Source organism: Martinezella sp. CNPSo 3964 (assembly GCF_057784375.1).
In genome coordinates this window covers 115,343-172,076 of record NZ_JBXSOW010000013.1, presented here as the reverse complement: position 1 = coordinate 172,076, position 56,734 = coordinate 115,343, and the positions used below count along the sequence as shown (strand labels likewise).

Sequence of the window (56,734 nt, the reverse complement as noted above, 5' to 3'; positions counted from 1 at the left end):
GTTTCGAGGGTTTGAGGGATGTCTACCAGGCAATCGCGTCGCTTTTAGACAAGCATTGGGAGAAATTTCATTCTGTCGGCGCTGACGATATCGAAGAGCGCCTTGCTCCGCTTTCGGGTCTCAATGGCATCGGCGGCGAAGGAACCATCATTCAGGCGATCAGGCTGTCGCCGCTCATTCCGGGCGCGAAATTCGGTCAGTTTTCCCTCTGGGACTTTCAGCTGTCGCAGCGTCCCAATGAAGTGAAACGGCGTGACCAGCTTAGCCAGGCGACCCTTGAAGCCGGTACGGCTGCAATGAGCTCGCATCTCGAAATGGTCAATGGCTGCCTTGCCGCTTTCGACCGCCTCGTTTCCATTCTGAACGAGCGCTGCGGGCAGATGGCGCCGCCGAGCTCCAATACGCACAACGTGCTGCAGGAGGCCGCTTTGGCGCTACGCGCGCTTGCCGGTATCGAATCACAGGCCGTCGAAGCTGTAGCGGAACCGCAGCAGCAGGAAGGCACCGGCGAACAGATACAAGGGCGCCCGCGCCCATTGAACGCTGAACAGATCGGTTCGCGCGAGGAAGCCTTCGAGCTGTTGCTCGCCGTCTCGCGCTACTTCCGTCGTACCGAGCCGCATTCCCCGATCTCGATGTCGATCGAGACGATGGTGAGGCGCGGCCGCATGGATTTTTCGGAACTACTAGCCGAATTGCTGCCGGAACAGCAGGCCCGCAATGCCGTGCTGACGGCAGCGGGCATTCAGCTGAAATCGAACAAGAACGGGTGACAATTACAACCGATCTTCCGAACTTTTTGCAACCAGCCCTTTCCAAAGTTGAGTTGCGCCACATGTGAAGAGCGAATTTGCCGCTGGCATTGAAGGAGAAGTTTTATGGCGAGTGTTCACGAAAAGCTGGAGCGAGTGCGCAAGCCCAGGGTCCACATCAAGTATGAAGTGGAAACCGAAGGCGCCATGGTCGTCAAGGAATTGCCTTTCGTCGTCGGCGTCCTCGGCGATTTCTCGGGCAATCCGACGCAACCGCTGAAACCGTTCGGCGAACGCAAGTTCGTTCAGATCGATCGTGACAACTTCGACGACGTGATGCGCCGCATGACGCCGGGCCTGAACATCTCGGTCGAAAACACGCTCGAGGGCGACGGCTCGCAGCTTCCCGTCTCGCTGAAATTCGAGAGCATGCAGGATTTCGAGCCAGGCTCCGTCGTCAGCCAGGTCCCGGCGCTCAAGGCGTTGCTTGATGCGCGTAACCAGCTTCGCGACCTTATGAGCAAGGCGGACCGCTCGGAAGAGCTGGAGCGACTGCTCGAAGACGTTCTGCAGAACAAGGCCGATTTGTCGAAGCTGATGTCCGAGCTCGGATTGGCCGAAAAGCCCGCCGCAAGCTGATCGTCGTCGGCGATCAGCGCGAGCCGGTCGCCCAATCCCCTTTCAAGCAATCGATAGCGGCCGGCTTCAAGCTTTACCACTATCGCCTGCATTTTCCGCAAGGATCGAAAAATGAGCGCTGAAAGCCAACTGAAGACCAAAGAGGCCGAGTTTGCGCCTGAGGAAAACCTGCTATCGCAGATCGTGGCAGCAACCCGGCAAACCGAACCCGATCGTGCCCAGGATCTGCTCCGAACGCTGACCGACCAGGCGCTCAAGGGCACGGTCACCTATGACCGCAATTTGACCGTCACGCTCAACAAGGCGATTGCCGAGCTTGACCGGAAAATCTCACGTCAGCTCGCCGCGATCATGCAGTCGCCTGAATTCGCCAAGCTGGAAGGCAGCTGGCGCGGCCTGCAATATCTCGTCAAGAACAGCGAGACCAGCGTCAACCTGAAAATCCGCGTGCTGAACGCTTCCAAGCGCGACGTCTCCAAGGATCTCGCAAAGGCGGTGGAATTCGACCAGTCTCGCCTCTTCAAGTCGATCTACGAAGACGAGTTCGGCACGCCGGGCGGCGAGCCCATGGGTGCCCTGATCGGCGACTACGAATTCGACAATTCCTTCGATGACGTTCAGACGCTGCAGGCGATCTCGTCGATTGCTGCCGCAGCCTTTGCGCCGTTCATTTCGGCCGCCAGCCCGCGCATGTTCGGCTTCGACGATTACCGCGAGCTTGCCCGTCCGCGCGACCTCGAAAAGATCTTCGAAACGGTCGAATATGCGAAATGGCGCAGCCTGCGCGACAGCGAGGATTCGCGCTTCGTGACACTCGCCCTTCCCCGGGTACTGGCACGCATGCCCTATGGCCCGAAGACCAACCCGATCGACGACTTCGCTTTCGACGAAACCGACCATTCGAAGACCGGCGAGCTCGAGCACAACTCCTATTGCTGGATGAATGCATCCTATGTGATGGGAACGCGGCTAACGGACGCCTTTGCCCAGAGCGGCTGGTGCACGGCGATCCGTGGCGCGGAAAACGGTGGCAAGGTCGAAAACCTGCCGATGCACATCTTCTCGAGCGACGATGGCGACCTCGACCTCAAATGCCCGACCGAAGTCGGCATCACCGACCGTCGCGACGCCGAGCTGGGCAAACTCGGCTTCCTGCCGCTCTGCCACTACAAGAACACCGACTATGCCGTGTTCTTCGGCGCCCAGACGACGCATAAGCCGAAGCTTTACGACAAGCCCGAAGCAACGGCCAACGCTGCGGTCTCCGCGCGTCTGCCCTACATGATGGCCACCTCGCGCTTTGCCCATTATCTGAAGGTTATGGGACGCGATAAGATCGGCTCCTTCATGGAAGCGCAAGATTGCGAAAACTGGCTCAACCGCTGGATCGCCAATTACGTCAACGCCAATGACGATGCCGGCGAGGAATCCCGCGCCAAATATCCGTTGCGCGACGCCAAGGTCACTGTCCAGGAAGTTCCGGGCAAGCCGGGCTCCTACAACGCCGTCGCCTGGATGCGCCCCTGGCTGCAGATGGAAGAACTGACCACGTCGCTCCGCATGGTCGCCCGCATTCCGAGCAAGAACTAGGAGAGGCGGCGCGGCGATCTCCTCGCCGCGCGCCTTCAGTCAGCGCCATGACCGCGACAACGATGGAACCGAGAGCAGCCTGGCCGCGTCAGGTGCATCGCGTGATCGCCATGATCGACGATGCACTCAACAGGCAGGTCAATGCCATCCTGCACCACCCCGAGTTCCAGGCCATGGAAGCACGGTGGCGCGGGCTTGCCATGCTCATGCGTCACACCGGCCGATCGGAAGACGTGAAGGTCAAGATCCTCAGTGTCAGCTGGGCACAATTGACACGGCATCTCGAGCGGACGACGGAATTCGATCAGAGCCATCTCTTCGAGCTGATCTACAGCCGCGAGTTCGGCATGCCTGGCGGAGAGCCCTTCGGTCTGCTGGTCGGAGACTACGAGCTTTCCCCGCAGGGTCCGGCCGGCGGCGATACGGTCGGGGCGCTCACTCAGATCGGCATGGCCGCCGCCGCCGCCTTCTGCCCCTTCGTAGCCGCCGCCGCCCCGCAGGCAATCGGCCTGCAGGACTTTGACGAGCTCAACCGCGTCCAGGACTTTTCCTGGCTCTCCTACGATCCCACCCGTATTCGCTGGAATGGGCTTCGAGCCAGAGAGGACTCCCGTTTTTTGGGCCTGGTCGCCCCGCGGATCCTGATGCGCGCGCCCTATGAGGCCTTTTCGCGTGAGCGCGACGATCAGTTCCCGTTCCGCGAAAGCATTGCCGCCGATGGCAGTACCTTGCTTTGGGGCAACGCTGCATTCGCCTTCGCGATGATCGTCATTCGCAATTTCATCGAATCCGGCTGGTTCGCCGATATTCGCGGCGTAACGCAGGACGCAATCGACGGCGGCATGCTGAGCACGGAGGAGCTCGCTCCCTATGATCTCGGCATAGAAAGCAATGGTCTGTCGGAACAGGCTCCCGTCGAAATACGGCTGACCAACGCACAGGAGCAGCAGCTGTGCGAGCTCGGCATCGTGCCCGTGGCGACCACCTACCTCTCCTCGTCAGCGATCTTCAATTCCAATCAGTCGCTGCATGCGCCGCCGCATTATTCGAGCGAGCACGCTCGGCAGAATGCTCGCATCGCGGCGATGCTGCAGTATGTACTCTGCGCCTCGCGCTTCTCGCACTACCTCAAGGTCATCATGCGCGATGACATCGGCAAATTGGCCGACAGAACGTCGATCGAACGCAAATTGAATGATTGGCTGTCGACTTACACGCTTGGCAATGACGACGCCGACCTGTCGCTGCGCACGCGCTTCCCGCTACGCTCGGCCGGCATCAGCGTCGATGAAATTCCCGGCAAACCCGGAATGTTCGCCTGCACGGTGCGGCTGCAGCCGCATTTTCAGCTCGACGACGTCTCGACAAGTTTTCACCTCATCGCGGAGACGGCGAATGCGACCTATGCGTTCTCCAGCTCCGCCAACACGCAGCAAAGGATGTCTGCATGACGCTCTCCGCCAAGATCGCCGAAGCTCTCAGCGAAAACGCGCTCGATGATGCGATCGAGCAGGCGAAGGCACATGTCAAGGCGGCGCCGACGGACAAGGACGGCAGGCATATCCTGATCGATCTCTTGATCCTTGCCGGCGACTATGCCCGAGCCGACGCGCAGTGCAACCTTGCGACGACGTTCGCGCCGGAAGATATGATGGGCTTCGCCATGCTGCGCAATCAGCTTCGCGCGATGGCGGCGCGTTCGGCCTGGTTTGACGAGGCCGCCGCACCGGATTTCCCGAACGGACCGACGGCCCTCGACCAAGCGGCCCTGAAACTGGCAATCGCCCATCGCGACCATTCTTCGGATACGGCCGCGGCATTGCAATCCCTGGAAGAGATCAGGGGCGAACGGTCGATGAATTGGAACGGCCAGCTCGTTTCGGACTTGCGCGATCTCGACGATCGCATTCCGCATGCTCTCGAAGTCATCATGACCGGCGGCTCCTATCTCTGGATTGATTTCTCCAGAATTGCGGCTCTTCGCGTTGAGCCGATCGCCCGTCCCCGTGATCTCGCCTTCCGCAGGGCCGAGCTCGAACTCGTGGACGGCGCAAGCGCACCAGTGCTTCTGCCTGCGATCTATCATGGCACGACAGGCGCCAAGCTGTTGCTTGGCCGCGAGACCGAGTGGGTCGACGAAGCGACAGGCATTACGACGGGCCGCGGCCAGAAGTGTTTCCTTGCGGGCGACGATCTGGTTTCCTTCCATGACCTGAAGTCACTGGAAGTTGCTTCAAACTCTGGTGAGACAAGGCGCGTCGCCCATGGTTGATCCGCTGGAGCGCTATAGGCCGAGGGAAAGGATCGTTGCCAGGTCGATCATCGATCGACTGATCGACGAAGATCCCGATCGCCTGCAGGATCCGCCGTTGACGCAAGCCGAACAGCTGCGCGAACTGCGCGAATGCATTCGCCGCGACCTTGAGGCGTTGCTCAATACGCGCCGGCGTCCGACTGCCCCGCCTTCCATCCATGAAGAACTTGGCGATGCGCTGGTGTCCTTCGGCGTCGACGGCATGGTATCGGCAAATCTCGTCACCGATGAAGCCAAAAGCCGCCTCGCTCGTTTGATCGAGCGGCGCATCGCGCTGTTCGAAACACGGCTTTCCGACGTGCGGGTGAGCATTCTCAAGAGCCGCGGAAACGGCGAACGTGCCTTGCGACTGCGCATCCACGCGACTTTCCGTGTGCACGAGGGCATGCCACCTATCAGCTTTGAATCGACCATAGATCCCTCGACTCAGCGCTTCCTGGTGGAGGCCAACAATGGCTGACGGCTTCCTGCAGCGGTATAATGACGAGCTTTCGGCCATCCGCCGGCGCGCCGCACGTTTCGCAGATGCCTTCCCGAAAATTGCCGGTCGTCTGCGCGTCACCGGCGAGGTTGCCGATGATCCGCATGTCGAGCGTCTGATCCAGAGTTTTGCCTATTCGGCGGCCCGCGTGCGCCAGAAGCTCGATGACGAATTTCCGGAACTGACGGACGGGCTGCTGGAAACGCTCTATCCGCACTATCTGGCACCGCTGCCCTCGATGAGCATCGTGCGCTTTGCGCCGAGCAGCACACTGGCATCCGTCCAGACCGTACCGCGTCACACCGAGATCTTCGCGGAGCCGATCGGCGGCGAGAGCTGCCGTTTCCGCACGACACAGGACACGCAGGTCGCACCGATCGAGATCGTCTCGGCTTCCCTGACCGGTCATCCGATCAGCGCGCCGCCATCTTCTCACGCCGGTGCCGCCGATTGCCTGCGCTTGTCGATCCGGGCACGCGATACGAACAAGCCACTCAGCGAGATCGGCCTGGACAGGTTGCGACTTCACATCGGCTCGTCATGGCAGCAGGCGGTCGCCATTCACGAGCTTCTCGTCAACCACACGCTGGGCATCGCACTTGCCCATCATGCCGACGACCGCGCCCCGGTCATGTTGCCGGCCAAAGCGCTACAGGCTGTCGGCTTCGAGCCGGATGAAGCAATCCTGCCCTACCCCAGCTCAAGCTTTACCGGCTATCGCTTGCTGACGGAATTCTTCGCCCTGCCGCAGAAATTCCTCTTCATCGATATCGTCGGCCTGAAGGCCTGGCGTGGCGAAACGCTCGAAATCTTCATCTATCTCGATGAAACCAGCGCCAAACTGGAGCGCGCCGTTTCCGCTCGCGATTTCGTCTTGAATGCCACCCCGATCGTCAACCTGTTTCGCCAGAACTGCGAACCGATCGCGCTCGACGGTACCCGTACGGAGTATCGCGTGCTGCCGGATGCCAGGCGACAGAAAACGCGCGAGATTTATGCGATCGAGAAGGTGGTCGTATCCGCACGCACCGGAGACGAGGAACAGTGCCAACCCTTTTTCGGCCGCTGCTTGAAGGGCGGAGCCTCGTCGCTCTTCTGGCAGTGCTCGCGCCGGTTCGATGCCGACGACCACACCTCGGATATGGAAATCACTTTCGTCGACCGTGCTCGCCGGGCAAGTGGCCCCTTGGACAAGATCGCCAGTATCGACGCGTTGTGCCTTAACCGCGAGCTGCCGGAGCAACTGCCGTTTGGCGGCGGTCACCCCTATCTGCAGCTGGCCTCCGGCAGCGAGGCGGTGGGCGCCGTCGAAGCCTTGATGGCGCCTACGCCCTCGGTGCGGATGAACGAGCAGCAAGGACGCAACTGGCGGCTCATGTCGCACCTTCAGCTCAATCATCTTTCCATTTTCGACAATGACGGTGCCGCGCTGAAGGATATTCTGGCGCTCTATGCCTTCCGGGATAGCCGCGAAACCAGGCTGCTTGCCGACGCTCTTGTCCGGGTCGAGACTAAGAGCTCGATGACCCGGCTTGGCAGCGGCGGGATGGTGACGGGCACGGATGTCCGGCTGGAGTTCGATCCGGCCGCCATCGACAGGCCCTCGGCCTATCTTTTCGGCAGCATTCTCGACCGGTTCTTCGGGCTTTACACCTCGATCAACAGCTTCACCCGCCTCTCGATCTCGATGAAGGGACAATCGAAACCAATCGCCGTCTGGCCGGCCCGTGCCGCCGAGCGGCCCTTGTTGTGACGAAGAGGTGATCGGAAGCAATGGACCAGGTCCGGCCAAGTGATAGCGAAATGCTTGCTGCGCTGCTCGAACGCGACCCCGGTCGTTTCGAACCGTCGACGGCATTTCGCGTTGCTCAGCACGCAGCCGACGATCATTTGACGGTGTCCTCACCCATCGGCGTTTCGCCGGCTCCGCTCGCCGTCAGCGACTTCAAGAAGAAGGGCGCAACGGGATCGGTCAAGGCCAGCATGGCCGGTCTGCTCGGCCCGCTCGGCGCAATGCCCCCGAGCTACAACGAGCTGGTCATCCGCGAACAGCGTAATCGGGCTCATGGCCTCTCCAGCTTCTTCGATCTCTTTACAAGCCGCCTCGCCGAGCTCTTCGTCGATGCGAGCGAGAAGTATCGACTTGCCCGGCGGCTGCGATGGAGCCCGGACAGGAACGGCAATACCTTCATCAAGACGCTGTTCTCGCTGGCGGGCTTCGGTACGGCGCGGCTGAAGGAACAGGTTCGCCCCGACGACGAGCTGATCCTCAGATTTTCCGGTTTCTTCGCGGCGCGGACCCGCAATGCGGTCAACCTGCAGGCCATGCTGCAGGAGTTCAGCGGCCTGCCGGTCGCGATCGAACTGTTCAAGGGCAAATGGCTTACCATTCCCGAGAGCGAGCGCAGCCGCATGGGGCAGCCGCAGGGCGTGCAGCTCGGCATCAATTCGACGGCGGGCGCCGCAATCCATGATTTCGGTGGCAGCTTTCGCGTCGTGATCGGACCTGTCGATTATGAGGACTACCGGTCTCTTTCTCCGGGCAGCGCCAATATCGATGCGCTGTTTGCCCTGACGCGGCTTTATGTCGACCCGTCGCTCGATTTCGACATCCAAGTGGTCCTGAAGAAAGAGCATATTCCTTTCTGCCAGCTCGGCGAAAACGGTGATCCGCCAAGGCTTGGATGGAACAGCTGGGCACGCGTTGCCGCGGCGGACCGCGACAGCGGTGATGCCATCATCGCGGAGCCACCTAAGGCGCAGGGGCAATCCGACCGGGGAGGCCTGCATGCGACTTGAACTGCGGCAAACATCTGAGGAAGGTTCCAGCAAAGGATGGTTCTTTGAGCGTGGCAAGCGCACGCTTGGGCGGTCGCCGGATTGCGACTGGCAGGTTACAGATCAACAGCGGTCGATCTCAAAGGTTCATTGCGTGATCGAGCGTGATCGTGCCGGCTTCCTCCTGCGCGACCAGAGCGCCAATGGGACTCGTGTGGACGGTGTAACCATTCTGGAAGGCGAGACGGCAAGGCTTGCGGATAAATCGAAGGTCGCATTCGGCAATATCGTCTTCAACGTCGTCATCACCGGGGAAGCCGACCCTGATATCGATGATCCGGCGGACGACCTGCGCCTCAGCGATGAAACCATGACGATCTCTTCGATCCTGGCCGACATCGCGCCCGGCGGTAGCACAGCAACTGGCGTGCTCGGCCAGCGCAACGGCGATGAGTGGACCGGAGCGCTGCCGCAGTCGTCAAAAAAGCGCAAGTCGCCAAGCAGAAACGTCGATATCGGCTGGAATGGTCCGCCCGATGTCAACGGCATCAAGCCGGTACTTCCGGACGATTGGAATTCGGAATTCGAGCTGGGCAGCCAGCTGGAACATGGCGCGGCAACACATGTTTCCGTGGCCGTTGCCCGCAGTTCCGGATCAGAGGCCGCTGAGACTGCCAAAGCGATCATCCCGGCCAATGATATGCGTGCTGCCGATGATGCGGATCAAGGCGCGGACGATACGAGTTTTGCGCTGCAATTCGATCCTCTGCGGCAGCTTGAAGCGCTCGTCTCGACGTTGGAGCAGACACTCGACGACGAGGCGTCCATTTTCGGAATTGAAGACAACAGGCCCCATTCGTCCGCGTCACTGTTCAGTCGCGAGCGGACGGAGCAGCTTGCCGACCGTCTTCGATTGCTCATTTCGAGGCAATCCGCGCTTAACGCCGGCCTCGAAAATCTTGTTCGCGAAGCCAACCGGATGTTCGAGCCCCGCATGGTCGAAGCGCATGTCGATGCCTCCCAACGCAAGGCGCTTTGGCGTGGCAACGGCGACTACTGGAAGGCCTACCGCGCGCAGTTCGAAAAGGGCGGCAATAGCATTTCAGTCCGCGATCTGCTGGCCGAGGCGTTCAGCGCCTCCGCCGACGGCCGCGACGACGACGATACCACCAGTTTGGCAGAGAGGACGGGCAACACCCGATGAAGAACGAAAATCGCGTGGCTTGGAGCGAGGGCATGTTCCTTCGCGTGCAGCATTTTCAGCAGGCCGATCGCTGGACAGAGCGGCTGGTCCGCACGACTGCGCGGGGGCTTGCTCCTTACCCCTGGGGTATTGCTGACATCGGCATCGATCGCAGTGCGCTCGCGATCGGCCAGTTTGCGCTGTCGAATCTTCGCGGTATCCTACCCGACGGCACACCCTTCGAAGCGCCTGTCGATGCGGATCTGCCTCCGCCGCTCGAACTCGACGACACCACCAAGAATGCCATCGTCTATCTGGCACTGCCGACGCGTCAGCCCGGCAGGGCCGACGTCGCCATGAACGGCAGCGCCATGCGCAACAGCGTTCGTATCACCGCGTCGCAATATGAGGCGCCAGATGCAAACCTGGAGACCGACTTCATGGCGCCGATCGATGTCGGCCGCCTGAGCCTGCGTTACCTGAAGACCGGCGACGAACTCGCCGGCTACGATCTGATCGGCCTTGCCCGTATCATCGAGGTTCGCTCCGACCGGTCGGTCATTCTCGATCCGGACTATATCGCCCCCTCGCTGAATTGTGCGGCCGAGGCACGACTGAACGAACTCATCACCGAATTGCTCGGCATCGTGCGTCACCGGGCCGAGGCAATCGCCGAACGTATCGGCGATCCGACGGTGCGCGGCACCGCCGAAGTGGGCGATTATTTTCTGCTGCATATCCTCAATCGCGCCGATCCCATGCTGCGCCATATCGCGGCAAATGCGTCGCGCATGCATCCGATGACCTTCTATGAGGAATGCATCCAGCTTGCCGGCGAGCTTGCCACCTTCACGACCGACCGCAAGCGGGCCAGCGACTTCCCGCCCTATCGCCATGACGATCTGAAAGCAACATTTGCAGCTGTTTTCAACGATCTGCGGGCATCTCTTTCCGCAGTTCTGGAACAGGCAGCCGTCGCAATCGAACTCATCGAGCGTCGTCACGACGTGCGTGTTGGGACCATCAACGACCGCTCTTTGCTCAAGGATGCCGGCTTCGTGCTTGCGGTCCGCGCCGAGATGTCGGCCGAGGATGTCAGGCGCAAGCTGCCCGCGCAGATCAAGATCGGGCCTGTGGAGCGGATTGCCGAGCTCGTCAATGTCGCGCTGCCCGGCATTCCCGTCAGGCCGCTCCCCGTACTGCCGCGCCAGCTGCCCTACCGCTCGGGCACGATCTACTTCGAACTCGATACGAAGAATCCTCTTTGGAAACAGCTTGATACCTCCGGTGCGATCGCCCTGCATCTTGCGGGCGACTTCCCTGGCCTGGAGATGGAACTGTGGGCTCTTAGAGAATGAACACAACGCGCTCAACACCCTGGCACGAGCTGCCGACGATCATCGAGCTGACCGAGGACGGCGCGCGCAAAAACGAAGCCGCCCGCAAGATGGCCGATATTCTGGATGAGGAACTGGAGAAGCAGCCGAACGGCAAATCGGGCAATGCAGCCGGCGGCTGGTCCGTCGATGCGTTGATCCGCGGCTTTCGCTTCGGCGGCGATGACGTTCCCACAATCGTGCGCTCGGCAGCGCCATTGCTCAATCTCGCCCATAGCCTGCGCAACACCGAAGAGCAGCCCGACATTGCCGAGCTGCGGCGTGTGACGGTCGACGCGGTCGGACGCTACGAGCGCGATCTTGCCAGCGCGCGCATCAGCCCGGAACGGGCACGCGCTGCGCACTATGTCATCTGTGCGACCATCGACGATGTGGTTTTGAGCAAGCCTTGGGGCGTGCGCGCCGGCTGGGCGCGATCCGGCCTGGTCTCGACCTTTCATATGGACGTGACCGGCGGCGATCGCGTCTTCGATCTTCTCGACCATTTCCAGCAGAGCCCGGGCACCAACAAGGACCTGCTGCTCCTCATCTATCTCTGCCTGTCCCTCGCCTTCGAGGGCCGCACGCGCGTTTCGCCGCGCGGATCGCTGGAACTGGGGCGCATCCGCGACAGCCTCTACAAGACGCTGTTGGGTCAGTACGGTGTTTTCGAGCGCGAGCTGTCGCCACATTGGCGCGGTGCTTCGGCGCGTCACAAGCCGCTGCGCACGGCCGTCGCGCTTTGGACGATCCTTTCCGTGCTCGCGCTGCTGTTTGCGCTCGGCTATATGTTCTTCACGCTGTCGCTCAACAACGCCTCCGATACAACCTTCGAACACTTGGCCAACCTGCCGCCGCGCGAAACGCCGAGTGTCCTGATCGACACACCCAAGCCGAAGGAAATCGCCGTACAGACGCCTCCTCCCGTGAAGAGGCAGCCGGAGACGCCGCCGGTCAAACCGCAGCCGACGCCGCTCGACAATCTGCTCGCCTTCCTGCAGCCGGAAGTCGACCGCAAGCTGGTCACTCTTTCGAATTCCAACGGAAGGCTGCTGGTGCGCATCAACAATTCCGGCCTGTTCGACACCGGCAGCGCCGAAGTCAGCACTAAATTCCGCGATCTCCTGCAGCGCATCGGCGGGGCGTTGGCCTCAGAAAAGTTCCGCGCCGTCGTCGTCGGTTACACCGACAATGTGCCGATCCGGACCGCTCAATTCCCGTCGAACTGGCATCTCTCCGAGGCTCGGGCCAAGTCCGTCGGCGATATCCTTGCCGCTTATGCCGGCAAGGATGCAATCCTGACGGAAGGACGCGCCGACAGCGATCCGCTCGCAAGCAACGACACGGCGGAGGGGCGCGAGGCTAACCGCCGGACGGAGATCCTGGTGCTGACAGATCCGACGCAGCGCCTCGGCGATGCGGCCCTCAATCCGCAGGCAACGCCGCAAACGCAGACCGGCAATTCGCCGCCGTCATCCGCTGCGACGACGGGAGGAGCCCGATGAATCCGCTTGGCGCGTTTTATACGCTTCGCTCCTACGTTTCGGCCTATGCCGGCCTCCTTGGCCAGCGCTTCATATCGCTGATCTGGGTTGCGGCAATCTGCGTCGTCATCTGGTTCTATGGCTATATGGCCGGCTATGGCAGCTTCAAGCCGCTGGCAGGCGCCACGGCCCGAATGATCGCGATCGGCGTTATCATCGCCGGCTGGCTGATCTACCTGCTGATCACGACGCTGCGCGCCCGCAGGCGTGACAAGGCGCTCGTCGACGGCATTGCCGACGATGCCGCCAGCCAGCAGGCGGAAGTGGGCGAAATTCACAGCCGCCTGAAGGAAGCCCTGCTGCTGCTGCGCCGTATCAGCAAGAAGCGTTTCGGCTATATCTACGAGCTGCCCTGGTACGTGATCTTCGGCGCGCCGGGGTCTGGAAAGACGACGGCACTGACCAATTCGGGCCTGAAGTTCCCGCTTGGCGACGCCATGGGCAGCAGCTCCGTGCAGGGTGCCGGCGGCACCCGCAACTGCAATTGGTGGTTCGCCGACGAGGCGATCCTGATCGATACCGCCGGCCGCTATACCACGCAGGACGATCTGAACGGCGCGTCGAAGGCCGGCTGGGAAGGCTTTCTCGGGCTCTTGCGCAAATACCGCCGCTCGCAACCGATCAACGGCGCTCTCGTCACGCTCTCGATCGGCGACCTTCTCAGCCGCGATCACGAAATACAGCTCGAAGAGGTGCGGTCCATTCGCAAGCGCCTGTCGGAACTCGACGAGTTCCTGCATGCGCGCGTGCCCGTCTATGTCGTCCTCACAAAGGCCGACCTTTTGACCGGCTTCGTCGAATTCTTCGATGGTCTTGCCAAAACCGACCGCGAGCAGGTCTGGGGCACCACCTTCAATCTCGACGAGAGCTATAAGGGCGAGAACCTGCCTGAGCGTTTCATGGAAGAGTTCGCGCTGCTGCAGCAGCGGGTCGATGCCATGCTGATCGAACGCCTGCAGCAGGAGCCGAATGTCGAGGTTCGCGGCCGCATTTTCCGTTTCCCGGCGGAGCTCGCCTCCCTGGGCGAGCGCCTGCACGAGCTGCTGACCGAGCTCTGTGCGTCTTCCAGCCTCATCGAATCCCCCCTCGTTCGCGGCGTCTACTTCGCGTCCGGCACACAGAGCCGGGAAACGGATACGCCGCGCACGCGCCGCAGCTATTTCCTGTCGCGCCTGTTCAAGGAGGTGATCTTCGGCGAAGCATCGCTGGTTGCCCGTGACAGGCGTTTGTCCGGCAGGCAAGCCATGATCAGGCGGATTGCTTATGGCGCAGCCGCTATCGCGCTGGCAATCGTCTTTACCGGCTGGACGGCAACCTATTTTCAGAACTCGCGCGCGATCGCTGCCGCCGAACGTCGCATCGACAACTACGAGAAGCTGGCGAGCGGCATTCAGGTTCGCGACGTGACCGATGCGGATTTTCTGCGGATCCTGCCGGCGCTTGACAATCTGCGCGCAGTCACCAGCGGTTTCGACGAGGCGCGTGTCTGGCCGACGAGTTTCGGCCTCGACCAGGGGGACAAGATCGCCAGCCGCCAGCGCAGCGCCTATCAGCGAGCCTTGAACGCGCTTCTTCTGCCTCGCATGCTCGTGGCACTTCAAAATGAGCTCAAGCAGACATCGGATGTCCAGAAGACTTTCGATGCCTTGAAACTGTACGGCATGCTCGGTGGCATGGGACCGATCGACCGGGATTTCGTCTCTCAGCAATCGGAAGGCATGTTTGCAACGCTTTATCGTGAGGAAGGACGATCCGCTGCACGTAAGGCACTTCTCGGACATGTCGAGGCGATGGCTGCGGGCGGTCTGCCGCAGGTCGAGCTGGACAATGCCTTGATCGCCAAGGCGCGGGAAACAATCCACGCGCAAAGTCTTGCAGCCCGAGCCTATGATATCCTCATCCATTCCCGGCAGGCCCGCCAGCTTGATGCCTGGCTTCCCATGGACGCGTTGGGGCCGCTCGGAGCCCAGATTTTCCAGCGCAAATCCAAGGCAACGCTGCGCGAGGGCATTCCAGGAATTTTCACCGGCAAGGGCTATCGTGATGTGGTGTTGCCGATGGTCGCGAGTGCAGCCTCGGAAGCGCTCAACGAGCAATGGGTTCGCGGCGACGGCGCTGTGGCTCCTTCGGGAATGACCACGGATGCGATTTCCCAGGCGACGCTGCAGCTTTATTTCGACGCATTCCAGCGGCAATGGTCTTCGCTGCTGGCTGACCTTCAGGTGCGCCCCTCGAGCAATCTTGCCGATGCGACCGAGACGGCCCGCATCCTGGCGGCCAATCCAAGCCCTCTGGAGATGGCGCTTAAATCCATAGCAGCCGCCACCGACCTGCGCCCTGCTGCAGGTGCCGAAGTTGCCTCGCTTGACGATGTTCCGGACGCAGCTCTGACAGCCGCCGCCACTGGCGCGGTCAGCGCGCCCGATCCTTATGGTCCGCTGCGAGCCGCGCTTGAGGCGAACGCCGCCAATGCGCAACCGGCATCACCGGACGGCAAGGCCAACGGCAGCGATAAGCCGCGTTCCCAGATCCAGAGTCTCCAGCCGATCCTGCAGAACATCTACGGCCAATTGTCGCGTGCTGCCAACTCGACGGCAGAAGTGGCACGCGTCTTCGACGCTGGCGGGCAACTTGCCAATGCCAATCAGGACCTGCTGCAGCAGGCCCGTGGGCTGCCGGCGCCCGCCGATGCGTGGATGGTGGCCGTTGCCGCCGATATCGGCTCGCTGGCAGTCAAGACGGCCCGCGCCCGCATCAACGATCTCTGGGCTGCGGAAGGCGCCGATCTCTGCGCCCGCATCGTCACCGGTCGCTACCCCTTCGACCGGAAATCCAGCCAGGATATCGCCATGGCGGACTTCATTCGATTGTTCGGACCGCAAGGCCTGTTCCAGTCTTTCTTCAAGAACCGGCTGGATGCATTTGTCGACACGAGCGCTCAGCCTTGGGGTTGGCGCGGTACCTTCGGTGGCGACAGCATTCCGAGCCAGGCAATCGCGCAGTTCGAAAATGCCAGCAAGATCGAACATGCCTTCTTCCCAGCCGGAAGCGAAAAGCCGGCTATATCGATCAATATCAAGCCCGTTTCGCTGTCGGACAATGCCAATTCGGTGATGGTTGATATCGTCGGCGAGCACGTCGTTTATTATCATGGACAGGTTGTGCCGAAATCCATCGCCTGGCCGCCGGCTGGCGCCGTTAACCAGTCCAATGTCAGATTTTTCCCCGGAGATCTGCAACCGGCCATCACCCAGACCGGCGACTGGTCGCCCTTCCGGCTGTTCGATGCCGCCAAAGTGACCGTTCAGGCTCCCGATCTCTTCCGGGCTCGATTTGAAGACAAGGGCCAGACGGCGGAATTCGACGTGCAGTTCGGTTCGGTGCTCAATCCCTTCCGGCTGCAGGCATTGTCTGATTTCAGCTGCCCGGCGCAATTCTGACGGTCCGCCAATGAACGAACCGCTCGCCCGCACTCAATCGCCGATGCAAGCCGATGCGATCGGCTTTTTTGGAAAGTTGCCGACGCACGGAGATTTCGTTTCCTCAGCGCTCGGCTCACGGCTGCAGAGTGAACTCGATCAATGGGTTCACAATGGTCTGATCGCACTCGAAGCAGCATTGGGATCGGATTGGCGCCGACTGTTTCACGCGACGACTGCCTGGCGCTTCGTCGTCGGCAAAGGTGTCTGGGCGCCATCCGCTGTTGCGGGCGTCCTTCTGCCGAGCCGTGACCGTGTCGGCCGAAGTTTCCCTCTGATCATCGCCGCTCAATTGCAGCGCTTTTCCGGACAACTGCGCGATCTGTGCGAGGACGATAGCTGGTTTACCGCTGCCGAAGCCTTGGCGGAGACCTCCGACAAGGCCGATTTCGAGATGCAACGTTTCGTCGAGGGCATCAAGCGGCTCCGCCCGCCATTCATCGACAAGCAATCGACGCCGCCGCAGCTCGCGACCATAGGCAATGCCCCGGCGCCCGCGTCCTTATGGTGGCGCATCAATCCCGGTACCCGCCACGGCAAGGGGTTTCGTACCGTGACCGCTCCCACGGCGCAGGATTTCGTCAAGCTCGTCACGGCAGACGTTCACAAGGTAGCTGAGACTACCGAACCGGCCGTGCACCCGGATGCCCCTACTCCGGTCGAACCGTCACAAACGACGAAGGCAGCACGACCAGAATTTGCGATAGCGCATAGTCATGCCAGCCACGCAGGAACACGTCTCTCGCTAAATGCCGATGCACTCCTTATAAGTGCAGCACCGCATATCTACGCCATTGCGGACGGCGTCGGCGACGGCATTGGCGCCATCGAAGCGGCGCGGATCACGACGGGAATCCTCGCCGGCATTCCGCGGCGTGACGCGCTGCAGCTCCTGGTCCAGGACATCAAGGGCAAGCTCAGCCATGCCCATGCGATCCTGCGGGCCAAGGGCGCCACCGCCGAACGTGAGCCTCCCATCGCCAGCGTCGTAACCGCAACGCTGCTCGATGGCGAGTTTGCCGCGATATGGGCGGGGGATGCGCGCTGCTATCTGTTGCGTGATGGGATGATGCGGCTATTGACTCACGACCATATCGATATCGGGCTGCGGCGAACACTTGGCCGAGCCCTGGGACTGAAGGATCAATTCGTCTCTGAAGTCGTTGGCGACCGACTTCAATCGGGCGACCGGCTGCTGCTTGCCAGTGGTCCGCTCTCACGCACGCTTACCGATCGCGTCATCGCCGAGATCCTGATCGAGACACCGCTGGAACAAGCGGCCCAAGCGCTGATCCAGGAAGCGCTGATCGCCAATTGCCGCGAGAATGTCAGCGCGATCGTCATCGGCGCGACATGAGTCGAGATACGAGCGATGAGGGTATGAAAAGGATTGCGGCCAGCTTTGCTGAGCTGCAGCGTCTTCTAACGCATGATGGAGAAGCCGAACGGCCGAAGGGGATGCGCGATCTACTGATCGATCGATTGCGCGACGCTTTGGATCGACGCCTGCCCTCCCTGCCCGATGGTGAGCCGGCTTTCATCGGCAATACCTTTCTCGTCGAGCAGGTTATATATCGCAACGAACGGACGGAGATCAGCCGATTGCGCCATCGCGATCTCGGCACGCTCCATGCCATGAAAACCATCCGGGCGGATCGCTCGAGCGAGGCGACCGCCAAAGCCCTGCTGCTGCATGAGGCAAGGATTGGCATGATGCTTCGCGGCAGTGACCTTGCCTCTGCCCAATGCGCGATCCGCCTGCCCGATGGGCGTCCGGCGCTCATCATGGAATGGATCGGGCCGTCCTTGTGGCAACGATTGGCGGAAGGCTCTCTTTCAGCCGCGGATGTCAGCGCGGCGGCGAAATCTATGCTCGTCGGACTGAGCGTGATCCACCACGCCGGTTATGTCCACGGAGATATTTCTCCGGCTAATCTTCTGCTTGCGGATGGTGACTTCAACAAGCTCAAAATCGCTGATTTCGGCACGGCTGTACAATGTGGAGCCCGATACAGCGATCTCGATATAGCCAGGGCGATGACACCGGGCTTCTCCGCGCCAGAGATTGCAGGGCCAGAGGCTTCAGGCGACGTCGCCATGCAGTTCAGCGCCGACCTCTTTTCGGCCGGGCGCGTCATGAATCTGCTTCTGGAACATTGCAACGAGACCGAGCAATCGATCGCCGCGATAAAGGCAGCCGCGCGGCATCTCGCGGACCCCGCTCCTTCCCGGAGGCCGCCAAACGCAATGGCGGCCCTTGCCTTGATAGAGGCAGTTTAGTTCGAACCTTGTCAGTTCGACGATGAACTGCCCGGCAGCGGGCCAGCAGCCGTCGCCACGCTCTTCTGATAGACGGTCAACAGCTTGGCAAAATCGACCGTGTCTGCATTGCTGGCGTAAATCGTGTCGCCATCCTGCATCTTGAATTGCTGCATCAGCACGAAATTCGAGACTTGCTTGAGATTGACGCTGTAGATGACCGGCTTGACCGAAACAACGGTCGGCGCGCTGGCGCTCTTGGCCAGGCTCGACGCAACCTGCGAATAGGTCTTCTGGTTCCGGAAAAGGTAGAAGTTGCGGGAGTCCGCACGATCATCGAGCATCCCGCCGGCGCGGGCAAGCGCCTGCGCCAACGTGGTCTGGCCGGGTTCCAGCGGAAATTCGCCGACGCTCTTGAAGGCGCCAAGTGCCGTGAAGGTCTGCGACGTGCCATTGACGAACAGCTGATCGCCGGGCTGGAGGCGCACGTTCTGCTTGCTATCCTGAAGGATGCGATCCAGCGGTGCGCTCGCCCGTTGCGAACCGCGTGTTAGCGTCACGGTCGTGTTGGCCGGTGCGGACGATGCTCCGCCGGCAAGAGCGAGGACGTCAAGCACGCGCTCCCCGCGCGCTGTCAGAGGGAAGCGGCCAGCCGAGCGGACCTTGCCGTCGACCGTTACTGCGCTGGAGGGCTTGTCGACGACCGTCACGACGGCCTGGGGGTTGACCGAAGAACCTTTGAGGGCAGTGACGATCTTCGACTGCAGACCTTCCGGGGTCGAATCGATGACGCGCTGTTTGCCGACATAGGGCATGGTAACGAAACCGCGGGAATCGACGGTGAAGCGGCCGAGATTAAGCGATTTGCTCTGCGTGGCGGACAACAATCCGTCCTCGCCGGTGTCCAGCACGGTTACGTCGAATACGTCGCCCGGACGCAAGCGGGCATCCGAAAAGCCGCCCGAACGCAGGCTTGTAAGCCCCTGATCGGTGGGCAAATAGGACGGCGCAACGACCTGCGCACCCATCGGAGCCTCTGAGAGCGGCACAACCGGAATCTTTCGCTGCGTATCGGGCATTCTTGCATTGCGAATGTTGAGGGCGCTTGGCCCATCAGACGGCCCTGCACAGGCGCTGAAGACAACCAAGGGTAAAATCGCCGCCCATTTCCGCATTCCGGAATCTCCTTCGGATGTTAGAAGCTAGGCAGAAATAACAACCACAAGGCGGGAGGCAATATGCGGGCCTAATAAATAATGAATTGTGACAGTTCGGTTGTTTACCATTGTGTCCAAATGGCAACCGACTGCAGTCCCGAGGACCAAAACGCGCCTCCCCCAACAATGGTTGAGAAGCGGTTTTGCGCCGAATTATCCGCGGCAATGCGAATCGCGAGCAACCGCAGCGATAGAGAATGCAGAAAGAAAACACGCAAGCTCCATTGCAATTCGAGCGTGTCGACCTAATTCCACCGATGCCACTTCTACAAGGCACGAATGATGATTTTTCCGTCGAGATCTTCCACTTATGCGGGTTCTTAATAGTGGATGGCTTCTCCCCCAAATAGTAGGATTATCGCCGGAAAGATCCTGTGGTCTTTCGCGGCAGCAAGAAGGCAATATAATCATGCTCACAAGAATAGCTTGCGTGTTGGCGCTTGGGGTTCTTTCGGCCACTCCGGCGTTTGCCGATGCCTGCTCGGATCATTATGAGAGCAGCGGCGTGCCGCTCGTCACCGGCATCACTTACAAGACCTGGATGGTCTTCCCCTCCATCAACCCCAACGCCGCCTTTGACAAGGTATCCCGTGCCGTTCTGGCGGAAGGCTTCGTCGACGTGAACGTCGAAAAGAAGCTCGGCACACTGACCGCGCAGCAGGAAACGAGCGGCTCCGGCAGACCGCAAACGCTCCGGGTCGTCGTGCGCAAGAACGGCAAGGGCAGCCGTGTCGATGCGCTGTTCATCGTGCAAGCTGGACAAGTGGCGCCGGGCGTCAGCAAGAACCTCTGCCGTATCGTAAACGCGGTCGGCGAATAGGCTTGGCTGCGGCGAAGCAATCTCCTCGCGCAAACAGATCGCAGCGCTATCTATTCTCTCGCCGAGGCTGCCTGACGGTCTCGGACGGCATTTCGCCGAAGGATTGATAGTAAAGCGCTGCGAAGCGACCCATGTGAGAAAATCCCCAATCGCGCGCGATGTCGGCAACTAGCCGGGAATGCCCCGAATCCATCAGGGTTCTGCGTGCGCCCTGCAGTCGTATATTCCGCAGGTAGCCAAGAGGCGTTGTGTTCTTGAACTGCTGGAACGCGGCCTGCAAGGACCTCACGCTCGTCCCAGTTTCCCTGGCAATATCGGCCATCCTGATGTCTGCGCCGGCATTGGCGTGCATATATTCCATCGCTCGTTTCAACTGCCTTGGGATGGCCGGCGATGCCGGCCGTTGCAATTGCGCTGAATAGTTGTGCGGTACGGTTTCAAGCAGAGCGATCATCACCGCCTGTAAAAGGCATTGGCTGAATGCTGCGGAGGATCGTTCTGCGCCGCCTGCCGTGAGATCCTGCCAGATCAGATTTCCAAGTGCTGCAATCTGCATCCCTCGCCCCGACATCAGATCGACCGGGCCGGTAAATTTCAGATCATCCGGAACCGGTGCATCCAGCAATTCGCTAAGCTGTCGGACCATGGCCGACTTTTCGAATGCGATACCCATGTGGCCGCGCTGTTCGAACAATGTCAGATGTTCAAAAGATGACATATCGGCCAGCAGCCCCCTGCCTGGCAGCGACTCCAGTTGCCGCCCTTCAGCGTCGATCAACATCTTGCCAGCGGTCGGCAGATAGAGGCCGTAAGCATCGGGACCGCCGGACAGCTTGACGCTCATGCCGGAATGGCATTTGCCGCGCCAGACGCTGCAGGAACCGATCGTGTAGTGGCGATCCGCTACCGAAATCGTGCCGCGTGGATGGAGAGGCTCGACAATGGCGGGAAACAATGTTCTCGCATAATGCGCCGTCATCTCCTCCGCATCTGCCTTCTCGACCTTGAACACCGAGTGCGTCGCGTAGGTCAAATGATCCCCTTTTGTGCTGCATCAGCGGACCATCTTTCAGACTTCAATTATTTCCCTGAAAGCAAATCCTCGCCCGCATCCCGGCGTGAAATAATTCTGAATGATAAGCAAATTCAATGCGCATCGCAATAAATATTACAATTGCAACCGCACGGATATATCAGCATATCGTAGTCGTATATATTTTGATTATACTTATATTATTTCATAATATGATCGGATCTCTCGAAATATATTTTATACCTAAACCACCTTCCCGGTTAATACGCAAATTTCCACATGCGTCTGAACCAAGTGGTCGCATATTCCTCGGCAACCTTTGAGCCTCTTGACGGAATGTTATCGATAACATAGCCTCTCCCCATCGAAGCTTTGGGAGGAGCAGGATGGACGACGAAAAGCTGCTCGAATTTTCCGATATCACCAAGGAATTTGGCGGAACGCGCGCGCTGTCGAACGTATCTCTTGACCTGCAGCGGGGCGAAATTCTCGCGCTTCTCGGAGAGAATGGCGCGGGCAAATCGACGCTCATCAAGACATTGGCTGGCATCTACAAGCCGGACGGCGGGCAGATCCTGTTTCGCGGCAAGCCCTATCATCATCGCCCGCCCCAACCCAACCAGCGCCAGCCGGTCGCCTTTATCCATCAGGACCTCGGACTGATCGAATGGATGACGGTGGGTGAGAATGTCGGGCTTGCACAGGGTTACTCTCTGCGCGGCAAACTGATCGATTGGCGGGCGACGGAACGGCGTACCGCCGAGGCGCTGAAGCTCGTCGGCTGCGATTTCGATCCATCGACCCGCGTCCAGGAGCTGACCCGCACCGAAAAGTCGCTCGTCGCAATCGCCCGCGCGCTCGCTGTCGAAGCCGATGTGCTGGTGCTTGATGAACCCACAGCCAGCCTGCCCGCCGATGAAGTCGAAAAGCTCTTTGCCGCCATCCGCCCACTTAAGGAGCGCGGCGTGGCCATGATCTATGTTTCGCATCGTCTCGACGAGATTTTCCGCATTGCCGATCGCGTTGCCGTGTTGCGTGACGGTCACCTGGTAGGCCAGAAGCCTGTTTCCGAGACGACGCCGGACGAGCTTATCCGCATGATCGTCGGGCGTAAGGCGGACCAGCTGTTCGTCAAGGCGGAGAGAAGCGCCGGGCCGGCGATCGTTTCGGTGAAAGAGCTCTCCTGCCGCGGCGCCGGACCGGTATCCTTCGATATCCGACAGGGCGAATTGCTCGGTCTTGTCGGTTTGCGCGGCGCCGGACAGGAGCTGATTGGACGCGCCCTGTTTGGCTGCGAGCCGTCGCAAGGCAGCGTGCGCCTGAATGGGTCGGAGCCGGATCTCTCCAGCACGGTCGCCGCGATGGCTTCGGGTATCGGGCTGATCGCCCGCGACCGCACCGAAGAGTCCGTCGCCATGTCGCTCAGCCTGCGCGAAAATACCTTTCTCAATCCCGGTGCTTCCGGCAGAAGCCTGTTTTCGTTCCTGTCCCCGCGCCGCGAAGCGGAGGCCGCCTATTCGCTCGGCAGCCGTGTCGGCCTCAGGCCCAACGATCAAAGCCTTGCCATCGAGGCGCTGTCTGGCGGGAATCAGCAGAAGGTCGTCGTGGGACGATGGTTGGCGACAGGCCGCAAATTGCTGATCGCCGAGGACCCCACAGCCGGCGTCGATGTTGGCGCCAAGGCCGACATCTATCGGCTGATCGCCGAGGCAGTCGAGGCGGGCCTCGCCGTTCTCGTCGTCTCCACCGATTTCGAGGAAATCGCTCATATCTGCCATCGTGCCCTGGTGTTTTCGCGCGGGAGGATCGTGCGCGAACTCAGCGGTGCTGACCTAACAACGCCGGCGGTCATCGCCGCCGCATCTGCATCAGAAGCGGCCTGAACCGGAGGAAACACCCATGCAATCGATCGAATCCAACGCGCTCGAGCCGACCCGCGCCGAGCTTTCGGCCATGAGCTTCGGCCAGAAGATCCAGCGTCTGCTGCCAGTCTACGGTCTCGTGATCCTGACCGTCTTCCTGATCCTGCTTTTCTCCATTCTGCTGCCGCAGACGTTCCCGACGATGCTTAATCTGCGTTCGATCATTTCGGACAAGACGATCATCGCCATCCTGTCGCTGGCCGCAATGATCCCGATGGCGGCGGGACGCATTGACCTGACGATCGGCTATGGCATCGTGCTGTGGCACGTGCTCGCAATCAGCCTGCAGACGATGTTCGGCCTGCCCTGGCCGGTCGCCGTCTTGATCGTCATCGCGCTTGGCGCATTGACGGGCTTCCTGAATGGTCTTCTCGTGGAGATCGCCAAGATCGACAGCTTCATCGCCACGCTTGGCACGGGCACGGTCCTTTACGCGATCGCGCTCTGGCATACGGGCGGACGGCAGGTGGTCGGCATGCTGCCGCAAGGATTTTATGCGCTGAACGGCACCATGGTCTTCGGCCTGCCGATCACCGGCATCTATGTCCTTGCCCTTGCCTTCGTCATGTGGATCGTGCTGGAATACCTGCCGATCGGCCGCTACATCTACGCGATCGGCGCCAATCCGAAGGCTGCTGCGCTCAACGGTATCCCCGTCCGCCGCTTCGTCATCGGCGCCTTCGTCACCTCGGGCACCCTTGCCGCCATTGCGGGCGTGCTGCTTGCCTCCAAGCTGCGCATCGGTCAGGCAAGCGTCGGGCTTGAATATCTTCTGCCAGCACTCGTTGGCGCATTCCTTGGATCGACTACCATCAAGCCGGGCCGTGTCAATGTTTGGGGCACGATGATCGGTGTCATCATCCTGGCGGTTGGTATTGCCGGCATCCAGCAGTTCGGCGGCTCCTTCTATGTCGAGCCTCTGTTCAACGGCGTCACCTTGCTCGTCGCCATCGGCATCGCCGGCTACGCCCAGCGCCGTCGCAGCCATGCAGGACGCATGGCCCCTGCCCAAGCACCACAACTTTCCGCCAAGCCGGCGGAGAAATGAAGATCATCTGAAGTTCGAATGTCCAAAGGGAGGAGAAGACATGAACCGTAGACAATTCCTGCAGGTAACAACCGCTGCCCTGGTGCTGTACGCCGGCCAGGCCTATGCAGATCCGATGGCGGATGCGAAGGCCGTCGTCGACAAATATGCAACCCCGGTCACCAAATGGGACGGCCCGACCACCGGTCCGAAGGCACAGGCAGGCAAGACCATCGTCGTGCTCGCCGGCGATCTCAAGAACGGCGGCATTCTCGGCGTCAGCAACGGCGTCGAGGAAGCGGCAAAGGCGATTGGTTGGGAGGTAAAAGTTCTCGATGGCGCGGGCTCCATCGGCGGACGCACTGCCGCCTTCGGCCAGGCGATAGCGCTGCAGCCTGCCGGCATCATCATCGATGGCTTCGATGCCGTCGAGCAGGCTCCGGCACTGGAACAGGCAAAGGCCGCTAAAATTCCGTTGGTCGCCTGGCATGCCGGTCCAACTATCGGCCCCGACGATAAGAACGGTCTCTTCGCCAATGTCAGCACCGATGCAATGGAAGTCTCGAAGGCGGCCGCCGACTGGGCATTCGTCGATGCCAAGGGCAAGCCGGGCGTCATCATCTTCACCGACTCCACCTATGCGATCGCCATCGCCAAGGCGGACAGGATGAAGCAGGAGATCGAAAGGCTCGGCGGCAAGGTGCTCGAATATGTCGATACGCCGATCGCCGAGACATCGCAGCGCATGCCGCAGCTCACCACGTCTCTCCTGCAGAAATACGGAGACAGCTGGACCCATTCGCTTGCCATCAACGACCTCTATTTCGACTTCATGGGCCCTTCGCTTGCCTCGGCCGGCAAGGGTGGCACCGATGCGCCGATCAACGTCGCAGCCGGCGACGGCTCGCAATCGGCCTATGAGCGCATCCGTGCCGGCCAATACCAGAAGGTCACTGTGGCGGAGCCGCTCAATCTCCAGGGCTGGCAATTGGTCGACGAACTCAATCGCGCCTTCGCCGGCGAAAAGTGGTCCGGCTATCTCTCGCCGCTGCATGTGGTGACGGCAGACAATATCCAGTCCGATGGCGGCCCGAAGAACACCTTCGATCCGGATAACGGTTACAAGGACGAATATAAGAAAATCTGGGGCAAGTGATCCCTGCAACGGGAATGGCACGGCCAGCGGGCCGTGCCATTTCATTTGGCAGAAGACTGCGTTCGGCGGCTGCTATCGCGCGCAATCAGTTGCGGCAAGATCCTGACATCGGGGACCGGCTGCGTGCCATCGAGAATATCCAGGATCAACTGCGCAGTCCGCTCGCCTATTTCACGCGCGAACGCGTTGATCGTCGTCAGTGTCGGCACACAGACCTCACCAATCTCATAATTGCCGAAACCGCCGATGGAAAAGCGCTCAGGCACGGGAATTGCGAGCCGACGACATTCGGTGAGCGCGCCGTAGGCGGCAAGATCCGAGACGCAGACGACCGCTTCCGTATCGGGATAGAGTTCGATCAGCTTCGCCATGGCATTGGCGCCTTCGCGCATCGAGATCGGCGGCGATCCAGCTGCAATTAATCTCGATGCATCAAGACCATGCGCCTGCATCGCCGCGATGAAGCCGAGTCTGCGTTCGCTGCCGCGTGAATCCCGCTGAACATCGCCGCCGATGAAGGCGATGCGACGACAGCCGAGTGCGACGAAATGATCGACCATATCGCGCATCACGGCCCTGTTGGAGAAGCCGACATAGTGGCCGATCGGATCGGTGGGGATATCCCAGGTCTCGATCACGGGGATCGCTACAGTCTGCAGAAGTTTACGGGCGCGTTCCGTATGCGTGCCACCGGTCACCACGATCGCCTGCGGCTTGCGGCGGAGCAATTGTTCGATCAGCCGCTCCTCTTCCTCCACATTGTAGTTCGTGTAGCCAAGCAGGATCTGCATATCCCGCTTGGACAAGGTGTCTGAGAGGCCGCCGACCGTATCTGCGAAGTTGGCATTGTTGATGGAGGGAATGGTAACGGCGACAAAGCCGGACTTTTGCGAACGCAGGTTGGAAGCCGTGCTGTCGAAGACATAGCCCAGTTCCTCCGCTGTCCGCAGGATCGCCTCGCGGGTCTCCGGGCTGACTAGGCTGTCAGCCTTGAAAGCGCGTGACACCGTCATGGGAGAAACTCCCATGACGCGGGCGATATCTGCCATGGTGGGCGTTTTGCGATCTTTACTCATCAACGGCCTATGTTATCGTTACCATCAGAGTAATATGTCTCTTCCCTGAATGGCAAGAGGCCCTCCAAGATGTCCCGCCAAACGAGCACGGAGCCTTGTTGCCCTGCGCCGGAAAACGCCGTGCCGAAGCGGCCTATAGCTGGAACTCATGTGCCAACGTCACATGATGATGGATGCGTCCTTCGAAAAAGCGCGAGAGAACCTCCGCCGTCGCCGCGCGTGCCTCGGTGCGGACCGGGCTTGCAAGAGCCTTCTCCACGGCGGCCATGTCCGGATAGTTCACGGCCAAAATCATCGGGAATTCCGGGGCGCCTTCATCGCGCGCCTCGGCAAAGGTCACCCGCACGTCGAGGGCACCCGGAAACTGCTTCCACTTCGGCAGGATGGTTTCCATGACGGCCGTTCGAAACGCCTCTGCCTCTCCTTCCCTGACCTTGCCTTCGAATAATGCGTATCGGGTAATCATCCGGCGATCTCCTTGTTCGGCCCTTTGAAGAATTCCATCAGTGCTGCCTGGTCTTCACCACCGAGCCCCGATGCCGTCAGCATGCGGTGTATCTCCGCACAGACAGCCGTCAGCGGCATGGCGGTATTGGTCCTGCGGGCCAGATCCTGGGCGCCGTTCAGATCCTTGACCATATTGTCAATCCGGCCGGTACGGCGATAATCCTTGGCGACATAGCGCGGCATATATTCCTGCAGAATGGCGCTGTCGGCCCGCCCACCCTTCAGCGCCTGCGGGATTTTCGCGGCATCAACGCCCGCGTCGAGCGCCAGTTGCGTGGCTTCCGCGACGGCAAGAAAATTCAACGCGCAAAGAACCTGATTGATGAGCTTCGTGGTCTGACCTGTACCGACGGGACCCATATGGGTGTAGTTCGATGCCACATGGCGCAGAACCTGATGCGCGTCCGCGACATCCTGCTCGCTGCCGCCGGCCATTAGGGTCAACTGTCCGATCAGGGCCTTCGGCGCCCCACCGGAAAGTGGGCTGTCCACCCAGCGCAATCCCCTTTCCGCCGCTTCGATCGATAGCGCCTTCGTCGCATCGGGATCGATCGACGACATATCGATGATCAGCGTGCCTGCTCTTGCGCCCGCAGCAACACCTTCAGGCCCGAATACCGCGGCATGGACGATTTTCGGGGAATTGAGGCTGAGGACGACGAAATCGGAAACGGCTGCTGCCGCGGCCGCACTAGCGGCAGCCGTGGCGCCTTTCGCGGTCAAAACCGCAACCTTATCCTTGTCGAGATCGAAAACCGTCAACTGATTGCCGGTCTCCGCCAGGCGGGCGCCGATCGCGCCGCCCATTGCGCCTGCGCCGATCAGCGCCACCTTGTTGCTCATGATTGCGTTTCCTCCAAGCTTGCAATAATGGCCGCAATGACGACATCCAGCGGCCGATCGATATCGACGGTGATCGCGAGTTCGTCGGCTCCGGGCGGCTCGAGTGCGGCAAATTGACTGTCGAGCAATGCCGGTGGCATGAAGTGATCGCGCCTTGCCTGCATACGCCTCAGGATCGTTTCTCTTGAGCCAGCGAGATGGATGAACGAAACCGGCGCAGCGACAACCTCGCGAATCCGGTTACGATAGATGCGCTTCAGCGCCGAACATCCGATCAATGCCGTGTCGTCCGCCAAAGCCAGGCATTGACCGATCTTGTCGAGCCAGGGCCATCGATCGGCATCGGTCAAGGGAGTGCCGGCACTCATCTTGGCGACGTTGGCCGCTGGATGAAGATCATCGCCATCGACATAGATGCCGCCAAGGCGCGCCGCGAGCGCGGAACCAACTGAGGACTTGCCGCAGCCGCTGACGCCCATGACGACGAAGCGGCGTGGTGCGGCGCCATCAGAGCGAAGCTGTGATGCCGCCGTCGACATAGAGCACATGACCGTTGACGAAGGAGGAGGCATCGGAGGCGAGGAAAATGCAGGCGCCGACCAATTCGTCGACGCGGCCCCAGCGGCCGGCCGGCGTACGCTTTTCGAGCCATGCCGAAAAATCGGCATCGGCAACCAGCGCAGCATTCAGTGGCGTATCGAAATAGCCGGGCGCGATGGCGTTGCATTGCAGCCCATGCCTGGCCCAATCCGTCGCCATGCCCTTGGTCAGATTGCCAACGGCACCCTTGGTTGCCGTGTACGGAGCAATCGAGGGACGCGCCAACGCCGTCTGCACGCTTGCGATGTTGATGATTTTTCCGGCGCCGCGCTTGATCATGTGCCGGGCGACCGCCTGGCCGACATTGAAGACGCTTGAGATGTTCGTCCGAAGAAGCCGCTCGAAAGCATCGGCGGGAAAGTCCTCCAGCGGCGTGCGAAACTGCATGCCGGCATTGTTGACGAGAATGTCGATTGCACCGGTCTCAGCCTCGAAAGCATCGACCGCCTGACGTGCGGCCTCGTGATCGGTGGCGTCGAATGGAAGCACATGCACCTTGCCGGCGAAGCCTTCAGCCGCCTTGGCGAGCTTTTCCCTGTCGCGGCCATTGAGCACCAGCTCAGCACCAGCGGCGGCTAGGCCCTTGGCGAGCGCGAGCCCGATACCTTGGGAAGAACCCGTCACCAGAGCACGCCGCCCTTTCAGATCGAAAAGACCAAGAGACATCGTTTCCTCCGTTTTTTATCTCGACAATGGTCGCCTCCCTTGTTTATGTTATCGATAACATTTGATGTCAAGGGAGGATGCATAAGATGAACAAGCCACCGATCCTGCAGATTGGTCCCTACCCGCAATGGGATCAAGAGCCGCTCGACGCAGCGTTTCAGGTTCATCGCTATTTCGAGGCTGCCGACAAAGAAAAGTTGCTCGCCGACATCGGACCATCGATCCGGGCCATTGCGACGCGCGGCGAGCTTGGCGCCAACCGCGCGATGATCGAGGCCTGCCCCAGACTGGAAGTTATTTCGGTCTATGGCGTTGGCTTTGACGCCGTCGACCTGCAGGCCTGCCGCGAGCGCGGTATCCGCGTCACCAATACCCCTGACGTACTCACCAACGACGTCGCGGACTTGGGGATTGCGATGATGCTCTGCCTGTCGCGTGGCATGATCGGCGCGGAGACATGGGTGCGCGACGGCAGCTGGGCGCAGAAGGGACTTTATCCTCTCAAGCGCCGCGTCTGGGGACGGCGTGCCGGCGTGCTCGGCCTCGGCCGCATCGGCTTCGAAGTCGCCAAACGCCTGAAGGGCTTCGACATGCAGATTGCCTATTCGGACGTCGAGGCAAAATCCTACGCCTCCGGCATGAGCTTCGTGGCCGATCCTGTCGAGCTTGCGACGCAATCGGATTTCCTGTTCGTCACGCTCGCCGCCTCCGCGGCAACCCGGCATATCGTCGGTCGGAAGGTAATCGAGGCCCTCGGCCCGGAAGGTATGTTGATCAACATCTCCAGGGCCTCCAATATAGACGAAGAGGCACTGCTTGACGCGCTGGAGACCGGTAAGCTCGGATCGGCCGCGCTTGACGTCTTCGAAGGCGAACCGAAGCTCAATCCGCGCTTCCTGGCGCTCGACAATGTGCTGCTGCAGCCTCACCATGCATCCGGCACGGTGGAAACACGCAAGGCCATGGGTCAGCTGGTGCGCGACAATCTCGCTGCTCATTTCGCCGGCCAGGCCCTGCCGACACCCGTTCTTTGAGGAGAAAGACATGAAGGCCATCATCGCCCACGCCGCCAAGGATGTGCGGATCGAGGATTATCCGGAGGAAGAACCGGGTGCGGGAGAAGTCAAGCTGAGGCTCGCAACCGGCGGCGTCTGCGGCAGCGACCTGCATTACTACCATCACGGCGGCTTCGGCACCGTGCGCCTGAAGGAACCGATGATCCTCGGGCATGAGGTCAGCGCGACGGTGACTGCGCTCGGCCCCGGCGTAGAAGGCCTCGAGGTCGGCCAGCTTGTTGCCGTTTCTCCCTCCCGCCCCTGCCGGACTTGCCGCTATTGCCTGCAGGGCTTACCCAATCAATGCCTCAACATGCGCTTCTATGGCAGCGCCATGCCCTTCCCGCATATCCAGGGTGCGTTCCGCGAGACGCTCGTCGCCGATGCCATCCAATGCGTGCCGGCCGATGGCCTGACCCCGGGTGAAGCGGCCATGGCAGAACCCTTGGCCGTCACGCTCCACGCCACCCGGCGTGCAGGCGAGATGCTCGGCAAGCGCGTCCTCGTGACCGGCTGCGGCCCGATCGGCGTGCTCTCGATCCTCGCCGCACGCCGCGCGGGTGCCGTCGAGATCGTGGCGACCGATCTTTCGGATTTCACCTTGTCGCTTGCCAGGCAAGCGGGTGCCGACAGGGTCATAAATACGAAGGACGAGCCCGAAGCGCTTGCCGCCTATTCCACGGACAAGGGCACTTTCGATGTGCTCTACGAATGCTCGGGCGCTGCAGCTGCCCTTGCCGGCGGCATTTCGGCACTGAGACCGCGAGGCATCATCGTACAGCTTGGTATCGGCGGTGACATGAGCCTGCCGATGCTGGCGATCACGGCCAAGGAACTGGAACTGCGCGGTTCCTTCCGTTTTCACGAGGAGTTTGCCGTCGGCGTCGATCTGATGCGCAAGCGCCTCATCGATGTGCGACCGCTCATTACCCATACCGTACCGCTCGCGGACGCCATCAGCGCCTTCGAGATCGCTTCGGATCGAAGCAAGGCCATGAAGGCACAGATCGCCTTCGCCTAAAGCGGAAGCGGCGCGAAATCCACCCGATCGAAAACGGAAACGGATTTCGCGCTCACAGCCGGTCTAGTCGAGATCGGCGCCAATCGCATCAAGGGCAGCACGGGCAACCTGCTCGTCCTGCTCTCCGGAACCAGAACCGACACCGATACCGCCGACAAGCGTGCCGCCGACGCGGATCGGCAAGCCGCCGCGCAAACCCGTCATCCCGCCATGGGTAGCGATTGCCAGCGGCACTCGCGCATGTTCCGGCAGCGAATGGCTCGGCCCACCGATGGAAGCAGCCGTCTGCGCCTTGGCGGTGGCGCTTTTCAGCGACTGAAAACGCGAACCGCGCATGCGGAAGGAACCAAGCGTCACGCCAGATTGATCGACGATGACGATGCATTGCGGCTGCCCCATCTGCGAAGCAGCCGAGATCGCAGCGGTCAACAATGTCATCACCCCTTCGTCGCTCAAGACACTCGACGTCACAACATGGCTCATGCACTATCCTCCCGACTTGCGGACTCAATTGAATATGTTATCGATAACACATCGATCTCTCGATGTAACCTTATGGGAGGTATTGTTACAATGTCGTTCTTCGAGATCATGGACCCGGCCTTCGGGAAATTTGTTCTTGGCAATGCTCCCGTCAAGCAGATCGCCACCGGTTTCGACTGGGTGGAAGGGCCTGTCTGGTTCGGAGATATGAACTGCCTGCTCTTCTCGGACATCCCCAACAACCGCATCATGCGCTGGATACCGGGACTCGGCACCAGCGTCTTTCGCGAACCTTCGAATTTTTCGAACGGCCATACGCGTGATCGGCAGGGCCGCCTTGTGAGCTGCGAGCATGGTGGCAGACGCGTCACGCGTACCGAATATGACGGCTCGATCTCGATCGTCGCGGATAGCTATCAGGGCAAACGCCTGAATTCGCCCAACGATGTGATCGTTGCCTCGGACGGCGCTATCTGGTTCACCGATCCGCACTACGGCATTGCGACGGATTACGAAGGATATAGAAGTGAGCAGGAACTGCCATGCAATGTCTACCGGGTCGATCCCTCCGGCTCCATGCAGGCCGTCCTGACGGATTTCAATTGCCCGAACGGGCTTGCCTTCAGTCCCGACGAGACGAAGCTTTATGTTGCCGATACCGGTCGCATGCATGGCGGCGATCCGCAGCACATCCGGGTCTTTAATGTCGGCGAAAACTGGCGACTGTCCGGGGGCGAGGTGTTCCATGTGATTTCGCCGGGCTGCGCTGACGGCATGCGCCTCGACAGCGATGGCAATCTCTGGTCGTCGGCGGCCGACGGCGTGCATTGCATCGCGCCCGATGGTCATCTCATGGGCAAGATCCTGGTGCCGGAAACGGTCTCCAACCTCTGCTTCGGCGGTCGCGGCAAGCACAAGCTTTTCATGACGGGCACCACCAGCGTCTACGCGATCTCGCTCAACCGAAGCGGCGCGCTTTAACGCCAGCCGCGACCACGTTGCGAAACGATTCGTGGAGTGACGCAGCAATGAAGGCAGCTTATCGAGGCTCCGGAAAAAAGGCAGCGATTTTGGGCTGCTTGAATACCGGCAAGGAGGCTCACATACGCAAATGCCGCAACGACAATCGCCCGGGATCATCTGGCGATTGTCGCTGTCGGATAGCGGGATATCAACGCAAGTCGGCTTGCGGTATCGAACGTGTCGCCACATGCGCGATCGATGAAAAATTCGCGGACAAGGCGTGTTCTTGCCGGCGCGCCGCGTCCTGCAGCAGGTCTGCCATCCGGGTGACGGATATGCGATCTGCGCGCATGACCTGGCGGATCAGCGGATCTTTGAGAACTTCGGCGATCGTCAAGTCCCTTTGGGTCATGGTTACCTCCTGTTCGTTAGCGCAGAAGATAGACCGCTTAATTAGCACTGCGATGTCAAAAGCCGGACAAAAACAAGGCAGTTCGTTCGATTTTGTTACAGATTCATCGCAAATCGATTGGAGCGACATATTCCCAAAATACAATAGGACCCTAGTTGTCGGCTAAGGAAGGGTTGATCAATTGCGATCAACCTAAGTGGGAGGGCCGTTTGCTCCGCGAACGCGCAACGTTTTTGCAATAATTTAGACCATAATTTTGCAACTTTTGCGTTTATAGTCTCGCGATGCTGGGGGCTCTATAGTGTAACACCAATGATTGGCCGCGCGATGTACTCAGATCAGTCCACAGAAGACGAGCGTCTCATCTATCATGCAGATCTTCTCAGCCAGCTCTCCAATCCCAAGCGCCTGGAGGTCTGTATTCATCTGTCCGGCCATGAGGAAGATGTGAACAGCCTGGCCAAGAAGCTGGGCATATCGCAGTCGGCGCTCAGCCAACACCTGACCCGCCTGCATCATTCCGGCATCGTGAAAGTGCGCCGTCACGCCCAGTTCAGATATTATACCTGCGATCATCCGGGCGTCCTGCAGATCCTGAAGACGCTTGCCGAGCTCTTCGATGCCGAACTCAAACCAGCGACATCGAATGCCGGCGACAACGACTCTTACGACGAAAAATCATGACGTAGCGTCGATGCGGCTTTGCTGGTTTCGGCCACCAAGTGCAATTTCGGATGTCGTTCGATGGCGCAGGCACGATATGGCCCGACCGCAATTACTCAAACACCGCGCCTGTTTCCCCAGATGATCACATGCAATTGCGGCAGCACCCTTGCTTCGAACCATCGGTCATTGCCGACCTTTTCCACGAGCCAGCGCATGCGCTCGACAATGCCGTCGATATCGACAAGGGCATCTTCCGCATCGGCTGGCGGCGGCGTGTGATTGCCGGGCTGCAGATAAACAGGCAGATGTGAATAGCGAGTGGCCGCCTCTCGCGCATATTCATAGTCGAGATCGTCGAATATGACGATCTTCAGGGCGATTTGCGGTCTTTCGCCTGCCATGCGCAGACAGTCGTCGAAGGCGGCCCAGTTCGTCGCCATGCCGCTCGATGGCGGCTTAGGGCTGAGCACAAGCACATCAAGTTCGGCGAACCACTCCTTGGCCAAGCTCCCTTGAGTCTCCAGCGCGAAGCGATATCCCTCAGCATGACCGCGCGCAATCAGCGGGCCGAGCGGCTGGATCGCGGGATTGCCGCCGGAGAGCGAGATGGTGAGCGGCTTGCCGCCGGAAAGCCTCATCACCTCTTGCCAGATCTCATCGACCGACATCGGCTGCCATTGGTCGCGATAGTCGCTATCGACCGCATGCAGCGTATCGCACCAGGAGCAGCGATAATCGCAGCCGCCGGTGCGAACGAAGATCGTCGGGAGGCCGATCAGGATCCCCTCGCCCTGGATCGTCGGCCCGAAGATCTCGCTGACCCGAATGCGCGCTTCGCTCATGGCCGGTATTCCGCCCAGGTCTTCGGCGTCTCGCTGACCCGCACGGCGGATGCCTCCGGCAGTCGTTCCTTGCACCAGTCGTAGAAATGCCTCGCGAGATATTCGGATGTGACGCGATCGTGTCCGAAGACCTCATTCAGGTGACGATGATCGAAGGTTTCGTCGATATAGCGCTTTAGCGGCTGTAGCTCATGATAGTCTCGCACGAAACCGTTCTCATCCAGTTCGGCTGCAGAAAGCTCCACCACGACGATGTAGTTGTGCCCGTGCATGCGCGCGCACTGATGATCATCGGGCAGGTGCGAGAGTTGATGCGAGGCGGAGAAGTGGAATTCCTTGGTGATGCGGTACATCACTTCACCTCTTCGGCCGAAAAGCCTGATGTCGCGGCGACCCAGAAATCGGCATCCTCGTATTCGGTCGGATCCGCAATGCCGGCGAGATGAAAGGCTTCGCGCCGCTCGACGCAGGTGCCGCAGCGGCCGCAATGACGTTTCCCGCCCTTGTAGCAGGACCAGGTTTCGGCAAAGGGGATCTTATGCCTGTCACCGTCGGTAACGATATCCGCCTTGGAGATCGTCACATAGGGCGCATAGAGCGAAACGCTGGCATAGCCGTCGAGCGCATGGTTCTGCATCTGCTGGAAGGCGTCGATGAAACCGGGGCGACAGTCGGGATAGATGAAATGATCGCCGCCATGAACCGCAACTGCAACCGCATCCGCCTTCTGCGCAGCCGCAAGCCCAAAGGCGATCGCCAGCATGATCGCATTGCGGTTCGGCACGACCGTCGCCTTCATGGTTTCCTCGGCATAGTGCCCGTCCGGCACCTCGATGTCATCGGTGAGCGCCGATCCGGTCAAGTGCTTGCCAATGGCGGTGATGTCGATGATCTCATGCGGCACGCCGAGGCGCTTGGCGCAGGCCGCGGCAAATTCCAGCTCCTTGCGATGCCGCTGGCCGTAGTCGAAGGAGACGAGTCCGATAAGCTGATGTTCGGCTGCGACCTTCTGGGCGAGCGAAACAGAGTCCAATCCGCCGGAGCAGATGACGATAGTCTTCATATTGTATGATCCCTTGTTTTGACCGGGTGGGCTGCGACCGGATTTCATGGCTTTTCGAAGCCACGGCGGGGTCTCTAGCAGCAGAAACGGGAGGAAACAAGGCACTCGCATCTTTTCATGACAACGCGCCGGCACCTACAGGCGCGTTGCCATATTCGCTGGGCCGTCAGCTGACGCCCGCAAACTTCCCCGAGATATTCAGATCCGGGTAGTAACCCGCCGGCTTGCCGCCGACCGTTTGGCCGCCCGTTAGGCTGCCCTGGATTTCCGGCCCGAAGAAGGAATAAGGGAAGGTCGGCTGCAGGGCGCTGACCTCGTCCAGACGCCGCCGCAGCTCGGGCGGTATTTTGAATTCCAGGGCGCCAAGATTGTCCCTCAGCTGCTCCAGTTTCGTGGCGCCGATGATAATCGAGGCAAGACCGGGCTGGGTCATTGCCCAATTGACGGCCACCTGCGCCATGCTGCGGCCGAGCTCGGCCGCCACCGTCTCCAGCTCGGCAACGATCGCCCAATTGCGTTCATTGAATTTCTGGAACCCCGGATTGGCCGTGCCACGCACGGTTTCGAGCCGGCCGGCGGTCTCCCCTTTGCTGCTTGGACGATATTTGCCGCTGAGCAGACCGCTCGCAAGCGGGCTCCAGGCCATGATGCCGGCGCCGTAACGCGTTCCGAACGGCACGAATTCATTTTCGATGTTGCGTTCGGCCAGCGAATATTCGAGCTGAAGTGCAGAGATCGGCTCGTAGCCGCGATGCTCGGCGACCGCCTGGGCTCGGCTGGCATACCATGCCGGAACATCGGACAGACCGACGTGCCGCACCTTTCCCGAGCGGACAAGGTCGTCGAAAGTGCGCATCACTTCCTCCGGCGGCGTCAGGCGATCCCAGCAATGCATGAGATAGAGATCGATGTACTCAGTGTTCAGCCGCTTCAGTGACCCCTCGACGGCCCGCAGGATATTCTTGCGGCCATTGCCGGCCGCATTCGGCGTTTGCGCAGTAAGGTTCATGGTAAACTTGGTGGCGATGACGGCATCGTCGCGCAAGCCGCGCTCAGCGATGAACTCACCGAGCCACGCCTCGGATGTACCGCCGGTATAGGCATCGGCGGTATCGAAGAAATTGCCGCCGGCATCGACATAGGCATTGAAGATCGCCCGCGCCGTCTCCTTATCTGCCCCCCAACCCCATTCGGTGCCGAAGGTCATGGTGCCAAGGGCGAGCCGCGTTACCTTGAGCCCGCTATTGCCCAGCGTATAAAATTCCATGCTCATCGCCATGCTCCTCTCTGGCTAACCGGGCTATGTTCAGGAAGCGAACAGGCCCGCAATGACGTGATGCGCTTAGATTCGCTGCTTTCGGGCTATTCGATAAGATCATTTAATTCGCATGCATTATGCGATATCGTGCAGCAATGGACCGCGATCTACTGACACATCTGCCCATCGTCGCTGCCGTGGCCCGCCGCGGAGGGTTTGCCGCCGCCGCCAGCGAACTGGGCATGAGCGCGTCAGCCGTCAGCCATGCCGTTCGGCTGGTGGAAGAACGGCTCGGACAGCCCCTCTTTGCGCGCACAACACGCAGTGTGGCTCTAACGGAGGCCGGCAAGAGCCTGATCGCCACCATCACGCCAGCGCTACAGGACATTCATGACCGGATCGAGCGCATCAAGGCCGTCAAGGGCAGGCCAAGCGGCCTGTTGCGTATCAACGCTTCTCGTATCAGTCTGCCGTTGGCGGTCACCCGCGTGATCGCAGCGATGGCCGAACGCTATCCCGAAGTCGAAGTGGAAATCTTCTCCGACGAGAGATTGACCGATATTGTCGCGGAAGGTTTCGACGCCGGCATTCGGGTCGGTGAAATGATCGCACAGGACATGGTCGCCGTTCGCCTCACCCCGCCTTTCCGATCGATCGTGGTTGCTTCGCCCGGATATATCGCGCGTTTCGGGCGTCCAAATACGCTTGCAGATCTCTCCGATCACAATTGTATCGGCTACCGTCTGATCCGCTCCGGGGGCCTCTATCAATGGGAATTCGTCGAGGATGGGCGGGATGTCGCGGTGACGGTGAGCGGCCAGGCGATCGTCACCGAATCGCATTCGGCCATAGAACTGGCTATTGCGGGCGTAGGGTTGGCTTATGCCTTCGAGCCGCTGGTGAGGACGGAAATCGCATCCGGCAGACTTGTCCAGCTTCTAAGTGACTATGCGGTGACGGAAGCAGGCCTCTTCCTCTACTTTCCACGCCGTGCCGAACTGGCTCCGAAGCTTAGGGCCTTCATCGACACGGTGCGGCAGGTCAATCGCTGAGTCGGCTTTCGGCCAGGCGAAAATCGCCATTTGCTTCCTATCGACACGCTAACGAATGGTCAAATCGCGCAGGCATTGTACCAAATACGCATGAAATGCAGCGCTGGATCGCGATCCAGGTGAATCGCGATTGCCGTCTTCCATGGCACTCGGCAGTCATAGTCCGTAAGCTTCGCCAGCGAAGACTTGCAGGAGTTCCAGGGCATTCGCATGACCTCCTGCGAGTTCGATAGGCGGCTTCCCGGTCTGAAAGAGGAACTCGTGCAAGATATTTCGAAAAGAAAGCCGCCTAGCCCGATCGATGTCGAAGTCGGCAAACGCATTCGTGCGCAACGGCGCATGCTGGGCATGAGCCAATCGGCGCTCGCCGAAAAACTGGGCCTCACGTTTCAGCAGGTTCAGAAATACGAAAAAGGTGCCAACCGCGTCGGCGCAAGTCGCCTGCAACATGTTGCCGACTGTCTCAGTGTCCCGATCTCGCACTTCTTCGATAATGCAGCTTTCGATAATCCTGTTTCGACCGAGGAAGCACGCGCGATCCGCAACGATCTCGTCGGCTTCCTTTCGTCCGAAGAAGGTATCGAACTCAATCGCGCCTTTGCAAAGATCAAGGATGCGCGGACGCGTCAGAAGATCGTGGGCCTGCTCAAGTCGCTGGTCTTGACCTAGGACATAGAGTCATTGCCGTTCAGCCAGATGCGGATTGCGACGCGTTTGAGAGCGGTGAGACGGCTCTCGGCCAGCTTGTCGTATCAGATTGCGGTGCGGCGGAATTGCTTGGCTTTGTCGAAGACGCGCTAGACCAGGCCCAGCATCCTGTAGAGGAGCGGGCTGAAGCAGACCGGGCTCTACGGTTGGCCTTGCGCGTCGACAAGCGCATGGATTTTGTTGTCAGCGCGCCCATGGACCGACCGAGACAATAATCTCGATCACCCTTTTTGCCGTCGCGCGCTGCTGATGGACGCGAACCATGGACGTATCGATCATTTGCAACTTAATAGCCTCGGCAAGGGCATCCATGAGGCGGTCCTAAACGCCTGCTTTGCGCCATCGGACGAAGCGATTATGGCCTCCAGAAGATGCCGTTCAGCACATGGTGGTCATATGCGCGCGGCACGCTCAGGGGGTCGTCGGGGAGAAGCGGTTCGATCACGCGCCGTTCTCAGTCAGCAGGATCATGTCGGCGCATGTATCGCATGAAACGGATTTCGCCGTGACATGAAAGCCGCCATTCGGCTACCGACCCCATTGCGGACACTGACGCAGTCTGGTTCTCTGACCGAGAGCAGATTTGCAAAATCGCCGAAGAGAGCGACGCTAATGTCAATTTCACTCTACGATCTCAGTGTGCCGACCTTCTTGCAGACCGTGAATGCTCTTGCGGGTGTTCTTGATCGCGCAGTCGAGCATTGCGCGAAGACGGGTCACGACCCCAACGACTTCGTGGAAGTTCGCTTGATTGATGACATGACCCCATTTCATTTCCAGGTCGAGGCAGCATGGCATCATGCCGTGTGGGGGCTTGAGGCTGCGCGGACGGGTGCATTCACGCCGCCCGCACTTGCGGGGCCGGTTCCATTCGACGATTTGCGAGGGATGATGGAAAAGGCGAAAAGGGCGCTGGAGGCATACGAGCCTGACGAGGTAAATAGCTGGGCGGGCAGGCATTTGGATCTTCGGATCGGTCCCCGCAAACTCGCCTTTACGTCTGAGACGCTCATTCTGTCGTTCTCGATGCCCAACTTCTATTTCCACGTTGTCACGGCCTACGACATCCTGCGGATGCGCGGCGTTCCGATTGGCAAGCGAGATTATGAAGGGCAGCTGCGTACACGCTTATATTAGCAGACAACTCCGGGAAAAGTGTGCCGCAGCTTTCCATCTACAACTATGCAAAAACAAGCGATGGAATGGTTTGTGGGTTCAGCGAAATGCCGAACTGCTTCAAGCTTCTTCGCCTCCGCAGTCCTTTGCCGGCCTCTGCAGTCAACTTGTGATGCGTGGCGTGCGAATGACCTTCAGGAACAAGGCGTTCATCGCATCCGTGATACCCTGTGTCGGGCTGACCTCGAAATAGAGGCCCGGCGAAGCGCAATTCTGCAGATTAGTGCCGATTTGCGATTGGAACGGCGCAATCCATTGATTGTACCAGCCATTCGTCGGCAAGGGAAAATAGGTCGTATAGAGAATAGCGATCTTGACGTTCTGGTTTTTCAACGGCTGACAGAAGGAACTGACGAGCGGCTCCTGGCAACGTCCGTTCGTCGTCGGCTTGGTGCAAGTGCTGGGCTTGTAGCTATCGCCGACACCATCGGTAACCAGGAACAGAACCTTTTGGCGATCGGTGCTGGTCGTACCACCGCCGCCTGTGCCGATAATCGGCGCGAGCTGCGTCAGCATCGTATCGAAGCTCGTATCCTGGTCGTTGTTGTCGCCCTGTCCTCGAACAGCCATCAGATCCACGTTCTTGCTGATGGCACTGCTAACCTGCGCCATATCGGATGACAGCGCCGATACGTTGGTCAAGCCAATTGTCGTGGTGTCTTTACCGAATGTATAAACGGCCATTCTGTACTGATCGGGTGTCACCCGGTTCTTCACAGCGGTATCCGTAAGCGACTGTGTCGCCTGCCCGACGACATTGATGCGGGTCTTGACGCCAAGGTTCTTTGCAAGATTGTAGTAATTGTTTTGCGTCGTGGTGTCGTGGCATGCAAAGGCGCAGCTGTCTGACGTATTTGCCACCATTGTCTTGATATCTCCCAAGGTGGCACCGATCCCCATGGATGGCGTGTTGTCCAGCAGCATGTAGAAATCCATGAAATTTGCCGTCTGATACTGCGCGGATGCTGAACCGCTGACGGGAATGGATGTCTTTCCGATAACCTGGCTAAGCGTCGTTGGCACGTTCGCCGAAAAATTGACCGTCGATGAGACGATATTTCCCGTGCGCGTTATCGCGGCGCTGACGCTGACCGGTATGTTCTGGAGATCGCTTGATGCCTGGCCGAGAAAGAGCTTGTTGGCGTCACTTTGACCGATCGCAACGGTGCCGTCGCTTGTCATTGCCATGGCAGCAGCAACAGCCGGAGACGAATCCGCGATTGCGCCGACGGCAGCCGCATCGGCGGCATTCTGCAACTCGGTGCGCACAAGCATAGCATTGGTGACATCGAGCGCCAGGCCACCTACCGCGATCAACGGAACGGCAACCAGTGCCGTCGTGATCCCGAAATTCCCCGACCGGTCCGCAAATAGCGTCCCTGAAAGCTTGCGCAATGCACCGAGCGACTGTGGATAAATCCTGAATCTCTTCACGAGCAAGCTCTCTATAGTATAAGTTGTAATTCCAAAACACTCGCGAATTGAAAGTATTATCACTTTCAAATATACTTATTAATATTATAGATCGGAAATATTTAAATTCTCATAAGGGCAACTTTCCCATTTATACTGCAGATATTCAGGGGAAATTTACCAAGAATCCACAATAGATTCGCCGATCCTGCAGGTGAAGCAAATAGAAAATTGATACTGTACTCTCGGCGCGGCGACCCGAAATCGAGCATAAACCGACCATTTCATGGAAAAAACATGTGCCGGCATGCAAGATCTGCGCGACATGAATGCGCAAAAATAACGTAAAAATTGCAAATCCACTCCCTTATCTTTACCTGATTTTCAGTGTTTACCCGCGAAAGCAATCGCCATCGATTTCGGGTGCGACCGCCGTCGTTGGAACAGCTCTCACCCTGATGGCTATAGTTGGGATCTTTGCGTGCGCGTTCTTTCCTGCATCTTTACGGAACACAATCTGTGGCTCGTTCTTCTCGCGGCGTTTGTCTGTGTCAGCGGCGGCTGGATTACGCTCAACTTGCTCAGGCGAGCCGAAAAGACGCGCGAACTTCAACGTGGCGGCTGGATCTTCCTGACAGCTGTGGCGGCCGGGTCGTCGATCTGGTGCACACATTTCATCGGCATGCTGGCATATGAAGTCGACGCACCGGTCACTTTCGATCCCATCCTGACAATGGCTTCCTTTCTGCTGGCTGCCATCGGCTGCGCCGGCGGCTTTACGATCGCATTGTCGCGCCTGCCGCGCATCGCACCGGAATTCGGAGGAGCCGTCGTTGGCCTTTCCATCACCGTCATGCACTACACCGGCATGCTGGCCTACCACGTCGACGGCATCGTCGAGTGGAACCAGGCCTATGTCATCGGCTCCGTGGTGCTTTCGGTAATCTTTTCGACGCTTGCTCTCAATCAGGCAGTCCGCCGGCCTTGGGGGCTTTCCCCAATCGCCAGCCTCGCCCTCTTCGTCATCGCCGTGGTCTCACTTCACTTTACGGCAATGACCGCCGTATCGGTCACCCCGCTTGCAACTGGCGCCGCCATCGCGGACACCTATGCGTTGCAGGCCATGGCTGTTGCCGTTGCCGGTGGAGGATTGCTCATCATCGGCACTGGCGTCGCAAGCTATATGATCGATGAACGAGCCTCGCGCGAATCCATCGAGAAGCTCCAGCATATGGCGCTCAACGACCTGCTGACGGGCCTGCCCAATCGCAGCAGTTTCGCCGATCATCTCCAACGCGAGATGGACAACGCCAAGGAAGATGGCGTGAAGCTCGCGGTTATCGGCATCGACCTCGATCGCTTCAAGGAGATCAACGACCTGCGTGGACACAAGGCCGGCGACCAGGCATTGAAGGCAATTGGACGCCGGCTACTGCGCCTCGTCAGGGATGGCGAATTCGTCGCCCGTGTCGGTGGTGACGAGTTCGCCGCGGCCAAGCGCTTCGGCGAGCAGAGCGAGCTGCTGGATTTCGTCGCCCGGCTGGAGAAGGTCCTGTTTGAACCGATCCGGATCGACGATTTTGAGACGGTGACGGGCGCCAGCATCGGCGTCGCGGTCTATCCCGACGATGGCATCGATCAGGAGCGCCTCGTCAGCAATGCCGATCTTGCAATGTATCGCGCCAAGGCCGATATCGGCCGCGCCGTCTGCTTTTATGAATCCAGAATGGATGAGGCCGCCCGCGCCCGCCATACGCTCGCACAGGACCTGCGTCGTGCTGTCGAGCTGGATCAGCTCGATCTGCACTATCAGGTACAGACCTCCGTTCGCACGGGGCAGATCTGCGGCTACGAGGTCCTCGTCCGCTGGCATCATCCCGAGCGCGGAGCCGTGCCACCTTCGGAATTCATCCCCATTGCCGAAGAGAGCGGCACGATCCTTGTCATCGGCGAATGGGTGTTGCGCACGGCCTGCAAACAGGCCGCCTCATGGGACCAGCCCTACAAGATCGCCGTCAATCTTTCGCCCGTACAGTTTGCCCACGCCGATCTTGCCAAGCTCGTCCATACGATCCTTCTCGAAACCGGCCTGTCGCCATCGAGATTGGAGCTGGAAATCACCGAATCCACCATCATTGCCGACAAGAGCCGAACGCTGCATGTGCTGCGGCAAATCCGAGCTCTCGGCGTGACCGTTGCGATCGATGATTTCGGCACCGGATATTCCTCGCTCGATACGTTGCGTTCCTTCCCCTTTGACAAGATCAAGCTCGATCGTTCCTTCATGAACGAGGTGGATCACAGCATTCAGGCAAAAGCGATCGTTCGCGCTGTGCTCACGCTCGGCAAGAGCCTCGAGATTCCGGTGCTGGCGGAAGGTGTGGAAACCAACCACCAGCTCGAAATCCTCCGTGTCGAAGGCTGCGATGAGGCTCAAGGCTTCTTCCTTGGCCGGCCGAAGCCTGTCGGACAGATCTTTCATGAAAAGCCTATCGCCGAAGAAGACGAGGCTTCCGCATTTTCCGGCCGGGTACCGCCCCAGCGCATGCGCCGCCGCTAGCAGGATCCAAACACGTCAGCGCAATGCCACTACAATTCCGGAGCGCATACCTACGCGCTCCTTCATCCCTCGCGCAAATTTATCGGCCGCAGCTGCCCGAAACATCAGATCGAACGATCCGATACCTCGCCGATCCATTCCGTTGCGAGCTCGATCGTAACGGCAGAGCGGATATCGAGAGCATTGGCCGCTGCCAGAAGTTCGTAGCGGCCGGCGACGGCTCGAAATGTTCCCGCCTGCTCGTCGAAATAGCTCAGATCGCGTGGGCGCACGACAAGCGAGGCCGTCCCTTGTTCGCCCGGCGCAAGCTGAAGCTTGGCAAAGGCGCGCAACTCCTTGTCCGGCCGCTCGACCGTCGAAACAAGCGGCCGTACGTAAAGCTGCACGAGTTCGCTACCGGTTCTGTCGCCGATATTGGTGACATCGACCGTTATGGTGATGCCCTCCGCGCCCATCTTTGTCGCTGATGCCCGCGCCTCGCCCCAGGAAAATCGCGTGTAGCCAAGACCGAAGCCGAAGGGGAACAAGGGCTCGATGACGCGCTTGTCGTGATGGCGATATCCGACGAAGACACCTTCGGCGTAGCGCGCATGTCCATCCTTGCCGGGATAGACGGATGCGTCGCCAACCATGGCGGAATTATCCGACAGACGCTTCGGGAAGGTCTGCGGCAGGCGCCCGCCGGGCTCGACATCGCCGAAGAGCACATCGGCAGCGGCATGCCCCAGTTCCTGGCCGGGATACCACATCTGCAACACGGCCCGAACCTTGTCGAGCCACGGCATCTCGATGGGGCCGCCCGTCTGCAGCACGACAACCGTATTGGCATTGGCCGCCGCCACACGGTCTATCAGCTCCTCCTGGCGACCCGGCAGACGCATGTCGGGCAGGTCGAGCCCTTCCGTATCCCACTCGCCATCGCGGCCGACGAAGAGCAGCACCACATCCGCATTCCTTGCCTTTTCAACGGCATCCAGCATCGCCTCTTCGCCGAGAGGCTTTTCCACGCCGAAGCGTACCGCCGTCAGATTGATCCCCTCCTCGGTCGTCGCGGAAGAGCAATATTCGACGACCACCTTGTAGCTCTGTCCGGCCTCGAGATGGATACCCTGTCGCTGCTCGACATTGGCCGTACCGAAATAATTATCGCCGCGAGCCCAGCCGTCATAGCCATTGACGACGAGCTTGCCGTCGACATAGAGCCTGGCAAGGCCCGCATTCGTCATGCCGAATACGTGCTCGCCGCTCTCCGCCGGCATGTAGGAAGCCGTCATGCGGGCGGAGAATTCGTTGGGATCAAGCTCGGCGGATGGCAGATCGAACCAGAAGAACTCGCCCTTGTTCGCGGTTTCGGTGGCCAGAGCTGGGCCTGCAAGATCGCGTCCCTTGAAATACTCCACCCGCATCTCACCGGAGAAGACATTGATCAGGCGATTGTTGCGGCAGCCGGCAGCGTGATGAATGCTGTTGGCATTCGACAGCGCCTGACGGATACCTTCCAGCGGGCTGACCCTGTAGTGGGCGGCGATCTGGGCGCTGCCACCGCCCATGACACGGGCTTCGGCCGCGTTCGGCCCGATAACCGCCACATGCCCGAGCCCCGCCTTCTGCAGCGGTAGAATGCCGTCATTCTTCAAAAGCACCGCACCCTCGGCTCCGAGCTTGCGGATCAGAGCACGATCCTCCGGCAGATCGAGTGCATGCTCGCTTAAATCGGGCGCCGTCTCGAAAGCGCCGACGCGCTCAAGCAATGTCAGAATGCGGCGAGCGGCTTCGCGCACCGTCTTCGGCTCGACCTCGCCGTTGCGTACCGCCGCCACGAGCTTCTCGCCACGGTCGCGCGCCGGACCGGGCATTTCCAGATCGAGCCCGGCATTGACGGTCGCCGCCGTTGAATGCGAACCGAACCAGTCCGACATGACGATGCCGTTGAACCCCCACTCCTCGCGCAAGACTTTGGTCAGCAGCCAGGGATGCTCGCTCGTGTAGGTGCCGTTCAGCCTATTGTAGGAGGACATAACCGCCATGACGCCAGCCCTCTTCACAGCCTGCTCGAATGGCGGCAGATAGATTTCGCGAAGAGCGCGTTCGTCGATATCCGACGACATCGTCTGGCGCTCGATCTCTGATTCATTGCCCGCGAAATGCTTGATCGTCGCGGCAATGCCCTGGCTCTGCACGCCCTGGATATAAGCAACGGCAAGCTCGGCCGTCAGCATCGGATCTTCCGAATAGCATTCGAAGTTGCGGCCATTGAGACCGGAGCGATGAATATTGACCGTCGGCGCCAACAGCACCGAGGCACCCTTGCTCCTGGCCTGGCCGGCAAGCGCCACGCCCATGCGCTCGACAAGGGCCGGATTCCATGTCGCGCCGAGCGCGATGGCGACGGGAAAGCAGGCGGCGTTGACGCCGGCAACCAGCGAGCCGGCTCCGCGAGCTCCGTTCGGCCCATCCGTGACCTTGATCTTCGGAACGCCAAGGCGCTCGACCGGCACCGTGGTCCAGAAATCAGCGCCGGACAGCAGCGAAACCTGCTCCTCAAGCGTCATCCGGTCGAGAATATCGTCGATCATAAGGCCTCCCGAGCAATTCCCTGATTGTTCCATCGTTCATCCACGATGGAGATTCGCATTTAAGACAAACAAATCATAAACACGCCAGATGTTCTTCCGATAGTGCGATATGTGGATGAAATTACGGGGCTTTTTCGCCGATATTCAACTCTAATCCGCCACGAAACAGGCTTGATAACCGATCGGAAATCATAAATTCGATGCCTGGATGGATATCGTCTAATTCCGCACCGGCCAAAAGCGCGGATTCGATAAAATGCAAATAATCTTGTTCCGAATAAATTTGACCGCGTCGGATTTCATGAGCCCAACTCATGGAGCCGAGTATGCGTTCACTTCTAGTCGCTGCAAGCTTTCTCTTCGTCGCCGGTCTGTTGTTTTCGACGGCAACTACGGCAAAACCTGTGGCGAATACCGCCGCGGCACACGCACACCAGTTTGCGCGTGAGGTGACGGATGCGAGCGTGCCTGTCGGCTGGACCAGCTTCTGCAACGCGCAGCCAGCAGAATGTCTGGCCGGCCAAAAGAGCACGGAGTTCGCCAATCTCGATCATGACCGCCGGGAGCAGCTGCAGCAGATCAACAGCCTCGTCAATCATGAGATCGCGGGCATCGGCGACAATGATCATTACGGCATCTACAAGCTCGGCATCATCAACTGGTGGACCTATCCCGATGATGGCGCCGGCAACTGCAACGACTATGTTCTCCTAAAGAAGAAATTGCTCGTGGAGGCTGGCTGGCCACGCTCTGCCCTGCTGCTGACGGTCGTTCTCGATACCCATAACGAAGGACATCTTGTCCTGATGGCACGCACGAACGACGGCGATCTCATCCTCGACAATCTCACCGATACCGTCAAAAACTGGAGCGGAACGGGTTATACCTTCATCAAGCGCCAGACGGCCGACAATCCGAACAATTGGGTACGGCTGGAATCGGGACGTACGCCGGAGGAGCTTGCCATGATCAGCAAGGCATTGGCTTCTCACTCGCAGTGATTGGCAGCCCAATAGCTATCGACAAGACCCTTACCGTCCTGATCCAGGATGGCAAAATCGCCGGGGATAACGACGAAGAAGCGCTCTCCGCTTTCAGCACCAGTGCTGTCATTCGCAGTCCCCGTATCGACACGACCGCAGACGACGAAGCCCGGCATTCGTTCACTCGGCTTGGCTGCCAGAATATGGATGGCTGAGGGAGGAACCTCTATGCGTCGCGCGACCGCCGCCTTGGCGAGCGCGGGAACATCCGCCATCGTCGGCAAGGCTTCCCCCGGGGCGGCGGCAAGCAAGACGCTTCCTGCGATCACAAGATGTTTCACCGGCACCCTCTCGGAAATCAAGGCCAAAGGGCTTGCAACCTTCAACGGCGGTGTCCCATATGCCTCTGCAGCCCAAAGCTGCCTTTCTTGAAGTTTATTGTGATTCGCGGGGCAGAAGAAGCATCCGCTCTTGTCTTCATGCAGTGATCGCGTATGAAGATCGTCCCTGCGCCGGGGAATATTTTGGAAAGTCACTTTGCGAATGCGAACACGCCTGTCGACAATCCCGGCACTCGGTCTTCTTCTTGTTCTTGCATTGACGAGTGCCAGTTTCGCGCACGAGCTCCAGCGCGTACCGCCAGGCAATCGCAACAGCGTTCAGCCGCCGATACCGAACACGTCCGTGCTGCGGGCCAAGGCCTTCAACACGAGTTACGACGAAAAATACCAGAAGATCGTCGGAGTGCTTCGCGACGACAAGGACTTGATGGCCTCGATCAAGAAGGCCGGCCAGGCCTACCAGATCGACCCCATCCACATCGTTGGCGCCCTTGTCGGTGAACACACCTACAACATCACGATCGTCAACAGAGTGAAGTCCTACTACGTCAAGGCGCTCGCCTATTCGCAGTCCGATTTCAAGTTCGCCTACAAGGACGTCACCGTCCAGACCTTCCTGAAGAAGCCGGAATTTGCCCATTGCAACGCCTTCACCGGCAGTGCCGAATTGTGGGAATGCCGCGACGAGACGTGGGATAAGACCTTTCGCGGCAAGATCATCGATGGCGTCACCTACGAAAACATGACGTTCCAGCGCGCCTTCTTCCAGCCCTTCTTTGCGGGCCAGACCTTCGGCCTTGGACAGATCAGCCCTTTGACGGCCCTTGAAGTCACCGATCTGGTGCATGCGACGAGCGGTCTGCCGAAGCTCTCGGTCGACGACCCGCAAGCGATCTACCGCGACATCATGGACCCCGATCGCAGCGTGATCTATATCGCCGCGATCGTGCGGGATGCCATCGACGCCTATCGCGCCCAAGGCTTCGACATCACCGACAATCCCGGTCTGACCGCGACACTTTACAATGTCGGCCAGCCGCGCCGCCGCGCGCTTGCCTTACGACAGGCGGCGGACGCTTCGGGCGGTAAGAAGCTGCCGGAAGAAAATTACTACGGCTGGCTGGTGAATGATAAGCTGCCAGAGCTTCGCGGATTGCTCGGCGGCGATAATAGCCAGTAAGCCGGCAGAACTTTGTGACTGAAGAACATCGGTTGGATCAGGCGATCAAGCTGACGCGGTCGTTGGCAATCTTGTTTTCGACCCAGGCTCGCTCATTCTGCCAATCATGCCGCTTCCACCCCTCCCAGCCAAAGCCGCATAGCTTGATGTCCCATTCGGACGCCGGAAACCTTGCGAGTGCATAGCAGATGCCAAGGAAGCCGGTGCTGGGAAAGACTCTGTGCATGCGAGGCCCGGAAATGCCGAGTTCGCCGCAGCCGGCAATATAGGTCTGCGGCGGCATGATGCGGATCTCCTTGCCGGCCCTGCCCAGCAACTCGATTGCCTGCATCGTCCAGTCAGCCCGTCGACCCTGCAGGCGCTGGAAGATGTTGGGTCGTGGGTGATATTTTCGAATGATATCAGGGTGATAGGCCAGCATGAAAACCTTTGCGGCCTTGAGCGCGGCATTGTCCATAAAGCCGGGATCAAGAAGCCGCCGATACAGGATCTTGCTCGAGGCGGCCAGCATGATCATGTCGGTGCGCTCGCCGCTCATGCCACCGGAAAGGATCGGCTCGTTGAAACGCATGACGAATTGCGCCTCGTCCACGATACCGGCGATATCGCGTTCCAGCTTGCCATTGCCGACAATGATTGCAGTCTTACGCGCCAATGCGGTCGTCCAGAAAATATGGCTGTGCATTAGCAAGCCGTTCTGACAGCACACTGAAACATAGATGATGCAAAACTGAAATCCCTTCGACACAGCCGCAGCGAGGCAACAGGAAGAACGCTTACAGAAAATAGCGGAATTTCAATGGAAGCAGAGCTGCGCCGATCGCACTGGCATCCCCTTTGGCTTCGCTGAGAACCAGCCGGGGTCCTGGCGGTGCGGCACCATAGCGATGCGGACGCTGCGACGGCAGCTGAGCGCGCTCGATCATAATTTTCCCGAGTTCGGACGGTAGCTGGCCACCGAAGACGATGGCTTGCGGATCGATGACCCCGGCAAGCGTAGCGATCAGACGGTCGAGCATCGGCATGGTCTCGGAGAGCCAGCTCTCGACGGCCGGCCAGGAAGGATCGAAATTTTGTTTCAGCTCTTCGATGGAACCTATGTCGACACCGCTCTCGCGCAATCTGGCGATGAGATATTGCAAAGCCGGCCGGTGCAATGCTTCATCCGGATTGTAGATGACGCTGAACTCGCCGGCATTCCCATGGAAGCCGAGATAGGGCCTTCCTTCAAGAACAAGACCGCCGCCAAACCCGTAGTTGAAGGACAGGTATGCGAAGGTCTGGCACCAGCGCCCGACACCGCGCAGGCTCTCGCCGATCGCACCCGTCGTTGCGTTGTTTTCCAACCAGGCCGGTAGTGCGAACACATGCTCGAGTTCCGGCTGCAGATCGACCAGAGACCAGTCGCGCAGCGGCTCCGGAGCATTGAAGCGACGATCATCGCCGACGAAGAAGCCCGACATGGCAAAGCCAAGTCCGATGAGATTTGCGCGCGATATCTCATGGCGCGCCAGGATCGAACTCAGTTTCTCGGCAAGGATTGCAAGCGTTGCCGTGCGGTCGGCGGGTACGCCCTTCAGCACCTCCTGATCGACTATATCGCAGCCGAAGTCTGCAAGTGACAACGTCACGGCGTCGGTATTGACGGAAATGCCAAGCGAATAGACCGCCTGCCGCTGCAATTCGATAGTCGGGCTCGGCTGCCCCCGAGCGCCCTTGAACGGTGCACCGGCACGAAGCAACCCGCGAGCCGTCAATGTCTCGACGAGACGATGCACCGATTGCTGCGTCAAATTGGTGTGGGCGGTAATCGTCGCGCGCGCGATCGGCTCATGCCGGCGGACAATATCGAGGATGAGGCGCTCGTTTTCGCTTGCCAGTGGGGATTTTTCAAGCGCTGCCATGACTGCAATCCTGATCCTGTCACTCCGACTTAACTGCTCGTCCGGCTGTGCACAATCCGAACCCTCACATATTCGCACCGCGCGTCATAAATATTACACTTTATGTGTATTAATAGCCATGGACGCAATCGATACCGGTGCGCCGCGTCGGCCGCAGCCATTGGCGTCCACATCCGACTTCCAACCTCAAATCAGCTCATTCCGCCTGAAAATCGACAGCTCACGAAAGCTCCTCCCATGCACAGCCAGACCGCCATCTCTCCCTTATCCCGCAATGCCGATATCTATGACCTGCTCTCACGGGCCAACCCGGACATTTTGACGATTGCCCATCGTGGACTCTGGTCGGCAGCTCCTGAAAATTCATTGGCGGCAATCCGCGCGGCAGCCGAACTTGGCGTAGAATTCGTCGAAATCGACACGCAGGCAACTGCCGACGGCCATCTCGTCGTCATCCACGACAAGACGCTGGACCGCACCACTTCCGCCAAGGGTGTCGTCGGAACGAGCAACTTTGCCACGGTCCGCGACGCGCGACTGCGCGCCGGCGCCGGTGGAGAAACGGCGGCACCGACGGATGAACGCATCCCCACGCTCGAAGAAGCACTGGAGGAAGCGCGCGGGCGCGTCTTCGTCAATATCGACACGAAATTCCCGCGTGAACTGCCCCTGGTGATTGCCGCGGTGCGACGGCTAGGTGCCGAGGATCACGTCATCATCAAGTCGGATGTCGAACCGCAAAGCGGCTGCTTCCCAGTGCTGGATGCCGATTGGTTCGGCTCGATCCCGCATATGCCGATGTTTCCCGTCCGGCCCGGAAAATTTACCGAGGACCTCAGGATGATCGAACCGCTCAAGGCGCCAATGATCGAGGTGAAGTTTACCGACATTGCCGATCTTGCCGCCGGGCGCGAGGAACTGGAACGCCAGAATATCCGCCTCTGGATCAATACACTCGACGTCTCCCACAATGTCGACTTCAACGACAGCCGCGCACTCAGTGACCCCGAAGGCGTCTGGGGAGCGCTGCTTGACGCCGGCGTCGGCGCCATCCAGACCGATACGAATGTCGAGTTCAAGCGGTGGCTCGCGTTGAGAAGCGGCAACTGACAGGTTCTTCGGCTCAAGGGTCAGATAGAAAAGCCCGGGCGGTCTTGCGATCGTCCGGGCTTTTGCGTTCTGGCCATCCGCATCGAAGCACATCTTTTCCTGTAAACAGGCATGGTTCCTATAGGCGGAACGCGTCCACATCATCCCCCCCTATAGCGCAAATGCTGCACTGCGAATAAAATGATGCGGAAATGAATTAAAACTGACGCGAAAATGAACCGAAAATGTTGACTTAAGGATTCGCTGAACTAGTTCCCGCTGAGACGCCGGGGTCCGCCCCATCCACAGTGACCATATAATTCTGCATAATTTTGCGCAGCCGTTCCAGCTCTAAGACGTTGGTACGGCACGGAAAATCTGTGCGGTTAAGAGGTCGCATCACAGCGCAGTGGGACTTCAGTATCGTATGAGCAGCATCACGGGACGGCTCGTCAAGGGAAGTATGTGGTTAAGTCTGTCTCGAACCATCGTGAACGGGCTTGCGACGCTTAGCACCTTCGTATTGGCCCGCTACCTGGCGCCTGCCGACTTCGGCGTGGTCGCTCTCGGCATGACGATCCTCATGATCGTCACGACCATTACCGAACTTTCCCTTTCGGAGGCGCTGATCCGCCATGACGCGCCGGATGAATCGCATTTCAGCGCGGCCTGGACGCTGAATGCCGCGCGCGGACTGGCGATCTGCATCCTCTTTGCAATCTTTGCCTATCCGGCGGCCGCCCTGTTCAACGAGCCGAGGCTGACGGGCGTCATGTTCGCTCTCGGCATCAGCATGCTCATGGGCGGCCTTACCAATCCCCGCCGCATCATGCTGCAACGCGATCTGATCTTCTGGCAGGAGTTCGTGCTCGCCGTTTCGCAGAAGTTCGCCGGCTTTGTCGCCTCGGTTGCGATCGCGATCATCTATCAAAGCTATTGGGCACTGGTCGTCGGCACGCTGATCAGTCAGGCGACGAATGTCATCGTTTCCTATCTCGTTCTGCCGTTCCGGCCGAGGATCACCTTCCAGCACATGCGGGAATTCTTCTCCTTCTCGGCCTGGCTTACCGCCGGCCAGATCGTCAGCACGCTCAACTGGCGCTTCGACTATCTGCTTGTTGGCAAGATGCTCGGCGGCATCCAGCTCGGCTATTATTCGGTCGGAAGCAACCTTGCCATGATGCCGACGCGGGAGGCGACAGCGCCCCTCACCCAGACGATCTATCCGGCTTTCGCTGGCATTCACAATGATCCCGGCAGGCTTGCCGCCGCCTATCAGCGTGTGCAGGCACTGGTTGCCGCCGTCGCCCTTCCGGCCGGCATCGGCGTTGCAGTGACTGCCGATCCGCTGGTCAGGCTCGCGCTTGGCGACAAATGGACGCCGGTCATCTTCATCATCCAGTCACTCGCCTCTGTCTTCGCACTGCAGACGCTGGGCTCCCTGGTGCAGCCGCTCGGCATGGCAAAGGGCGAGACGCGCGTGCTCTTCCTTCGCGACACGCAGATGTTCTGCCTGCGCGTGCCGATCATGATCGGCGGCCTCATCCTCTACGGACTTCCAGGCGTCATCGCCGGCCGCGTATTCACCGGCCTCTTCAGTACCTTCGTCAACATGATGCTCGTACGCCGCTTCACCGGCATCAGTGTCGCCAAGCAATTGTCGGTGAACCTTCGGGCGCTCGCGAGCGTGGCCGTGATGGCAGCAGGCGTTTCGCTCGCTTCAAGTCATCTCGCCTACACGGACGACAAACTCGTGCTCGTCACACACCTCGCAATCCTGATCCTGCTCGGTGGCCTGCTCTATTGCGGTTCGACACTCCTGCTGTGGACGGTGATGAAGCGGCCGGCCGGTCCTGAAACGGAGGTTCGCAACATCATCGGCAAGGTGCTGCCGAAACTTCGTCCTGCCTGAAAACATGCGGCCGATGTCGGCCGAGACTGACCTGTCATCTAAACGGGGGAATGGGGAAATGACATTACAATCAAATCAAATGCTGATCGCGAAACTGGACAACATGATCCACGATTGCCTGAAAGACTACGTCAGCAATGATGAGCCTCTGGCAATCCTCGATTTTCCTGACATCCGCAATTGCGGCGACTCCGCCATTTGGCTGGGCGAAATGGCCTATCTCAACAGGCGATATGGCAAGCGGCCGACCTATGTCTCGCGGATCGACGATTTTTCGCCCGAGCAACTCGAGCGTACCATGCCGACAGGCCCGATCTTCATCCATGGCGGCGGCAATTTCGGCGACATCTGGGATGCGCATCAGGACTTTCGCGAACGGGTGCTTGAGCGCTTCCCCAATCGGCAGGTGATCCAGTTCCCGCAATCCATCCATTACAAGTCTCAGGCGCGGATCGAGGAAAGTGCTCGCGTCATCGGACGCCACAAGAACTTCGTATTGCTGGTACGCGACGAAGAATCGAAGGAGTTTGCCCATAAGCACTTCGACTGCGAAGTGCGTCTTTGCCCGGATATGGCCTTCAGCATTGGAACGATCCAGCCGGACGAACCGGAATTTCCGGTGCTGGCCATGCTGCGATCCGATCTCGAGAAGGTGGGAGATGCCAATTTTTCTGCCTATCCCGATATTCCGAAGGAGGACTGGACGACTGAATCCGCCAAGCGTGTGCGCATCTCCAAGGCGTTCGGCGCGGCAACGGCTTTGCTGACCCTTAAGCCGGCAGAGATACGGCTGCGCAAACTCGACGCGGCGGCGCATAACCGACTGCGGCGCGGCATCCGTCAGATCTCTCGTGGCCGGGCGATCGTCACAGACCGGTTGCATGTCCACATCTGCTCGATCCTGCTTGGACGGCCGCACGCGGTGCTGGACAATAGCTATGGCAAGATACGTCGGTTCATGGCCGCATTTTCCGGCGGTACCGATCTGGCCTACCGCGCGACCTCACTTGACGACGGCATTGCCTGGGCGCGCCACCAGGCGGCCACGCAACCATTGGCACCAGCTGCCTGACGCATCCGGTCGCACGCCGCCGACCCACGATGCAGCGGCAGGACCACAACATAATATCGGGCGGAATCACTTAAGCGATTCCGTCCGTTTTTTTTGGAGGCTGATTTCGTTTGAGAGGCAGCCATCCGCCAAGCCGCGCGATGCAGCCAACGCTTGCCACACCACTCGATTTCACGGCTTCAAACCAAAGCTGCCCTTAACGGGCGTTGTACTTCGCATCCACTTCGTTCATGGCCTTGACGTTGCCGGCCGAACGGCCGTTCTCGTCAAAGGTCTGCGCCAGGAAGGCGTCGGCAATGGCCTTGGCAAGCTCGGTGCCGATGACGCGGGCGCCCATGGTGATGATCTGGGCGTTGTTCGAGAGCGCGGCGCGCTCCGCCGAATAGGTGTCATGAGTCAGAGCAGCGCGAATGCCCGGCACCTTGTTGGCCGAGATGCAGACGCCGATGCCGGTGCCGCAGACGAGGATCGCCTTATCGTAGGTGCCGTCGATGACACCGGAAGCGACGCGGTCGGCGAGATTGGCATAAAACGCATCAGGGCCTTGCTGCGTGCGTGATATTTCGCTCACGTCGAAACGATCCTTGAGATGATCGGCGAGAACCTTGGCGAGGCCTTCGCCGGCGCTGTCTCCAGCAATAGCAAGCTTCATTGTATGCTCCTCAGAGTTTGGCGGCGCACTTGGCGAGAATGTCGAGATAACCTTCGACGTTCCAGGCCGAGCGGCCGATGAAAAGCCCGTCTACGTGCGGGCAGGATATGAGTTCTTCACAGTTTTGCGGATTGACCGATCCGCCGTAGAGGCATGGAATCTTTCGACCGAGCGCCTTTTGCGCGACCGCGATGATTTCGGCCTGGCGCGCATCGGCATAGGAAGGCTCGGCGGGGATCCCTTTCTCGCCGATCGCCCAGACCGGCTCATAGGCGAGCAGAATTTCGGCCTGCTTCTGGCCATCCGAGAGCTTCGATAGAGCGCCGATGACCTGCTCGCTCAGGATCTCCGCTGCGCAGCCACTTTCGCGATCGGCCAATGTCTCACCGATACAGATGAGCGGGATCAATCCATGGCGGACGGCGGCCTCGGTCTTCAGGCCGACGGTCTCATTGGTCTCGCCAAAAAACTCGCGACGCTCCGAATGGCCGAGTTCGACGATGTCGAGATTGCAATCCTTCAGCATCAGCGGCGAGATTTCCCCCGTCCAGGCACCCTGGTCGGCCCAATGCATATTCTGGGCGCCGACCTTGACGGAGCTTTCCGACAGGATCGACTTGACCTCGCGGACGGCCGTAAACGGCGGAATGATGAAGCGCTGGATGCGCGTATCGCGCAAGGCATCGGCGGCACGTAGCGCTTCCGCGAAGGCGCGCGCCTCGGCCAGCGTCTTGTTCATCTTCCAGCTTGTGCCGATCCAATAGCGAGGCTTCTCTGTCATGTCATATCCTGGTTCGAGGCGATGGTAAGGACGATGCCGTCGCGGCGAAATTGCTCGACAATGGCGGCATCAGGCGCTTGATCGGTAATCACGGCATCGAAATCGGCAAGATCGGCCATCACATGCAGGGCCGTATGTCCGATGCGCTGATGGTTGACGAGTAGGCAACTCCTGGCGGCCGATGCAATCATCGCCCGCTTCGTGCGCACGACATTATCGTCCATGTGATAGGCAAGCTTGCCGGAAACGGCCGGCGTCGACAGGAAGGCGATATCGGCGCGCAGCCGCGACAGTGCCTCCTCGGTGACGA

Annotated in this window: 53 protein-coding genes and 1 pseudogene (2 of these 54 cut by a window edge); 31 read left to right on the top strand and 23 right to left on the bottom strand. The window is 59.7% G+C overall.

What is annotated here, in order from left to right; all coding sequences use genetic code 11:
- From tssA to AC13Q5_RS30035, 14 genes are all read left to right on the top strand, one after another.
- Positions 1-773, top strand: partial view of a type VI secretion system protein TssA gene (gene tssA, locus AC13Q5_RS30100; protein ID WP_457880634.1) — the 3' portion only. Its footprint begins 274 nt before the window's first position; only the last 773 of its 1,047 coding nucleotides appear in the window; the start codon falls outside the window, past its left edge; it ends in the stop codon at positions 771-773.
- 105 nt (positions 774-878) lie between these two features.
- Positions 879-1,391 (top strand): type VI secretion system contractile sheath small subunit, encoded by a 513-nt coding sequence (gene tssB, locus AC13Q5_RS30095; protein WP_075855889.1) that lies wholly within the window; start codon positions 879-881, stop codon positions 1,389-1,391.
- Positions 1,392-1,502: 111 nt separating this feature from the next.
- The gene (gene tssC, locus AC13Q5_RS30090; protein WP_075855888.1) at positions 1,503-2,981 is read left to right on the top strand and encodes a type VI secretion system contractile sheath large subunit; all 1,479 of its coding nucleotides are present in this window, start codon (positions 1,503-1,505) and stop codon (positions 2,979-2,981) included.
- Positions 2,982-3,028: 47 nt separating this feature from the next.
- Positions 3,029-4,432 (top strand): type VI secretion system contractile sheath large subunit, encoded by a 1,404-nt coding sequence (tssC, locus tag AC13Q5_RS30085; protein ID WP_488504173.1) that lies wholly within the window; start codon positions 3,029-3,031, stop codon positions 4,430-4,432.
- Positions 4,429-5,253 carry a type VI secretion system accessory protein TagJ gene (locus AC13Q5_RS30080; protein WP_488504172.1) on the top strand — a complete coding sequence of 275 codons (825 nt, stop codon included), beginning with the start codon at positions 4,429-4,431 and terminating at the stop codon, positions 5,251-5,253. The genes tssC (AC13Q5_RS30085) and AC13Q5_RS30080 overlap by 4 nt, the downstream gene beginning before the upstream one ends.
- On the top strand, positions 5,246-5,755 hold the full coding sequence (tssE, locus tag AC13Q5_RS30075) for a type VI secretion system baseplate subunit TssE (RefSeq protein WP_075855884.1): 510 nt from the start codon (positions 5,246-5,248) through the stop codon (positions 5,753-5,755). Before AC13Q5_RS30080 ends, tssE begins: the two co-directional genes overlap by 8 nt.
- Positions 5,748-7,529: a type VI secretion system baseplate subunit TssF gene (tssF, locus tag AC13Q5_RS30070; protein WP_488504171.1), complete on the top strand. Its 1,782-nt coding sequence runs from the start codon at positions 5,748-5,750 to the stop codon at positions 7,527-7,529. Before tssE ends, tssF begins: the two co-directional genes overlap by 8 nt.
- A 20-nt stretch (positions 7,530-7,549) precedes the next feature.
- Complete coding sequence (gene tssG / locus AC13Q5_RS30065) at positions 7,550-8,575, top strand: type VI secretion system baseplate subunit TssG (protein WP_488504170.1); 1,026 nt, start codon at positions 7,550-7,552, stop codon at positions 8,573-8,575.
- Positions 8,565-9,758 (top strand): FHA domain-containing protein, encoded by a 1,194-nt coding sequence (locus AC13Q5_RS30060; protein WP_488504169.1) that lies wholly within the window; start codon positions 8,565-8,567, stop codon positions 9,756-9,758. Before tssG ends, AC13Q5_RS30060 begins: the two co-directional genes overlap by 11 nt.
- A complete protein-coding gene (tssK, locus tag AC13Q5_RS30055; protein ID WP_488504168.1) occupies positions 9,755-11,095 on the top strand; it encodes a type VI secretion system baseplate subunit TssK in 1,341 nt (446 codons plus the stop codon). Before AC13Q5_RS30060 ends, tssK begins: the two co-directional genes overlap by 4 nt.
- The gene (gene tssL, locus AC13Q5_RS30050) at positions 11,092-12,618 is read left to right on the top strand and encodes a type VI secretion system protein TssL, long form (RefSeq protein ID WP_488504167.1); all 1,527 of its coding nucleotides are present in this window, start codon (positions 11,092-11,094) and stop codon (positions 12,616-12,618) included. Before tssK ends, tssL begins: the two co-directional genes overlap by 4 nt.
- A complete protein-coding gene (tssM, locus tag AC13Q5_RS30045) occupies positions 12,615-16,097 on the top strand; it encodes a type VI secretion system membrane subunit TssM (protein ID WP_488504166.1) in 3,483 nt (1,160 codons plus the stop codon). The genes tssL and tssM overlap by 4 nt, the downstream gene beginning before the upstream one ends.
- 10 nt (positions 16,098-16,107) lie before the next feature.
- The gene (gene tagF / locus AC13Q5_RS30040) at positions 16,108-17,493 is read left to right on the top strand and encodes a type VI secretion system-associated protein TagF (protein WP_488504165.1); all 1,386 of its coding nucleotides are present in this window, start codon (positions 16,108-16,110) and stop codon (positions 17,491-17,493) included.
- Between the two features lie 23 nt (positions 17,494-17,516).
- Complete coding sequence (locus AC13Q5_RS30035) at positions 17,517-18,416, top strand: protein kinase domain-containing protein (RefSeq protein WP_488504164.1); 900 nt, start codon at positions 17,517-17,519, stop codon at positions 18,414-18,416.
- 11 nt (positions 18,417-18,427) lie between these two features.
- On the opposite strand, the gene AC13Q5_RS30030 is transcribed toward AC13Q5_RS30035, so the two are convergent.
- Entirely contained in the window at positions 18,428-19,570 is a 1,143-nt protein-coding gene (locus AC13Q5_RS30030) for a polysaccharide biosynthesis/export family protein (protein ID WP_488504163.1), read from the bottom strand.
- A gap of 451 nt (positions 19,571-20,021) precedes the next feature.
- Here AC13Q5_RS30030 and AC13Q5_RS30025 point away from each other — a divergent pair, with 451 nt between their 5' ends.
- Positions 20,022-20,432 (top strand): hypothetical protein, encoded by a 411-nt coding sequence (locus AC13Q5_RS30025; protein ID WP_075855870.1) that lies wholly within the window; start codon positions 20,022-20,024, stop codon positions 20,430-20,432.
- 46 nt (positions 20,433-20,478) lie between these two features.
- Here the strand turns inward: AC13Q5_RS30025 and AC13Q5_RS30020 are convergent, their stop codons facing one another.
- Positions 20,479-21,465, bottom strand: a complete 987-nt coding sequence (locus AC13Q5_RS30020; RefSeq protein WP_488504162.1) for an AraC family transcriptional regulator — start codon at positions 21,463-21,465, stop codon at positions 20,479-20,481.
- A 386-nt stretch (positions 21,466-21,851) separates the two neighbouring features.
- Here AC13Q5_RS30020 and AC13Q5_RS30015 point away from each other — a divergent pair, with 386 nt between their 5' ends.
- Genes AC13Q5_RS30015 through AC13Q5_RS30005 form a run of 3 tightly spaced genes read left to right on the top strand, consistent with a single transcriptional unit; the run spans position 21,852 to position 25,570 of the window.
- Positions 21,852-23,348, top strand: a complete 1,497-nt coding sequence (locus AC13Q5_RS30015; protein ID WP_075855868.1) for a sugar ABC transporter ATP-binding protein — start codon at positions 21,852-21,854, stop codon at positions 23,346-23,348.
- 16 nt (positions 23,349-23,364) lie between these two features.
- Complete coding sequence (locus AC13Q5_RS30010; RefSeq protein WP_075855867.1) at positions 23,365-24,435, top strand: ABC transporter permease; 1,071 nt, start codon at positions 23,365-23,367, stop codon at positions 24,433-24,435.
- A gap of 40 nt (positions 24,436-24,475) precedes the next feature.
- Entirely contained in the window at positions 24,476-25,570 is a 1,095-nt protein-coding gene (locus AC13Q5_RS30005; RefSeq protein ID WP_488504161.1) for an ABC transporter substrate-binding protein, read from the top strand.
- A 41-nt stretch (positions 25,571-25,611) separates the two neighbouring features.
- On the opposite strand, the gene AC13Q5_RS30000 is transcribed toward AC13Q5_RS30005, so the two are convergent.
- The 5 genes from AC13Q5_RS30000 to AC13Q5_RS29980 all read right to left on the bottom strand — a co-directional run bounded on the left by AC13Q5_RS30000 (position 25,612) and on the right by AC13Q5_RS29980 (position 29,262).
- Complete coding sequence (locus tag AC13Q5_RS30000; protein WP_488504160.1) at positions 25,612-26,646, bottom strand: LacI family DNA-binding transcriptional regulator; 1,035 nt, start codon at positions 26,644-26,646, stop codon at positions 25,612-25,614.
- A gap of 133 nt (positions 26,647-26,779) precedes the next feature.
- Positions 26,780-27,112, bottom strand: a complete 333-nt coding sequence (locus tag AC13Q5_RS29995; protein WP_488504159.1) for a hypothetical protein — start codon at positions 27,110-27,112, stop codon at positions 26,780-26,782.
- Positions 27,109-27,996 carry an NAD(P)-dependent oxidoreductase gene (locus tag AC13Q5_RS29990; protein ID WP_488504158.1) on the bottom strand — a complete coding sequence of 296 codons (888 nt, stop codon included), beginning with the start codon at positions 27,994-27,996 and terminating at the stop codon, positions 27,109-27,111. The genes AC13Q5_RS29995 and AC13Q5_RS29990 overlap by 4 nt, the downstream gene beginning before the upstream one ends.
- Positions 27,993-28,535 (bottom strand): gluconokinase, encoded by a 543-nt coding sequence (locus AC13Q5_RS29985; protein WP_488504157.1) that lies wholly within the window; start codon positions 28,533-28,535, stop codon positions 27,993-27,995. Before AC13Q5_RS29985 ends, AC13Q5_RS29990 begins: the two co-directional genes overlap by 4 nt.
- Positions 28,504-29,262 (bottom strand): SDR family oxidoreductase, encoded by a 759-nt coding sequence (locus tag AC13Q5_RS29980; RefSeq protein ID WP_075855861.1) that lies wholly within the window; start codon positions 29,260-29,262, stop codon positions 28,504-28,506. Before AC13Q5_RS29980 ends, AC13Q5_RS29985 begins: the two co-directional genes overlap by 32 nt.
- A gap of 86 nt (positions 29,263-29,348) precedes the next feature.
- Here AC13Q5_RS29980 and AC13Q5_RS29975 point away from each other — a divergent pair, with 86 nt between their 5' ends.
- Complete coding sequence (locus tag AC13Q5_RS29975) at positions 29,349-30,296, top strand: 2-hydroxyacid dehydrogenase (RefSeq protein ID WP_488504156.1); 948 nt, start codon at positions 29,349-29,351, stop codon at positions 30,294-30,296.
- A gap of 10 nt (positions 30,297-30,306) precedes the next feature.
- The gene (locus AC13Q5_RS29970) at positions 30,307-31,338 is read left to right on the top strand and encodes an L-idonate 5-dehydrogenase (protein WP_488504155.1); all 1,032 of its coding nucleotides are present in this window, start codon (positions 30,307-30,309) and stop codon (positions 31,336-31,338) included.
- A 63-nt stretch (positions 31,339-31,401) separates the two neighbouring features.
- Here AC13Q5_RS29970 and AC13Q5_RS29965 read toward each other — a convergent pair whose 3' ends face one another.
- Positions 31,402-31,821: a GlcG/HbpS family heme-binding protein gene (locus AC13Q5_RS29965; RefSeq protein ID WP_457880593.1), complete on the bottom strand. Its 420-nt coding sequence runs from the start codon at positions 31,819-31,821 to the stop codon at positions 31,402-31,404.
- Between the two features lie 90 nt (positions 31,822-31,911).
- Here AC13Q5_RS29965 and AC13Q5_RS29960 point away from each other — a divergent pair, with 90 nt between their 5' ends.
- Positions 31,912-32,802 (top strand): SMP-30/gluconolactonase/LRE family protein, encoded by an 891-nt coding sequence (locus AC13Q5_RS29960; protein ID WP_075855857.1) that lies wholly within the window; start codon positions 31,912-31,914, stop codon positions 32,800-32,802.
- Positions 32,803-32,992: 190 nt separating this feature from the next.
- On the opposite strand, the gene AC13Q5_RS29955 is transcribed toward AC13Q5_RS29960, so the two are convergent.
- On the bottom strand, positions 32,993-33,196 hold the full coding sequence (locus AC13Q5_RS29955; RefSeq protein WP_457880592.1) for a hypothetical protein: 204 nt from the start codon (positions 33,194-33,196) through the stop codon (positions 32,993-32,995).
- Between the two features lie 327 nt (positions 33,197-33,523).
- Between AC13Q5_RS29955 and nrcR the strand changes: the two genes are divergently transcribed.
- On the top strand, positions 33,524-33,880 hold the full coding sequence (gene nrcR, locus AC13Q5_RS29950) for a transcriptional regulator NrcR (RefSeq protein WP_075855941.1): 357 nt from the start codon (positions 33,524-33,526) through the stop codon (positions 33,878-33,880).
- Between the two features lie 95 nt (positions 33,881-33,975).
- Here nrcR and queE read toward each other — a convergent pair whose 3' ends face one another.
- The 4 genes from queE to AC13Q5_RS29930 form a co-directional block, all read right to left on the bottom strand.
- Positions 33,976-34,704 carry a 7-carboxy-7-deazaguanine synthase QueE gene (queE, locus tag AC13Q5_RS29945; protein WP_488504154.1) on the bottom strand — a complete coding sequence of 243 codons (729 nt, stop codon included), beginning with the start codon at positions 34,702-34,704 and terminating at the stop codon, positions 33,976-33,978.
- Positions 34,701-35,057 carry a 6-carboxytetrahydropterin synthase QueD gene (gene queD / locus AC13Q5_RS29940; protein WP_075855854.1) on the bottom strand — a complete coding sequence of 119 codons (357 nt, stop codon included), beginning with the start codon at positions 35,055-35,057 and terminating at the stop codon, positions 34,701-34,703. Before queD ends, queE begins: the two co-directional genes overlap by 4 nt.
- Complete coding sequence (gene queC, locus AC13Q5_RS29935) at positions 35,057-35,767, bottom strand: 7-cyano-7-deazaguanine synthase QueC (RefSeq protein WP_488504153.1); 711 nt, start codon at positions 35,765-35,767, stop codon at positions 35,057-35,059. The genes queD and queC overlap by 1 nt, the downstream gene beginning before the upstream one ends.
- A 166-nt stretch (positions 35,768-35,933) precedes the next feature.
- Positions 35,934-37,040, bottom strand: a complete 1,107-nt coding sequence (locus AC13Q5_RS29930; RefSeq protein ID WP_488504152.1) for an aldo/keto reductase — start codon at positions 37,038-37,040, stop codon at positions 35,934-35,936.
- Between the two features lie 140 nt (positions 37,041-37,180).
- Here AC13Q5_RS29930 and AC13Q5_RS29925 point away from each other — a divergent pair, with 140 nt between their 5' ends.
- Both AC13Q5_RS29925 and AC13Q5_RS29920 read left to right on the top strand, forming a co-directional pair.
- On the top strand, positions 37,181-38,077 hold the full coding sequence (locus AC13Q5_RS29925; protein WP_488504151.1) for a LysR family transcriptional regulator: 897 nt from the start codon (positions 37,181-37,183) through the stop codon (positions 38,075-38,077).
- Positions 38,078-38,338: 261 nt separating this feature from the next.
- Positions 38,339-38,746, top strand: coding sequence for a helix-turn-helix domain-containing protein (locus AC13Q5_RS29920; protein WP_083961445.1), 408 nt, complete (start codon positions 38,339-38,341; stop codon positions 38,744-38,746).
- A 182-nt stretch (positions 38,747-38,928) separates the two neighbouring features.
- On the opposite strand, the pseudogene AC13Q5_RS29915 reads toward AC13Q5_RS29920, so the two are convergent.
- Positions 38,929-39,230 (bottom strand): annotated as a pseudogene (locus tag AC13Q5_RS29915) (transposase family protein); the annotation flags it as partial.
- Between the two features lie 167 nt (positions 39,231-39,397).
- Here AC13Q5_RS29915 and AC13Q5_RS29910 point away from each other — a divergent pair.
- Positions 39,398-39,922, top strand: coding sequence for a DUF1993 domain-containing protein (locus tag AC13Q5_RS29910; protein ID WP_488504150.1), 525 nt, complete (start codon positions 39,398-39,400; stop codon positions 39,920-39,922).
- A 141-nt stretch (positions 39,923-40,063) separates the two neighbouring features.
- Here AC13Q5_RS29910 and AC13Q5_RS29905 read toward each other — a convergent pair whose 3' ends face one another.
- Positions 40,064-41,356, bottom strand: coding sequence for a TadE/TadG family type IV pilus assembly protein (locus AC13Q5_RS29905; protein WP_488504195.1), 1,293 nt, complete (start codon positions 41,354-41,356; stop codon positions 40,064-40,066).
- Positions 41,357-41,855: 499 nt separating this feature from the next.
- Here AC13Q5_RS29905 and AC13Q5_RS29900 point away from each other — a divergent pair, with 499 nt between their 5' ends.
- Positions 41,856-43,934 carry a putative bifunctional diguanylate cyclase/phosphodiesterase gene (locus tag AC13Q5_RS29900; RefSeq protein WP_488504149.1) on the top strand — a complete coding sequence of 693 codons (2,079 nt, stop codon included), beginning with the start codon at positions 41,856-41,858 and terminating at the stop codon, positions 43,932-43,934.
- A gap of 104 nt (positions 43,935-44,038) precedes the next feature.
- Here the strand turns inward: AC13Q5_RS29900 and AC13Q5_RS29895 are convergent, their stop codons facing one another.
- Together AC13Q5_RS29895 and AC13Q5_RS29890 are read right to left on the bottom strand one after the other, a co-directional pair.
- Positions 44,039-46,510, bottom strand: a complete 2,472-nt coding sequence (locus tag AC13Q5_RS29895; protein ID WP_488504148.1) for a glycoside hydrolase family 3 C-terminal domain-containing protein — start codon at positions 46,508-46,510, stop codon at positions 44,039-44,041.
- Positions 46,511-46,631: 121 nt separating this feature from the next.
- Positions 46,632-46,826, bottom strand: a complete 195-nt coding sequence (locus tag AC13Q5_RS29890) for a hypothetical protein (protein ID WP_488504147.1) — start codon at positions 46,824-46,826, stop codon at positions 46,632-46,634.
- A gap of 10 nt (positions 46,827-46,836) precedes the next feature.
- On the opposite strand from AC13Q5_RS29890, the gene AC13Q5_RS29885 reads away from it, so the two are divergent.
- The gene (locus AC13Q5_RS29885; RefSeq protein WP_488504146.1) at positions 46,837-47,511 is read left to right on the top strand and encodes a transglutaminase-like cysteine peptidase; all 675 of its coding nucleotides are present in this window, start codon (positions 46,837-46,839) and stop codon (positions 47,509-47,511) included.
- Here AC13Q5_RS29885 and AC13Q5_RS29880 read toward each other — a convergent pair.
- Positions 47,499-47,834, bottom strand: coding sequence for a hypothetical protein (locus tag AC13Q5_RS29880; RefSeq protein ID WP_488504145.1), 336 nt, complete (start codon positions 47,832-47,834; stop codon positions 47,499-47,501). The genes AC13Q5_RS29885 and AC13Q5_RS29880 overlap by 13 nt on opposite strands.
- Before the next feature lie 202 nt (positions 47,835-48,036).
- Between AC13Q5_RS29880 and AC13Q5_RS29875 the strand changes: the two genes are divergently transcribed.
- Complete coding sequence (locus AC13Q5_RS29875) at positions 48,037-49,014, top strand: DUF1402 family protein (RefSeq protein ID WP_457880583.1); 978 nt, start codon at positions 48,037-48,039, stop codon at positions 49,012-49,014.
- A 37-nt stretch (positions 49,015-49,051) separates the two neighbouring features.
- On the opposite strand, the gene AC13Q5_RS29870 is transcribed toward AC13Q5_RS29875, so the two are convergent.
- Positions 49,052-49,699, bottom strand: a complete 648-nt coding sequence (locus tag AC13Q5_RS29870; protein WP_488504144.1) for a glycosyltransferase family 29 protein — start codon at positions 49,697-49,699, stop codon at positions 49,052-49,054.
- A 91-nt stretch (positions 49,700-49,790) separates the two neighbouring features.
- Positions 49,791-50,918 (bottom strand): ROK family transcriptional regulator, encoded by a 1,128-nt coding sequence (locus AC13Q5_RS29865; protein WP_488504143.1) that lies wholly within the window; start codon positions 50,916-50,918, stop codon positions 49,791-49,793.
- 237 nt (positions 50,919-51,155) lie between these two features.
- On the opposite strand from AC13Q5_RS29865, the gene AC13Q5_RS29860 reads away from it, so the two are divergent.
- The 3 genes from AC13Q5_RS29860 (at position 51,156) to AC13Q5_RS29850 (ending at position 54,991) form a co-directional block, all read left to right on the top strand.
- Positions 51,156-52,028: a glycerophosphodiester phosphodiesterase family protein gene (locus AC13Q5_RS29860; RefSeq protein WP_457880579.1), complete on the top strand. Its 873-nt coding sequence runs from the start codon at positions 51,156-51,158 to the stop codon at positions 52,026-52,028.
- Between the two features lie 406 nt (positions 52,029-52,434).
- A complete protein-coding gene (locus tag AC13Q5_RS29855; protein ID WP_457880578.1) occupies positions 52,435-53,919 on the top strand; it encodes a lipopolysaccharide biosynthesis protein in 1,485 nt (494 codons plus the stop codon).
- 58 nt (positions 53,920-53,977) lie between these two features.
- Entirely contained in the window at positions 53,978-54,991 is a 1,014-nt protein-coding gene (locus AC13Q5_RS29850; protein ID WP_488504142.1) for a polysaccharide pyruvyl transferase family protein, read from the top strand.
- Between the two features lie 196 nt (positions 54,992-55,187).
- Here the strand turns inward: AC13Q5_RS29850 and derI are convergent, their stop codons facing one another.
- The 3 genes in view from derI to AC13Q5_RS29835 are tightly spaced (at most 10 nt apart) and all read right to left on the bottom strand, a layout consistent with a single transcriptional unit that may run on beyond the window.
- Positions 55,188-55,643, bottom strand: coding sequence for a D-erythrulose-4-phosphate isomerase (derI, locus tag AC13Q5_RS29845; protein ID WP_488504141.1), 456 nt, complete (start codon positions 55,641-55,643; stop codon positions 55,188-55,190).
- Positions 55,644-55,653: 10 nt separating this feature from the next.
- Entirely contained in the window at positions 55,654-56,424 is a 771-nt protein-coding gene (locus tag AC13Q5_RS29840; protein WP_488504138.1) for a triose-phosphate isomerase, read from the bottom strand.
- Positions 56,421-56,734 carry the final stretch of a DeoR/GlpR family DNA-binding transcription regulator gene (locus tag AC13Q5_RS29835; RefSeq protein WP_457880575.1) on the bottom strand. It continues 463 nt past the right edge of the window, so only the last 314 of its 777 coding nucleotides appear in the window; the start codon falls outside the window, past its right edge; the stop codon is at positions 56,421-56,423. The genes AC13Q5_RS29840 and AC13Q5_RS29835 overlap by 4 nt, the downstream gene beginning before the upstream one ends.

Excerpts from the sequence above, each read along its gene's own strand:
- tssB (WP_075855889.1), top strand. The coding sequence starts at position 879 with ATGGCGAGTGTTCACGAAAAGCTGGAGCGAGTGCGCAAGCCCAGGGTC.
- tssC (WP_075855888.1), top strand. The coding sequence starts at position 1,503 with ATGAGCGCTGAAAGCCAACTGAAGACCAAAGAGGCCGAGTTTGCGCCT.
- tssC (WP_488504173.1), top strand. The coding sequence starts at position 3,029 with ATGACCGCGACAACGATGGAACCGAGAGCAGCCTGGCCGCGTCAGGTG.
- AC13Q5_RS30080 (WP_488504172.1), top strand. The coding sequence starts at position 4,429 with ATGACGCTCTCCGCCAAGATCGCCGAAGCTCTCAGCGAAAACGCGCTC.
- tssE (WP_075855884.1), top strand. The coding sequence starts at position 5,246 with ATGGTTGATCCGCTGGAGCGCTATAGGCCGAGGGAAAGGATCGTTGCC.
- tssF (WP_488504171.1), top strand. The coding sequence starts at position 5,748 with ATGGCTGACGGCTTCCTGCAGCGGTATAATGACGAGCTTTCGGCCATC.
- tssG (WP_488504170.1), top strand. The coding sequence starts at position 7,550 with ATGGACCAGGTCCGGCCAAGTGATAGCGAAATGCTTGCTGCGCTGCTC.
- AC13Q5_RS30060 (WP_488504169.1), top strand. The coding sequence starts at position 8,565 with ATGCGACTTGAACTGCGGCAAACATCTGAGGAAGGTTCCAGCAAAGGA.
- tssK (WP_488504168.1), top strand. The coding sequence starts at position 9,755 with ATGAAGAACGAAAATCGCGTGGCTTGGAGCGAGGGCATGTTCCTTCGC.
- tssL (WP_488504167.1), top strand. The coding sequence starts at position 11,092 with ATGAACACAACGCGCTCAACACCCTGGCACGAGCTGCCGACGATCATC.
- tssM (WP_488504166.1), top strand. The coding sequence starts at position 12,615 with ATGAATCCGCTTGGCGCGTTTTATACGCTTCGCTCCTACGTTTCGGCC.
- tagF (WP_488504165.1), top strand. The coding sequence starts at position 16,108 with ATGAACGAACCGCTCGCCCGCACTCAATCGCCGATGCAAGCCGATGCG.
- AC13Q5_RS30035 (WP_488504164.1), top strand. The coding sequence starts at position 17,517 with ATGAAAAGGATTGCGGCCAGCTTTGCTGAGCTGCAGCGTCTTCTAACG.
- AC13Q5_RS30030 (WP_488504163.1), bottom strand. The coding sequence starts at position 19,570 with ATGCGGAAATGGGCGGCGATTTTACCCTTGGTTGTCTTCAGCGCCTGT.
- AC13Q5_RS30025 (WP_075855870.1), top strand. The coding sequence starts at position 20,022 with ATGCTCACAAGAATAGCTTGCGTGTTGGCGCTTGGGGTTCTTTCGGCC.
- AC13Q5_RS30015 (WP_075855868.1), top strand. The coding sequence starts at position 21,852 with ATGGACGACGAAAAGCTGCTCGAATTTTCCGATATCACCAAGGAATTT.
- AC13Q5_RS30010 (WP_075855867.1), top strand. The coding sequence starts at position 23,365 with ATGCAATCGATCGAATCCAACGCGCTCGAGCCGACCCGCGCCGAGCTT.
- AC13Q5_RS30005 (WP_488504161.1), top strand. The coding sequence starts at position 24,476 with ATGAACCGTAGACAATTCCTGCAGGTAACAACCGCTGCCCTGGTGCTG.
- AC13Q5_RS30000 (WP_488504160.1), bottom strand. The coding sequence starts at position 26,646 with ATGAGTAAAGATCGCAAAACGCCCACCATGGCAGATATCGCCCGCGTC.
- AC13Q5_RS29995 (WP_488504159.1), bottom strand. The coding sequence starts at position 27,112 with ATGATTACCCGATACGCATTATTCGAAGGCAAGGTCAGGGAAGGAGAG.
- AC13Q5_RS29990 (WP_488504158.1), bottom strand. The coding sequence starts at position 27,996 with ATGAGCAACAAGGTGGCGCTGATCGGCGCAGGCGCAATGGGCGGCGCG.
- AC13Q5_RS29985 (WP_488504157.1), bottom strand. The coding sequence starts at position 28,535 with ATGTCGACGGCGGCATCACAGCTTCGCTCTGATGGCGCCGCACCACGC.
- AC13Q5_RS29980 (WP_075855861.1), bottom strand. The coding sequence starts at position 29,262 with ATGTCTCTTGGTCTTTTCGATCTGAAAGGGCGGCGTGCTCTGGTGACG.
- AC13Q5_RS29975 (WP_488504156.1), top strand. The coding sequence starts at position 29,349 with ATGAACAAGCCACCGATCCTGCAGATTGGTCCCTACCCGCAATGGGAT.
- AC13Q5_RS29970 (WP_488504155.1), top strand. The coding sequence starts at position 30,307 with ATGAAGGCCATCATCGCCCACGCCGCCAAGGATGTGCGGATCGAGGAT.
- AC13Q5_RS29965 (WP_457880593.1), bottom strand. The coding sequence starts at position 31,821 with ATGAGCCATGTTGTGACGTCGAGTGTCTTGAGCGACGAAGGGGTGATG.
- AC13Q5_RS29960 (WP_075855857.1), top strand. The coding sequence starts at position 31,912 with ATGTCGTTCTTCGAGATCATGGACCCGGCCTTCGGGAAATTTGTTCTT.
- AC13Q5_RS29955 (WP_457880592.1), bottom strand. The coding sequence starts at position 33,196 with ATGACCCAAAGGGACTTGACGATCGCCGAAGTTCTCAAAGATCCGCTG.
- nrcR (WP_075855941.1), top strand. The coding sequence starts at position 33,524 with ATGTACTCAGATCAGTCCACAGAAGACGAGCGTCTCATCTATCATGCA.
- queE (WP_488504154.1), bottom strand. The coding sequence starts at position 34,704 with ATGAGCGAAGCGCGCATTCGGGTCAGCGAGATCTTCGGGCCGACGATC.
- queD (WP_075855854.1), bottom strand. The coding sequence starts at position 35,057 with ATGTACCGCATCACCAAGGAATTCCACTTCTCCGCCTCGCATCAACTC.
- queC (WP_488504153.1), bottom strand. The coding sequence starts at position 35,767 with ATGAAGACTATCGTCATCTGCTCCGGCGGATTGGACTCTGTTTCGCTC.
- AC13Q5_RS29930 (WP_488504152.1), bottom strand. The coding sequence starts at position 37,040 with ATGAGCATGGAATTTTATACGCTGGGCAATAGCGGGCTCAAGGTAACG.
- AC13Q5_RS29925 (WP_488504151.1), top strand. The coding sequence starts at position 37,181 with ATGGACCGCGATCTACTGACACATCTGCCCATCGTCGCTGCCGTGGCC.
- AC13Q5_RS29910 (WP_488504150.1), top strand. The coding sequence starts at position 39,398 with ATGTCAATTTCACTCTACGATCTCAGTGTGCCGACCTTCTTGCAGACC.
- AC13Q5_RS29895 (WP_488504148.1), bottom strand. The coding sequence starts at position 46,510 with ATGATCGACGATATTCTCGACCGGATGACGCTTGAGGAGCAGGTTTCG.
- AC13Q5_RS29890 (WP_488504147.1), bottom strand. The coding sequence starts at position 46,826 with ATGAGTTGGGCTCATGAAATCCGACGCGGTCAAATTTATTCGGAACAA.
- AC13Q5_RS29885 (WP_488504146.1), top strand. The coding sequence starts at position 46,837 with ATGCGTTCACTTCTAGTCGCTGCAAGCTTTCTCTTCGTCGCCGGTCTG.
- AC13Q5_RS29875 (WP_457880583.1), top strand. The coding sequence starts at position 48,037 with ATGCGAACACGCCTGTCGACAATCCCGGCACTCGGTCTTCTTCTTGTT.
- AC13Q5_RS29870 (WP_488504144.1), bottom strand. The coding sequence starts at position 49,699 with ATGCACAGCCATATTTTCTGGACGACCGCATTGGCGCGTAAGACTGCA.
- AC13Q5_RS29865 (WP_488504143.1), bottom strand. The coding sequence starts at position 50,918 with ATGGCAGCGCTTGAAAAATCCCCACTGGCAAGCGAAAACGAGCGCCTC.
- AC13Q5_RS29860 (WP_457880579.1), top strand. The coding sequence starts at position 51,156 with ATGCACAGCCAGACCGCCATCTCTCCCTTATCCCGCAATGCCGATATC.
- AC13Q5_RS29855 (WP_457880578.1), top strand. The coding sequence starts at position 52,435 with ATGAGCAGCATCACGGGACGGCTCGTCAAGGGAAGTATGTGGTTAAGT.
- AC13Q5_RS29850 (WP_488504142.1), top strand. The coding sequence starts at position 53,978 with ATGACATTACAATCAAATCAAATGCTGATCGCGAAACTGGACAACATG.
- derI (WP_488504141.1), bottom strand. The coding sequence starts at position 55,643 with ATGAAGCTTGCTATTGCTGGAGACAGCGCCGGCGAAGGCCTCGCCAAG.
- AC13Q5_RS29840 (WP_488504138.1), bottom strand. The coding sequence starts at position 56,424 with ATGACAGAGAAGCCTCGCTATTGGATCGGCACAAGCTGGAAGATGAAC.